Annotated in this window: 48 protein-coding genes and 2 tRNA genes; 26 read left to right on the top strand and 24 right to left on the bottom strand. The window is 63.9% G+C overall.

Annotated elements, in window-relative coordinates:
• The first annotated feature begins 234 nt into the window (after positions 1-234).
• A complete protein-coding gene (gene cofG, locus ACXIQ9_RS11755; RefSeq protein ID WP_459016749.1) occupies positions 235-1,206 on the top strand; it encodes a 7,8-didemethyl-8-hydroxy-5-deazariboflavin synthase subunit CofG in 972 nt (323 codons plus the stop codon).
• Between the two features lie 58 nt (positions 1,207-1,264).
• Positions 1,265-2,821: a photosystem II high light acclimation radical SAM protein gene (locus tag ACXIQ9_RS11750; protein WP_010314588.1), complete on the top strand. Its 1,557-nt coding sequence runs from the start codon at positions 1,265-1,267 to the stop codon at positions 2,819-2,821.
• Between the two features lies 1 nt (position 2,822).
• On the opposite strand, the gene ACXIQ9_RS11745 is transcribed toward ACXIQ9_RS11750, so the two are convergent.
• The 3 genes from ACXIQ9_RS11745 to ACXIQ9_RS11735 are packed head-to-tail and all read right to left on the bottom strand — an operon-like array spanning position 2,823 to position 5,254.
• The gene (locus ACXIQ9_RS11745; RefSeq protein WP_459016748.1) at positions 2,823-3,638 is read right to left on the bottom strand and encodes a CPBP family intramembrane glutamic endopeptidase; all 816 of its coding nucleotides are present in this window, start codon (positions 3,636-3,638) and stop codon (positions 2,823-2,825) included.
• A complete protein-coding gene (clpS, locus tag ACXIQ9_RS11740) occupies positions 3,638-3,958 on the bottom strand; it encodes an ATP-dependent Clp protease adapter ClpS (protein WP_010314591.1) in 321 nt (106 codons plus the stop codon). Before clpS ends, ACXIQ9_RS11745 begins: the two co-directional genes overlap by 1 nt.
• A gap of 45 nt (positions 3,959-4,003) precedes the next feature.
• Positions 4,004-5,254: an LL-diaminopimelate aminotransferase gene (locus ACXIQ9_RS11735; protein WP_459016747.1), complete on the bottom strand. Its 1,251-nt coding sequence runs from the start codon at positions 5,252-5,254 to the stop codon at positions 4,004-4,006.
• A 110-nt stretch (positions 5,255-5,364) separates the two neighbouring features.
• Between ACXIQ9_RS11735 and ACXIQ9_RS11730 the strand changes: the two genes are divergently transcribed.
• The 3 genes from ACXIQ9_RS11730 (at position 5,365) to ACXIQ9_RS11720 (ending at position 11,064) form a co-directional block, all read left to right on the top strand.
• Positions 5,365-8,028: a TIGR03960 family B12-binding radical SAM protein gene (locus ACXIQ9_RS11730; RefSeq protein ID WP_459016746.1), complete on the top strand. Its 2,664-nt coding sequence runs from the start codon at positions 5,365-5,367 to the stop codon at positions 8,026-8,028.
• Between the two features lie 406 nt (positions 8,029-8,434).
• Positions 8,435-10,474: an Rne/Rng family ribonuclease gene (locus ACXIQ9_RS11725; RefSeq protein ID WP_459016745.1), complete on the top strand. Its 2,040-nt coding sequence runs from the start codon at positions 8,435-8,437 to the stop codon at positions 10,472-10,474.
• A 14-nt stretch (positions 10,475-10,488) separates the two neighbouring features.
• On the top strand, positions 10,489-11,064 hold the full coding sequence (locus tag ACXIQ9_RS11720; protein WP_459016744.1) for a ribonuclease HII: 576 nt from the start codon (positions 10,489-10,491) through the stop codon (positions 11,062-11,064).
• Here ACXIQ9_RS11720 and ACXIQ9_RS11715 read toward each other — a convergent pair.
• Positions 11,061-11,588, bottom strand: a complete 528-nt coding sequence (locus tag ACXIQ9_RS11715; RefSeq protein WP_010314612.1) for a DUF1997 domain-containing protein — start codon at positions 11,586-11,588, stop codon at positions 11,061-11,063. The two genes, ACXIQ9_RS11720 and ACXIQ9_RS11715, sit on opposite strands and share 4 nt — an antisense overlap.
• A 52-nt stretch (positions 11,589-11,640) precedes the next feature.
• Between ACXIQ9_RS11715 and pheA the strand changes: the two genes are divergently transcribed.
• Positions 11,641-12,465: a prephenate dehydratase gene (gene pheA, locus ACXIQ9_RS11710; RefSeq protein ID WP_010314614.1), complete on the top strand. Its 825-nt coding sequence runs from the start codon at positions 11,641-11,643 to the stop codon at positions 12,463-12,465.
• Here pheA and ACXIQ9_RS11705 read toward each other — a convergent pair.
• The 9 genes from ACXIQ9_RS11705 to ACXIQ9_RS11665 form a co-directional block, all read right to left on the bottom strand.
• Positions 12,462-13,448 (bottom strand): methyltransferase domain-containing protein, encoded by a 987-nt coding sequence (locus ACXIQ9_RS11705; RefSeq protein ID WP_459016743.1) that lies wholly within the window; start codon positions 13,446-13,448, stop codon positions 12,462-12,464. The two genes, pheA and ACXIQ9_RS11705, sit on opposite strands and share 4 nt — an antisense overlap.
• Before the next feature lies 1 nt (position 13,449).
• On the bottom strand, positions 13,450-14,121 hold the full coding sequence (locus tag ACXIQ9_RS11700) for an LON peptidase substrate-binding domain-containing protein (protein WP_010314619.1): 672 nt from the start codon (positions 14,119-14,121) through the stop codon (positions 13,450-13,452).
• Positions 14,122-14,245: 124 nt separating this feature from the next.
• Positions 14,246-14,566 carry a 30S ribosomal protein S10 gene (rpsJ, locus tag ACXIQ9_RS11695; protein ID WP_006910513.1) on the bottom strand — a complete coding sequence of 107 codons (321 nt, stop codon included), beginning with the start codon at positions 14,564-14,566 and terminating at the stop codon, positions 14,246-14,248.
• A gap of 167 nt (positions 14,567-14,733) precedes the next feature.
• A complete protein-coding gene (gene tuf / locus ACXIQ9_RS11690) occupies positions 14,734-15,933 on the bottom strand; it encodes an elongation factor Tu (RefSeq protein WP_459016742.1) in 1,200 nt (399 codons plus the stop codon).
• Between the two features lie 39 nt (positions 15,934-15,972).
• Positions 15,973-18,048 (bottom strand): elongation factor G, encoded by a 2,076-nt coding sequence (gene fusA / locus ACXIQ9_RS11685; protein WP_459016741.1) that lies wholly within the window; start codon positions 18,046-18,048, stop codon positions 15,973-15,975.
• Between the two features lie 89 nt (positions 18,049-18,137).
• The gene (gene rpsG, locus ACXIQ9_RS11680) at positions 18,138-18,608 is read right to left on the bottom strand and encodes a 30S ribosomal protein S7 (protein ID WP_010314628.1); all 471 of its coding nucleotides are present in this window, start codon (positions 18,606-18,608) and stop codon (positions 18,138-18,140) included.
• Positions 18,609-18,650: 42 nt separating this feature from the next.
• Complete coding sequence (gene rpsL / locus ACXIQ9_RS11675; RefSeq protein ID WP_010314630.1) at positions 18,651-19,025, bottom strand: 30S ribosomal protein S12; 375 nt, start codon at positions 19,023-19,025, stop codon at positions 18,651-18,653.
• A gap of 69 nt (positions 19,026-19,094) precedes the next feature.
• A complete protein-coding gene (locus ACXIQ9_RS11670) occupies positions 19,095-19,463 on the bottom strand; it encodes an AIR synthase (RefSeq protein WP_296418528.1) in 369 nt (122 codons plus the stop codon).
• Between the two features lie 31 nt (positions 19,464-19,494).
• A complete protein-coding gene (locus tag ACXIQ9_RS11665) occupies positions 19,495-21,240 on the bottom strand; it encodes a phosphodiester glycosidase family protein (protein ID WP_459016740.1) in 1,746 nt (581 codons plus the stop codon).
• Positions 21,241-21,439: 199 nt separating this feature from the next.
• Between ACXIQ9_RS11665 and gltB the strand changes: the two genes are divergently transcribed.
• Positions 21,440-26,023: a glutamate synthase large subunit gene (gltB, locus tag ACXIQ9_RS11660; RefSeq protein ID WP_459016739.1), complete on the top strand. Its 4,584-nt coding sequence runs from the start codon at positions 21,440-21,442 to the stop codon at positions 26,021-26,023.
• A 131-nt stretch (positions 26,024-26,154) separates the two neighbouring features.
• Positions 26,155-26,340, top strand: coding sequence for a hypothetical protein (locus ACXIQ9_RS11655; RefSeq protein ID WP_043705403.1), 186 nt, complete (start codon positions 26,155-26,157; stop codon positions 26,338-26,340).
• A 7-nt stretch (positions 26,341-26,347) separates the two neighbouring features.
• Here ACXIQ9_RS11655 and lipA read toward each other — a convergent pair whose 3' ends face one another.
• Complete coding sequence (lipA, locus tag ACXIQ9_RS11650) at positions 26,348-27,217, bottom strand: lipoyl synthase (protein WP_296416224.1); 870 nt, start codon at positions 27,215-27,217, stop codon at positions 26,348-26,350.
• Between the two features lie 83 nt (positions 27,218-27,300).
• Between lipA and ACXIQ9_RS11645 the strand changes: the two genes are divergently transcribed.
• A tRNA-Pro gene (locus ACXIQ9_RS11645) sits at positions 27,301-27,374 on the top strand.
• Between the two features lie 3 nt (positions 27,375-27,377).
• On the opposite strand, the gene cobJ is transcribed toward ACXIQ9_RS11645, so the two are convergent.
• Both cobJ and ACXIQ9_RS11635 read right to left on the bottom strand, forming a co-directional pair.
• Complete coding sequence (gene cobJ, locus ACXIQ9_RS11640; RefSeq protein ID WP_459016738.1) at positions 27,378-29,159, bottom strand: precorrin-3B C(17)-methyltransferase; 1,782 nt, start codon at positions 29,157-29,159, stop codon at positions 27,378-27,380.
• A complete protein-coding gene (locus tag ACXIQ9_RS11635; RefSeq protein WP_459016737.1) occupies positions 29,156-30,286 on the bottom strand; it encodes a hypothetical protein in 1,131 nt (376 codons plus the stop codon). Before ACXIQ9_RS11635 ends, cobJ begins: the two co-directional genes overlap by 4 nt.
• Positions 30,287-30,970: 684 nt before the next feature.
• Between ACXIQ9_RS11635 and psaA the strand changes: the two genes are divergently transcribed.
• Both psaA and psaB read left to right on the top strand, forming a co-directional pair.
• On the top strand, positions 30,971-33,274 hold the full coding sequence (gene psaA / locus ACXIQ9_RS11630) for a photosystem I core protein PsaA (RefSeq protein ID WP_247476247.1): 2,304 nt from the start codon (positions 30,971-30,973) through the stop codon (positions 33,272-33,274).
• Positions 33,275-33,293: 19 nt separating this feature from the next.
• Positions 33,294-35,504 (top strand): photosystem I core protein PsaB, encoded by a 2,211-nt coding sequence (gene psaB, locus ACXIQ9_RS11625; protein WP_247476245.1) that lies wholly within the window; start codon positions 33,294-33,296, stop codon positions 35,502-35,504.
• A 104-nt stretch (positions 35,505-35,608) separates the two neighbouring features.
• Here psaB and ACXIQ9_RS11620 read toward each other — a convergent pair whose 3' ends face one another.
• Genes ACXIQ9_RS11620 through ACXIQ9_RS11600 form a run of 5 tightly spaced genes read right to left on the bottom strand, consistent with a single transcriptional unit; the run spans position 35,609 to position 38,988 of the window.
• A complete protein-coding gene (locus ACXIQ9_RS11620; protein WP_010314664.1) occupies positions 35,609-35,779 on the bottom strand; it encodes a hypothetical protein in 171 nt (56 codons plus the stop codon).
• A 6-nt stretch (positions 35,780-35,785) separates the two neighbouring features.
• The gene (locus ACXIQ9_RS11615; protein ID WP_459016736.1) at positions 35,786-36,373 is read right to left on the bottom strand and encodes an L-threonylcarbamoyladenylate synthase; all 588 of its coding nucleotides are present in this window, start codon (positions 36,371-36,373) and stop codon (positions 35,786-35,788) included.
• Entirely contained in the window at positions 36,370-37,269 is a 900-nt protein-coding gene (gene prmC / locus ACXIQ9_RS11610) for a peptide chain release factor N(5)-glutamine methyltransferase (RefSeq protein ID WP_459016735.1), read from the bottom strand. The genes ACXIQ9_RS11615 and prmC overlap by 4 nt, the downstream gene beginning before the upstream one ends.
• 24 nt (positions 37,270-37,293) lie before the next feature.
• Positions 37,294-38,493, bottom strand: a complete 1,200-nt coding sequence (locus tag ACXIQ9_RS11605) for a DNA-processing protein DprA (protein WP_459016734.1) — start codon at positions 38,491-38,493, stop codon at positions 37,294-37,296.
• 24 nt (positions 38,494-38,517) lie between these two features.
• The gene (locus ACXIQ9_RS11600) at positions 38,518-38,988 is read right to left on the bottom strand and encodes an acyl-CoA thioesterase (RefSeq protein ID WP_247476237.1); all 471 of its coding nucleotides are present in this window, start codon (positions 38,986-38,988) and stop codon (positions 38,518-38,520) included.
• Between the two features lie 66 nt (positions 38,989-39,054).
• On the opposite strand from ACXIQ9_RS11600, the gene ACXIQ9_RS11595 reads away from it, so the two are divergent.
• Complete coding sequence (locus tag ACXIQ9_RS11595; RefSeq protein WP_247476235.1) at positions 39,055-39,903, top strand: universal stress protein; 849 nt, start codon at positions 39,055-39,057, stop codon at positions 39,901-39,903.
• A 164-nt stretch (positions 39,904-40,067) separates the two neighbouring features.
• On the opposite strand, the gene psbM is transcribed toward ACXIQ9_RS11595, so the two are convergent.
• Together psbM and ACXIQ9_RS11585 are read right to left on the bottom strand one after the other, a co-directional pair.
• Positions 40,068-40,172: a photosystem II reaction center protein PsbM gene (gene psbM / locus ACXIQ9_RS11590; RefSeq protein ID WP_010314676.1), complete on the bottom strand. Its 105-nt coding sequence runs from the start codon at positions 40,170-40,172 to the stop codon at positions 40,068-40,070.
• Between the two features lie 48 nt (positions 40,173-40,220).
• The gene (locus tag ACXIQ9_RS11585; RefSeq protein WP_247476233.1) at positions 40,221-40,679 is read right to left on the bottom strand and encodes a 2Fe-2S iron-sulfur cluster-binding protein; all 459 of its coding nucleotides are present in this window, start codon (positions 40,677-40,679) and stop codon (positions 40,221-40,223) included.
• 278 nt (positions 40,680-40,957) lie between these two features.
• Here ACXIQ9_RS11585 and psbB point away from each other — a divergent pair, with 278 nt between their 5' ends.
• The 12 genes from psbB to ACXIQ9_RS11525 all read left to right on the top strand — a co-directional run bounded on the left by psbB (position 40,958) and on the right by ACXIQ9_RS11525 (position 50,199).
• Entirely contained in the window at positions 40,958-42,517 is a 1,560-nt protein-coding gene (gene psbB, locus ACXIQ9_RS11580; RefSeq protein ID WP_010314680.1) for a photosystem II chlorophyll-binding protein CP47, read from the top strand.
• Between the two features lie 18 nt (positions 42,518-42,535).
• Positions 42,536-42,631, top strand: coding sequence for a photosystem II reaction center protein T (locus ACXIQ9_RS11575; RefSeq protein ID WP_010314684.1), 96 nt, complete (start codon positions 42,536-42,538; stop codon positions 42,629-42,631).
• 239 nt (positions 42,632-42,870) lie between these two features.
• Entirely contained in the window at positions 42,871-43,353 is a 483-nt protein-coding gene (gene nrdR / locus ACXIQ9_RS11570; RefSeq protein ID WP_010314686.1) for a transcriptional regulator NrdR, read from the top strand.
• 114 nt (positions 43,354-43,467) lie between these two features.
• Positions 43,468-44,532: a 30S ribosomal protein S1 gene (locus ACXIQ9_RS11565; RefSeq protein ID WP_010314689.1), complete on the top strand. Its 1,065-nt coding sequence runs from the start codon at positions 43,468-43,470 to the stop codon at positions 44,530-44,532.
• A gap of 9 nt (positions 44,533-44,541) precedes the next feature.
• Positions 44,542-45,342, top strand: coding sequence for an HAD family hydrolase (locus tag ACXIQ9_RS11560; RefSeq protein WP_459016733.1), 801 nt, complete (start codon positions 44,542-44,544; stop codon positions 45,340-45,342).
• Between the two features lie 15 nt (positions 45,343-45,357).
• Positions 45,358-46,593, top strand: coding sequence for a methionine adenosyltransferase (metK, locus tag ACXIQ9_RS11555; RefSeq protein ID WP_459016732.1), 1,236 nt, complete (start codon positions 45,358-45,360; stop codon positions 46,591-46,593).
• A complete protein-coding gene (locus ACXIQ9_RS11550; protein WP_459016731.1) occupies positions 46,590-47,849 on the top strand; it encodes an FGGY-family carbohydrate kinase in 1,260 nt (419 codons plus the stop codon). The genes metK and ACXIQ9_RS11550 overlap by 4 nt, the downstream gene beginning before the upstream one ends.
• A 152-nt stretch (positions 47,850-48,001) precedes the next feature.
• Positions 48,002-48,271: a DUF2470 domain-containing protein gene (locus ACXIQ9_RS11545; RefSeq protein WP_459016730.1), complete on the top strand. Its 270-nt coding sequence runs from the start codon at positions 48,002-48,004 to the stop codon at positions 48,269-48,271.
• Positions 48,272-48,350: 79 nt separating this feature from the next.
• Positions 48,351-48,423: transfer RNA gene (locus tag ACXIQ9_RS11540), tRNA-Phe, on the top strand.
• A gap of 43 nt (positions 48,424-48,466) precedes the next feature.
• On the top strand, positions 48,467-48,703 hold the full coding sequence (locus tag ACXIQ9_RS11535; protein ID WP_247476226.1) for a hypothetical protein: 237 nt from the start codon (positions 48,467-48,469) through the stop codon (positions 48,701-48,703).
• 38 nt (positions 48,704-48,741) lie between these two features.
• Positions 48,742-49,335: a chromophore lyase CpcT/CpeT gene (locus ACXIQ9_RS11530; RefSeq protein WP_424163904.1), complete on the top strand. Its 594-nt coding sequence runs from the start codon at positions 48,742-48,744 to the stop codon at positions 49,333-49,335.
• 117 nt (positions 49,336-49,452) lie between these two features.
• A complete protein-coding gene (locus ACXIQ9_RS11525) occupies positions 49,453-50,199 on the top strand; it encodes a phycobilisome rod-core linker polypeptide (protein WP_424163903.1) in 747 nt (248 codons plus the stop codon).
• Here ACXIQ9_RS11525 and ACXIQ9_RS11520 read toward each other — a convergent pair whose 3' ends face one another.
• Positions 50,200-50,628 carry a hypothetical protein gene (locus tag ACXIQ9_RS11520; RefSeq protein ID WP_459016729.1) on the bottom strand — a complete coding sequence of 143 codons (429 nt, stop codon included), beginning with the start codon at positions 50,626-50,628 and terminating at the stop codon, positions 50,200-50,202.
• A gap of 186 nt (positions 50,629-50,814) precedes the next feature.
• Here ACXIQ9_RS11520 and ACXIQ9_RS11515 point away from each other — a divergent pair, with 186 nt between their 5' ends.
• Both ACXIQ9_RS11515 and ACXIQ9_RS11510 read left to right on the top strand, forming a co-directional pair.
• The gene (locus tag ACXIQ9_RS11515; RefSeq protein ID WP_247476221.1) at positions 50,815-51,660 is read left to right on the top strand and encodes a phycobilisome linker polypeptide; all 846 of its coding nucleotides are present in this window, start codon (positions 50,815-50,817) and stop codon (positions 51,658-51,660) included.
• Positions 51,661-51,697: 37 nt separating this feature from the next.
• A complete protein-coding gene (locus tag ACXIQ9_RS11510; RefSeq protein ID WP_459016728.1) occupies positions 51,698-51,913 on the top strand; it encodes a phycobilisome linker polypeptide in 216 nt (71 codons plus the stop codon).
• The last annotated feature ends 380 nt before the right edge of the window (positions 51,914-52,293 follow it).

The following is a 52,293-nucleotide window of genomic DNA, read 5'->3' as shown; positions in this document are numbered from 1 at the left end:
GTTCCACGCAGAAGCGCCTTGGCGCTGCTGGAGGGTGGTCGTCATGAGTACGGGAAAGAAGTGCCGTGCGCGAACGCTTGGCGGTTAGGGAAGGACAGGTCGGTAACCCGCCCTGCCATGGCCAATGTAACGGATGTTTGCGCGACATTGCGACGCGTTAACGCCTTCTCAGGCTTTCCGGCCCCCAAGTCCTGCTAATCGGTGGCATCAGTCCCGCTTGTCGCTGCGCGTTCCGTGCCTGCTGAGGCCGTCGTCACCTGGAGTCCCAGCGTCACGTTGGTTCCGACCCGCGGCTGCTTCAACCGCTGCGGCTACTGCAGTTTTCGCGTCTCCCCAGCACTGGCTGTACCACTTACGGCTGAGGAGGCCCTCCGGCAGCTGCGTGAGCGTCCCGCCGCTGCTGAGGTGTTGCTGTTGAGCGGTGAAGAGGCGCCTGGATCAGCGGGGCGCGCTGCCTGGTTCAGCCGTCTGCTGCAGCTCAGCCAGCTCGCCCTGGATCAGGGCCGGCTTCCCCACACGAATGCGGGTCCCCTGAGCTGCCAGGAAATGGCGCGCCTTGGCCGGAGCAATCCCTCGATGGGCTTGATGTTGGAGGGGCTCGGTCCTGTCTATGAGCCCCTGCATGCCCGCGCCCCCAGCAAGCGTCTGGAGGTTCGCCTGGCTCAACTCGAGCAGGCAGGACGCTTGGGTATCCCTTTCACCACCGGGCTGCTGTTGGGCGTGGGTGAAAGCCGCGCCGAGCGCATCAGGGCCTTGGAGCTGCTGCGGGATCTCCAGTTGCGCTGGGGGCACCTGCAGGAAGTGATCCTTCAGCCCTGGCGACCCGATGGTGATTCAGCGGTTGTTCTGAGCGAATCCGAGCAAGGGGATCTCCTGGAGTTGATCGCCGATGCCAGGTCCCTCTTGCCGCAGGAGGTGCACCTGCAGACGCCCCCCAATCTCTGGCCTTTGGCGTCCCTGCCCTCTGCCTTGGCTGCTGGCATCGATGACCTCGGCGGGATCGATCTGGAGGACGTGATTAATCCCGCCTATCCCCAACCGGCGATCAGCCAGCTGCGCGCGGTGCTTGAGGCCTCTGGCTGGCAACTCAAACCACGCACCTGCACGCATCAGCACTGGTGGCGTCGATTGCCGCCTGCCCTGCGGGAGAGGGTCGAGCGGATCGACGAAACCCTCCAACAACGTTGGACAACAGCTGCTTGTTAGCGTCCAACTTCGCCATGGGCGTCGCAGCTTGAGACCACTACCGCCAGCTGATCAGCGGGTGTTGCTCGTGCGGCTCCCCTGCAATCCGATTTTTCCGATTGGCCCGGTGTATCTGGCCGATCATCTGCACAAACAATTCCCCGGACTGGCCCAGCAGATCCTTGATCTGGCTGCTGTCCCTCTGCTGGATGTCGAGGCGGTGCTGCTGGAGCGGATCGAGAGCTTCCGGCCCACCGTTTTGGTCTTTTCCTGGCGGGACATTCAGATCTATGCCCCGGTGGATGGTCGCGGGGGCAACCCCCTGCAGAACTCCTTTGAGGTCTTCTACGCCCTGAATCCCGTTCGCCGTCTGCGCGGTGCCTTTGGCGGGTTGCGTTTGATGGCCTCCTTTTACGGGGAGCTCTGGCGCAATTTGCGCTTGGTCCGCCGTGGCCTGAAGCGCGCGCGCCGTCATCACCCAGAGGCCCAGGCGGTCTTGGGCGGAGGCGCGGTCAGCGTCTTCTACGAACAGCTCGGCAAACGGCTACCCCGGGGCACCGTGGTCTCCGTTGGCGAAGGAGAGCCCTTGCTCGAGAAGCTCCTGCGTGGGGAGTCCCTCGAGGGCGAACGCTGTTTCCTTGCGGGTGAAGCGCCTCGGCCAGGGCTGATTCATGAGCAGCCCTCCGGCATGGAGAAGACGGCCTGCGACTACGACTACATCGCTTCGATCTGGCCCCAGCTGGATTGGTATCTCGATGGTGGCGACTTCTACGTCGGCGTTCAGACCAAGCGGGGCTGCCCCCACAACTGCTGCTACTGCGTCTACACGGTGGTGGAGGGCAAGGCCGTCAGGGTCAATCCTGTTGAGGAGGTCATCGCCGAGATGCATCAGCTCTATCGGCGTGGGGTGCGCGGCTTCTGGTTCACCGATGCGCAATTCATCCCGGCACGCCGCTACATCGACGATGCCAAGGAGCTCCTGCGTGCGGTGAAGGCCCAGGGCTGGACGGACATCCGCTGGGCGGCCTACATCCGAGCCGACAACCTCGACGCCGAGTTGGCCCAGCTGATGGTCGACACCGGCATGGACTACTTCGAGATCGGCATCACCTCCGGTTCCCAGGAGCTCGTGCGCAAGATGCGGATGGGCTACAACCTCCGCACCGTTCTTGAGAACTGTCGCCTCTTGGCCGAGGCTGGCTTCAGGGAGCACGTCTCGGTGAACTACTCCTTCAATGTCATCGACGAGCGTCCAGAGACGATTCGTCAGACCGTTGCCTACCACCGCGAGCTGGAGCGCATTTTTGGTGCCGACAAGGTTGAGCCCGCGATCTTTTTCATCGGCTTGCAACCCCACACGCACCTGGAGCAGTACGGCTTTGATCAGGGCCTGATCAAGCCTGGCTACAACCCGATGAGCATGCTCCCCTGGACGGCTCGGCAACTCCTCTGGAACCCCGAACCCATGGGCAGCACCTTTGGGCGCATTTGCCTGGAGGCGTTTGAGCGCAATCCCGCCGACTTTGGTCGCACGGTGATGGATCTCTTGGAGCGTGACTACGGCACGGCTCCACTGGAGGAGGCGTTGCGCGCTCCGGTCGAGGGCCGCAAGGCCTTGGCAACGGCGACCCGTTAGATCAGCGCCACCAGCGGCGGCGCGCCACGATCAACCCCGCCAGTCCGGCCCAACCCAGCAGACCTCCGATCGGGTTGGGATTGGCGCCACCTGGACCCAGTAGCCAAACGGGTGCGGCTGCCGGCAGGCTGACCAATCCGGCCTGAAGGGCAAACCAGCCCCCGACTAAGCCGCCGTGTAGGCCAATGGATCCCCAGAGCGCCCCTTGATCGGCGCGCCTTTGCAGCGCTAAGGCGAGGCCCAGTAGCACCAGTCCCACCAACAGGGCGATGGCTTCGATGGGGGGCAGCTGGTACCAGGGATGCACCAGGGCAAAGAACGCGGCCTGGAGCCCGATGGCCCGTTGCCGCCCGCCCAGCAGCTCCAATTCGCCCCAGAGCCAACCACGAAAGAGCAACTCCTCGGCGAACCCCACCCCGAGCAGCAGGGCGATGGCGTTGAGCAGTTGGCCGGCCGTGAGTTGTCCCTGCCATTGGCTCTGGCCGCTGAGCAGCAGGACCACCACCACACCGCACAGCAGCCCAGCGGCCTTGAGCAGACCGCGAATGAAGGCGCGCAGGCCCGCGGTGGGACGCACGACAACCCCGAGCTGTTGCCAGGGATGGTCGACACCCCAGCTGCGGCGCAAGCGCCAAGGCAGGGTCAGCAGCAGTAGCAGCAGCGAAACCACCACCCCAGCCAGGTCCACCTGGTCAGGGCGCCATTGGGGGAAGACCAGCGCCAGCGGCCGCGAGCTCAGCCACCCCAATCCGTAGAGGACGGGGACATAGAGCAGCGTCCCCCACCAGTGCAACGTCGATCTGGTGGGGGACTGCATCAGTCTTCGGGCTCGATCGTGCTGGAGAGACCCTTGGCCTTCAGGGTTTCGCTGTAGAACTCCGCCGGCTCGATATCGCAGACGATCACCAGGCCCACGCCGGTGTTGTGGGCCTCCATCATCACGGCGATGGCGTCCTGCTCACTCAGGGAGGGCACAACCTGCCGCAGGGTGCTCACCACGTATTCCATGGTGTTCACCGGGTCGTTGTGGAGCAGCACCTTGTAGCGGGGCGAGGGTTTGCGCACCCGTTCCGGCGCTTTTTCCATCACAGCGGCGCCGCCGCTCTCGCGGCCAGGCGCCTGAGTTGATCGGATCATCCTGATCAGCTCCGGTATGACGAGGTAGGGACTTTAGTCAGCGCTTTAGGCCGCAGCGGCAGCAGGGGCGAGGGCGGCCTTGATCCGGCGCATGGCTTCGTTGACGTTCTCGCGGCTGTTGAAGGCCGAAAGACGGAAATAGCCTTCGCCCGCGGCACCAAAACCACTGCCGGGGGTGCCGACCACGTTGGCTTGGCTCAAGAGCAGATCGAAGAAGCCCCAGGAGTCCACGCCGGCCGGGGTCTTGATCCAGACATAGGGAGCCTGCTCGCCGCCGTAGACCGTCAGGCCTGCATCGCTGAGTTCGCGGCGAATGATCGCGGCGTTCTCCATGTAGAAGCTGATCAGCCCTTTGACCTGGGCTTGGCCGTCCGCGGAATAGACCGCTTCGGCGCCGCGTTGAACGATGTAGCTGACACCGTTGAACTTGGTGCACTGGCGGCGGTTCCAGAGGCCCCAGAGTTCCACCTTCTCGCCATTGTCGGCCGTGCCCATCAGGCCACGGGGCACCACGGTCAGGGCGCAGCGGGTGCCGGTGAAACCGGCGTTCTTGGAGAAGGAGCGGAACTCGATGGCGCAGTCCCGGGCCCCCTCGATCTCGTAGATGGAGTGAGGCAGCGAGGGGTCCTGGATGAAGGCCTCATAGGCCGCGTCAAACAGGATCAGGGCATCGTTGGCGCGGGCGTAGTCCACCCAGGCCTTGAGCTGCTCCTTCGTTGCCACCGCCCCCGTGGGGTTATTGGGGAAGCAGAGGTAGATCAGATCCACCTTCTCGCTGGGGATCTGGGCGCTGAAGCCGTTGTCGGCGCTGATGGGCAGGTAGGTCAGGCCGCCGTACTGGCCCGCGTCATCGGCATCGCCCGTGCGGCCCGCCATGACGTTGCTGTCGACGTACACCGGGTAGACGGGATCGGTGACGGCAATGCGGTTGCCGGTGCCCAGGATGTCGAGGATGTTCGAGCTATCGCACTTCGAGCCGTCGGAGACAAAGATCTCCTCGGCGCTGATCTCGCAGCCGCGGGCCTGGAAATCATGGGTAGCGATCTTCTCGCGCAGCCAGGCGTAGCCCTGCTCGGGGCCGTAGCCATGGAAGCCCTCCCGGGTTCCCATCTCGTCGATGGCCGCCTTCATGGCACCACGGCAGGCCTGGGGCAGGGGCTCGGTGACATCGCCAATGCCTAGGCGAATGATCGGAGCGTTGGGGTTTGCTTCGCTGAAAGCCTTGACGCGACGTGCGATTTCAGGGAAGAGGTAGCCCGCTTTGAGCTTGAGGTAGTTGCCGTTGACCTGGGCCATCTCAGCGAAGGGTCGCGCGGACCCGGTTGTACTGGCCGGATTGTCCTATGCGGAGGGGGCTCCCCTGGGGTGCCTCTGCATACGATCGAGTCAGTGCAGGGCCTGCTGTTGTGACCGCCGTTTTCGATGCACCGGTGGATTTCGACGCCCTGGTGGATCGCAGCATCGCCAAGCCAGGCCGGTATCTCGGCAACGAATTGGGGGTGCAGGAGCGGGACTGGGATCAGGTCTGGCCGGCCGCCGCCGTGCGCTGGGCCCTGACCTACCCCGAGATCTACGAGGTCGGCTCGAGCAACACCGGCCACATCATTCTCTATTCGATCCTCAACAGCGTTCCGGGTCAGCTGTGTGACCGCAGTTACCTGCCGGGCCCGGATCTCGCCGAGCGTTTGCGTGAGCGGGGGCAGCCCCTCTTCGCGGTGGAAAGCCGCCGGCCGCTGCCCGCCTTCGACATTCTCGGCTTCTCGCTGAGTTACGAACTCGGCGCCACCAACATCCTGGCGATGTTGGAGTTGGCCCAGGTCCCTGTGCGGGCGGCCGATCGCGGTGATCTCCCCCTGGGCGATCCAGAGGCCCCGCCGCTGATTTTTGCCGGCGGCCCCACCGCCACCAGTAACCCCGAGCCCTTCGCCGCCTTTTTCGATTTCATCGTCCTGGGGGACGGCGAGGAGGTCCTCCCCGAGCTCGGCTTAGTGGTCGCGGAGGCCAAGGCTGCGGGCCTCAGTCGCCGGGCGCTGCTGTTGGATCTGGCCCAGGTGCCAGGGGTCTATGTCCCCTCCCTCTATGGGCCTGGCCCCGACGGGGTGAGCCAGCAGCCGCTGCATCCCGGGGTCCCCAAGCGGGTGATGCGCCGCACCGCGACGCCCATGCCCCACTACGCCATGGGTTTGGTGCCCCATATCGAGACGGTTCACGACCGCCTCACCGTGGAGATTCGCCGCGGCTGTACGCGGGGCTGCCGCTTCTGCCAGCCAGGGATGCTCACCCGTCCTGCCCGGGACGTGGAACCACAGGCCGTGGTGGAGGCCATCGAAACAGGTATGGAGCGCACGGGCTATTCCGATTTCTCCTTGCTGTCCCTGAGCTGTTCGGACTACCTGGCCCTGCCGGCGGTGGGGGTGGAGCTGCGCAACCGCCTTGCCGATAAGAACGTCACCTTGACCCTGCCCAGTCAGCGGGTCGACCGCTTCGACGAGAACATCGCCCACATCCTGGGCGGGACCCGCAAGGCGGGCTTGACCTTTGCGCCCGAGGCCGGCACCCAGCGCCTGCGGGACATCGTCAACAAGGGCCTGACTGACGCCGAGCTGCTGCGGGGGATCCGTACCGCCATGGAGAGCGGCTATCGCAAGGTCAAGCTCTATTTCATGATCGGCCTGCCGGGGGAGACCGATTCCGACGTCCTGGGCATTGCTGAGACCTGCCGCTCCTTGCAACAGCAGTGCCGTGATCTGGGGCGGTTGGAGCTCAACCTCACCATCAGCAATTTCACCCCTAAGCCCCACACCCCCTTCCAGTGGCACAGCGTCAGCACGGCTGAATTTGTTCGCCGGCAGCAGCTCCTGCGGGAGGCCCTGCGCCAACTGCGCGGGCTGAAGACGAATTTCACCGATGTGCGCCTCTCGGCGATGGAGGACTTTGTCGGGCGGGGCGACCGGCGCCTCGCGCCCGTGATTGAGGCGGCCTGGCGCGCCGGGGCCGGGTTGGATGCCTGGTTTGAAGCGGCGGATCGCACCTATCAGGCCTGGACCGATGCGATTGAGGCGGCCGATCTGGGCGGGCGCTACCGCGAGCTTGAGATGGGGGAGTGGAGCTCCGCCGAGGGCATGGACCCCAGTGATCTGGCGGCCTTCTGCGCTCAGCCCCTGCCCTGGGACCACATCGATTCAGGGGTCGAGAAAACCTGGCTCGCCGAGGACCTGCGCAATGCCCTGGCTGCTGCGGTGGTGCCGGACTGTTCCTTTGAGGGCTGCAGCAGCTGCGGTGTCTGTGGCCCCGAGTTGGGGCACAACGTGGTGGTGGCCCCTCCGCAGATTCCTGAGCCGAGCCCCCAGCGGCCTCCCGCCAGTGAGCGTGTGCAGCGCCTGCGCTTCCGCTTTGCCAAAACAGGGTCCTTGGCCCTGCTGAGTCACCTGGATTTGGTGCGCCTGATGGAGCGGGCCCTGCGCCGTTCGCGTTTGCCGGCGAGCTTCACCGGGGGCTTCCACCCCCTGCCTCGGGTGCAATTTGCCTTGGCTCTCCCCCTGGGCGCCGAGGCCGATGGGGAATGGATGGATATCGAGTTCACGGCCACGCTCGATCCTGAGCAAGCCCGCCAGCAGTTGCAACGCCAACTTCCCCCTGGGTTTGCGCTGCTGGAGGTCTACCCCGTGGAGGTCTTCGGCTCAAGCTTGTCCCAGGAGCTCTCGGGTGCGACCTGGGCTGTGCAGTGGCGCGTCGAGCAGGGCCAGGCCATGGCTGCTCCCGAGGTTTGGGACGAGGCGGTCTCCCAACTGCTGGCTCAGGAGTCCTGGATTTGGGAGGACACCGACAAGAAAGGTCGAGCGAGGCAGCGGGATTTGCGGCCCTATCTCCAGCAGGTTGAACGGCGTCCCCGCTCGGCCGAGGACCCGGATCTTCAGGAGCTCCAGTACAGCGCGGTTGTCGATCCTGCAGGCCGCAGTTTGAAGCCGGAACAGCTGCAGCAGTGGTTCTCAACCGGCTTGGGTTTGCCGCTGGCCATGGTCGGTTTGCGGCGGCGTTCGTTACTGCTGCAAAGCCCTTCTGGCTCTTGAAATCAACCGTGCTAGCTTGCTTTCAGGACGGCAGATGATTGACCGAAGTCGGTTGATTGATCTCTCCCTCGCCCGGCCAGCCGATGTTGGCTAAGAGCGATCGGAACTTCCTCAGCAGCTTTCACGAGTTTCCCTTCCTGAAAGTCGCTCCAGGCGGCGCTGTTCAGACGGGCACCAATTGGCACCCGCAACTCTTTCGTGTTCAGCCTCGATGGTTGAACGCCCCCACCTTTCGCCGCAGCTTCAGCCTCGGCGTCACGCTCTGAGCTTTTTTCACATCCCACGGGCAGGAGTCACCCGGCATCGGCGATGCCGCGATCAGATCTCTGTCTCAGGCCAACGCGCTGCGTTGGGTTCGTCATTTCTTATCCCCTCCTGCCCTGCGCAGGTCATCTCCTGACCTTCCATGCCCCAGCAGATCGTCATCGCCGAGCAACTGCGGATTGCCGCTGTTCTCACCGATGAGCGTGTTGACGAGCTTGTCGTCGCACAGGGTCGCTACCAAATCGGCGACGTGTATCTCGGGACGATCGAGAACGTCCTGCCCGGCATTGACGCGGCCTTCGTCAACATCGGAGAGGGCGAGAAGAACGGCTTTATTCATGTCACCGACCTCGGTCCCCTTCGCCTGAAGAAAGGCACCGTCGGCATCACTGAATTGCTCGAGCCCCGCCAGAAGGTGCTGGTTCAGGTGATGAAGGAGCCCACGGGCACCAAAGGGCCCCGTCTGACCGGAAATCTCACCCTGCCGGGTCGTTTCTTGGTGCTGCAGCCCCACGGCCAAGGGGTCAATATTTCGCGCCGGATCACAGCTGAGAGTGAGCGCAATCGCCTCCGTGCCCTTGGCGTCCTGATCAAGCCCCCTGGGGCTGGCCTGCTGATCCGTACCGAAGCGGAGGGCATCAGCGAAGAGCAGCTCATTGACGATCTCGAGGCGCTGCTGCGCCAGTGGGAGGCCATTCAGACGGCCGCTGAGGCAGCGACGCCCCCGGTGCTGCTCAACCGGGATGACGACTTCATCCATCGCATCCTGCGCGATCACTACACCCCTGAGCTGGCACGGATCGTGGTGGACGCGCCCGACGCCGTCGCCCGGGTCAACACCTTCTTGGGTAGTGATCATCAGCAGGTGCTGGTGGAGCATCACAGCGAGCCCACCGAGATCCTTGAGCACTACAAGGTCAATGCGGCGATTCGCGATGCCCTGAAGCCCCGGGTGGATCTGCCCTCGGGCGGGTACGTGATCATCGAGCCGACCGAGGCCTTGACCGTCATTGACGTCAACTCGGGTTCCTTCACCCGCTCGGCCAATGCCCGCGAGACGGTGCTCTGGACCAACTATGAGGCGGCGACAGAAATTGCGCGTCAACTGAAGCTGCGAAACATCGGTGGTGTCGTGATCATCGACTTCATCGATATGGAGTCCAGGCGCGATCAGCTCCAGCTGCTGGAGCACTTCACTTCTGAGGTGCGCTCCGATTCGGCCCGTCCCCAGATCGCCCAGATCAGCGAACTGGGCCTGGTGGAACTCACCCGCAAGCGCCAGGGGCAGAACATCTATGAGCTGTTTGGCCGGGCCTGCCCCAGTTGCGGCGGGCTGGGACATGTGGTGGTGCTGCCTGGACAGGACACCCTCCAGCCCTTGGCCAGCGTCTCCGGCTTGGTTCGCTCGGCCGCCTCGGCCCGTGCTGAAGCCTCAACCCCCGCGGCACTGGAGAGCGGTAGTGGTGGCCGCCGCCGCGGACGTGGTCGCGGTGGCCGCGGCTCCGAGGGCGAGGTGGTGGCGGCCTACGAGGACAGCGCCTCGCTGGTCACCGGCCAGGCTGAGAGTCCTGCTGCCGCCAGCTCGGAAGGCCATAACCGCCGCCCTGAACCTGAATTGGTCGCTGTGCCGATGGAGCCTGAGCAGGAGTTGGTCTACGGCTGGTTGGGTCTGAACCCAGCGCTGCTCCTGGATCCCGCCCCCAATCCCGACAACCTGTTGGTGCGGGTGGTGCGTCCAGGTCAAGACGCCGAGGCGGTCCTCGAGGAGGCCCGTCAGCAGTTGGCGGCTGCCGGTCCCCGCCGCCGCCGCCGTGGTCGCGGCGGAAACACGGCCAACAGCAACGGCCATGGCGCGACACCCGCTCCGGTGGCTGTCGCCCAGGCCGAACCCACGGGTGTGGCGATCACACCCCTGCCGACGGTCTCGATTACAGAAGTGGCCATCACTGAGGCCCCGCTGCCGGCGGTGGCGATCGTTGATTCAGCGGCTTCACCCGCTCCCGCAGACGAGGCTCCGGCCCGCGCAGGCCGCACTCGGACGCGCACCCGCAGCAGTGCGGTTGCGGTCACGGAAGAAGCCCCTGTTGCTGCAGCCTCGGTCGTTGCTGTTCCTGTTGCGGAGGAGGTCGACGACAACGGTGAGCCCCGCCGCCGCCGCCGCCGTTCCTCGGCGAGCGACTGAGGCCCAAGCGGGCGATGCGGATCGCTGGGGTCGATGAAGTGGGACGGGGCTGTTGGTTTGGCCCCGTCTTCGCCGGTGCCGTCGTGTTGAGCGATGCAGCCCGGGAGACCCTCTCGGCGGCTGGACTGACCGACAGCAAGGCCCTTTCCGCGAAGCGTCGCTCGCAGCTGGTCCCTTTGATCCTGGAGCAGGCCGAGTCCTGGGCCCTGGGCCAGGCCTCGGCGCAGGAAGTCGATGGCTTCGGGATTCGCAGCGCCACTGAACGGGCCATGCTGCGGGCCCTGCAGCGCCTGGGCTCCCCGGCTCCAGATCACGTCCTGGTGGATGGCAACCTGCCCCTGCGCCTCTGGTCCGGCTCCCAGGAGACCGTCGTGCGCGGGGACAGCGCACACCTGGAAATTGCGGCGGCCAGCGTCCTGGCCAAGCAGGCGCGGGATGCCCTACTGGTGCGGCTCGGTCAGCGCTATCCCGGCTATGGCTTCGAGCGCCACGCTGGCTATGGAACCGCCCAACACCGCGCCGCCCTCCTCTCCCTTGGGCCGACGCAGCTGCATCGCCGCAGTTTCTTGCGCAAGGTCTTGGCGGCCTAGGCCTCGACGCTGGCGTGCTGCTTGCACCAGCGCTGAAAGTCGTTGATCAATTGCTGTCCCACCCGGGTTTTGATCCCCAGCAGGATTCCTGCGAGCAGTGAGCGTCCCGTGGCCTCCAGGACTTTGGTGGGGATCAGCTTCAACAGGCTCGGTTGGCTGACACTGACGGCCAGGCTGGCCTCCCCGACCAACTCACCGCCGCGGGCCTCCAGCCAGGAGCCCAGGCTGAGTTGGAAATCATCGACGACCCCGAGGCCTTCGAGCTGGCAGTCGATGGCTTCCAGTTCGATCCGGTTGGGGCTCCGCCGCGCCACCAGGTCCACCACCGGTTGAATCTGCAGTTGGAAGACCTGCAGCTTGGTCACCGTGTAGCGGTAGCGCCCAGGAGCGATCTTGCTGAGTTGTTGGGCCTCGAGCAGGGCTTCAATCACCTGCTCTTCATCGTCCAGGTAGGCACCCAGACGCTCGGCGTTCTGCTGCACCGGCAACTGCAACGCTTGGCTGGCACTGAAGGCCAGGGGCATCAAAAGGCGGCCGGGGCGGCATGATCCTATCGAGCACGGCCCGATCAGCCCCATGCGCATTGCTTTTCTTGGTCCGGTGGGCACCTATGGGGAGCAGGCGGCCCAGGCCTTCGCCAAGCTCGAGCAGTGGGAGGCGCCTGAACTGCTGCCCCAGACAGGAATTCGTGCGGTGATTCAGGCCCTCGCCGCCGGTCGGGTGGATGCCGCGGTGGTTCCCGTCGAGAACTCCGTCGAGGGCGGTGTCACGGCCTGTTTGGATGCGCTCTGGGAGCACCCAGAACTGGAGATTTCCCGGGCGGTGGTGTTGCCGATTCGCCATGCCCTGGTCGGCAGCGGCAGCGTGGAGGGGGTCAGCGAAGTCCTCTCCCATCCCCAGGCCCTGGCGCAGTGCAGCCTCTGGCTGAGCACCAACCTGCCCAATGCCCTGCAGCTGCCCACGAGCTCGACCGCAGAGGCGGCCCGCATGGTTGCCGGCAGTCACTTCCGTGCAGCCATCGCTTCCCAGCAGGCCGCCAAGGAGCACGGCCTCAAGGAGTTGGCCTATCCCATTAATGATGTGGCGGGCAACTGCACCCGCTTTTTGCTGCTCCGTCAGGGCGAGCGCAACTGGCATGGCGAGCTGGCCAGCTTGGCCTTCTCACTCCAGGCGAACCAACCCGGTGCTCTGCTCAAGGCCCTGGCTTGCTTTGCTCATCGGGACCTGAACATGAGCCGCATTGAGTCCCGCCCCTCCAAGCGGGAGATGGGCGAGTACATCTTTTTTGTGGACCTGGAACTGCCTAGCGGACCCGAACCGCTGCAACAGGCCATGGAGGAGCTCAAGCCCCTATGCGAGCACCTGGCGGTGTTTGGGGCCTATCCGATGACCCAGCTCTAGGCCGCCGGTTTGCGGGTTCGGAAGACACCGAACTGCATCATTCCGGTGGCGAAGCCCCAATGCATCAGCAGCAGGGTGGGTGACTCACGCAGCCCCATCAGCACAGCCTTCGGACCCAGGCCCAGGACTGCTTTGGGCCTGCGCACCCCTTCGAGGATGGATTCAATCCAGGAGGGCAGGGTCTCGCGACTCCAATCGCCGGTCTCCACGAGGGCGCCGCTGCTCCAGGGGCTTTGCTCGAGGTTGCGGCGGAAACCCGGGATGCTGGCGAATTCCGGGTGGGCCCACTGCACCAGGAGCTGGTGCATCACCCAGCGCTCCTTGCGGTTGAGGGGTTTGACCTCGGGATCGCGGCGGTTCCAGTCGGCCACGGCCAACAGACCACCGGGTTTGAGCACCCGCAGCAGTTCATCGGCGTAGCGCTGCTTATCAGGCATGTGAGGGCCTGCTTCCACGCTCCAGACGGCATCAAAGCTGCTGTTCTCCAGCTGAAGATCCAGGGCGTCCATCACCGCGAAGCGGCAGCTCAGGCCCGCGGGGGTGAGCTCCTGCGCCCGTTGAATTTGGCCTGGGCTGATGCTGATGCCGAGCACGTTCAGGCCGTAGTCGCGGGCCAGGATTCGGGCACTGCCACCGATGCCGCAGCCGACATCCAGGACGGTGCTGCCCCGGGGCAGCTGATCCAGCCCGCTCCAACGCGCCAGTTCGTGGACAAAGTCAGCCTTGGCGGCCCGAAAGTCCCGGGCTTGTGGGGGCGAGCCGTAATGCCCGAGGTGGACGTGGTCGCCCCAAAGCCGCTCCAGCAGTTGGTCGTCGGTCCAGCGGTCGTAGGCCTCGGCCACGCTGGCGGTGCTCTCGAAGGCGCGATCGCGCGCTGACCAAATCGCCAGGCCAATGAGTAACAGGACCGCCGCCACGGCAGCCGCCAGCATCAGGCCGCTCGCCCAGGGGCTGAGCAGCGCCAAAACGGCAGGAGTGAGCATCTCAGTCCTCCTCGCTTTCGCCCGCCTTCAGGTCGCGCAGGGTCGACTCCAGGACCGTTCGAGCGGCCAGCTGGCGCCGGGTCTCATCCAGCAGTTCGAATTCCTGACGCAGCCGCTCTTCGGTGTTCGTGATCTCCAGCAGGGCCTGCTGTTGATCAGCCACGGGACCACCCAGGTGCGAGCCGATCCAATAGGAGAGCTCCCTGGGCAGGTCAGGAAGGTCGCTGGGGAGGCTGGTGGGTTTTCCCATCAGCTTGCCGGTCAGTTCCACCACGTCCTTGAGGGCACTGCTGACCTCTCCGGAGAGTTCCTGAAGCCCGCTGTGGTCCTCGGGCTGCTCGTCCTCAATCCAGCTCACCAGGCCGACCTTGAAGGGGGCTTCGCGCACCACCTCCAGCAACCTGAAGCGCTGCTGTCCCATCGTGACGATGTAGCTGCGGTCGTCGTCCTGGGTTTGGCACTGCAGGATCTCAGCGCAACAGCCCACGCTGGCCATCGTGCCTTCCTGGGGGTCCCAGCGGACCACCCCAAAGCGCCGGTCACTCTCCAGAACCGTGCGCAGCATCATGCGGTAGCGCGGCTCAAAGATGTGCAATGGCAGCACTTCCTGGGGGAAGAGCACCACATCCGGCAGCGGGAACAGCGGTAGTTCTCTCACGGCCAGTTGCGTCACGTCGTTGCACTTCTGCCTGAGGAGGGCGAATCCTAGGCAGTGATGATTCGCTCTCGTGTGGATCGAACACACAAAAAAACCCGCCCTGAGGCGGGTTTTGGGGATCCAGCTGCAAAGCGAGGAATCAGAGCTTGACTTCGATGTCGACGCCGCTGGGCAGGTCGAGCTTCATCAGAGCGTCGATGGTCTTCGCCGAGGGGCTGTAGATATCGATAATCCGGCGGTGGGTGCGGGTCTCGAAGTGCTCACGGGAATCCTTATCCACGTGGGGCGAGCGCAGCACGCAATAGATCTTGCGCTTGGTGGGCAGGGGAATCGGACCGATCGCAGTTGCAGCGGTGTGATCAGCCGTTTCGATGATTTTTTCGCAGGACAGATCCAGCATGCGGCGGTCAAACGCCTTCAGGCGGATGCGGATCTTCTGCTGGGCAATAGCGGTGGACATGGAGTGTCTGACGTCGTTAAGCGTTCAACGGTTCTGGCTTGATCCTTGCGGGACAAGGCACAGGAAGGGAAGCGCTGGGTGCCGGGAACCGGAACAAACCCAAAGCAGCTGGATTGTCGAGGTGCGTGAGAGAGGGGTGGAGACTAGCTCCACCCCTCAACCCTAGATCAGGCGATGATCTTGGAGACCACGCCAGCACCGATGGTGCGGCCGCCTTCACGGATAGCGAAGCGCATGCCTTGCTCGATGGCGACGGGGCAGATCAGCTCGCCGGTCATCTTGATGCGGTCACCGGGCATCACCATTTCCACGTTGGAGCCGTCGTCGGCGGTGAAAGCGGTGATTTGACCGGTCACGTCGGTCGTACGGATGTAGAACTGCGGGCGATAGCCAGCAAAGAAGGGGGTGTGGCGGCCGCCTTCTTCCTTCTTCAGCACGTAGACCTCACCCTCGAACTTGGTGTGAGGGGTGATGGAGCCGGGCTTCACGAGCACCATGCCGCGCTCGATGTCTTCCTTCTGGATGCCGCGCAGCAGCAGACCCACGTTGTCGCCAGCCATGCCCTCGTCGAGGAGCTTACGGAACATCTCCACACCGGTGACGGTGGTCTTGCGGGTGTCCTTGATACCCACAATCTCGATTTCCTCGCCCACCTTGACCACACCACGCTCGATGCGGCCGGTGGCCACGGTGCCGCGACCGGTGATGGAGAAGACGTCTTCGACAGCCATCAGGAAGGGCTTGTCGACCTCACGCTCGGGCTCGGGGATGGCGCTGTCAACGGCGTCCATCAGCTCGTCGATCTTGGCTTCCCACTCAGCGTCGCCTTCGATTGCCTTGAGGCCGGAGACCTTGATGACGGGGATGTCGTCGCCGGGGAAGTCGTAGCTGCTGAGCAGCTCACGGATTTCCATCTCGACGAGCTCGAGGATTTCCTCGTCGTCGACCATGTCGCACTTGTTCAGTGCAACCACCAGTGCGGGAACGCCCACCTGCTTGGCCAGGAGGATGTGCTCCTTGGTTTGGGCCATGGGGCCGTCGGTGGCGGCACAGACCAGGATGGCGCCGTCCATCTGGGCAGCACCGGTGATCATGTTCTTCACGTAGTCCGCGTGACCGGGGCAGTCCACGTGGGCGTAGTGACGACCGGCGGTCTCGTACTCAACGTGGGCGGTGTTGATGGTGATACCGCGCTCACGCTCTTCGGGAGCACCGTCGATGTCGGCGTAGTTCTGAACTTTGGCCTGACCCTTCTTGGCCAGCACGTTGGTGATGGCGGCGGTGAGGGTGGTCTTGCCGTGGTCAACGTGGCCGATGGTGCCGATGTTGACGTGGGGCTTATTCCTTTCGAACTTCTCGCGAGCCATGATGAAAAAGAATCGGGGGGTAAATGGGTAGGGAAAAGATCAGGAATTGCCCTGATTCTTGGAGATGATGGCTTCTGCCACGTTGCGAGGAATTTCCTCGTAATGGCTGAATTCCATCGAGAAGATACCCCGACCCTGGGTCATGGATCGGAGCTGGGTGGCGTAGCCGAACATCTCGGCCAGCGGCACCTTGGACTGGACTTTGGACTGACCATTGTCGATGGACTGTCCTTCGACCTGACCGCGGCGCGATGAGAGGTCACCGATGACGCTTCCGAGGAAGTCCTCAGGAACCTCAACTTCGACCTTCATCATGGGCTCAAGAAGTACGGGATTGCACTTCTTGACGCCGTCTTTGAAGGCCATGGAGCCGGCGATCTTGAACGCCATCTCCGAGGAGTCGACGTCATGGTACGACCCGTCGACCATGGTGACCTTCACATCGATCATCGGGAATCCTGCAATCACACCGGACTGGCAGGTTTCCTTCATGCCGGCTTCAGCCGGACCGATGTACTCCTTGGGCACGACGCCGCCAACAATCTTGTTGACGAACTCGAACCCGGAACCCGGCTCGCCGGGCTCCATTTCGATCACCACGTGGCCGTACTGGCCCTTACCACCGGTTTGACGGGCAAATTTGCCCTCGCCCTTGGCGCTGGCGCGAATGGTTTCGCGATAGGACACCTGAGGAGCACCGATGTTGGCCTCCACCTTGAATTCGCGCAGCATGCGGTCCACCAGGATCTCCAGGTGGAGTTCGCCCATGCCGGCGATCACGGTTTGGCCGGTCTCTGCATCCGTGCGAACCCGGAAGGTCGGGTCCTCTTCGGAGAGGGACTGCAGGGCTTTGGAGAGTTTCTCCATGTCGCCCTTGGTCTTGGGCTCGACAGCCACCGAGATCACGGGCTCGGGGATGTAGAGCGATTCCAGGATGATCGGATCGGAGTCGACACAGAGGGTGTCGCCGGTGGTGGTGTCCTTAAGACCCAGAACGGCGCCGAGATCACCGGCGCGGAGTTCGTCCACTTCCTCACGGTCGTCGGCCTTGAGGACGATCAAGCGAGAGATGCGCTCTTTCTTGTCCTTGGTGGAGTTCAGCACGTAGCTGCCCTTCTGGAGCACACCCGAGTAGATGCGCACAAAGGTGAGCTTGCCGAAGGGGTCAGCCATGACCTTGAAGGCCAGTGCGCTGAAGGGGGCGTTGTCGTCGGCGGGACGCACCGCTTCGCTGCCATCAGCCAGAAGACCCTGGATCGGGGGCACATCCACCGGGGCGGGCATGTAGTCCACCACGGCATCCAGCAGCAGCTGAACGCCCTTGTTCTTGAAGGCGGAGCCGCAGAGCATTGGCACCAGGCCGTGCTTCAGCACGCCCTCGCGGATGCCCTTGGCCAGTTCTGCCTCGCTCAGCTCGCCTTCCTCGAGGAACTTCTCGATCAGCGCTTCATCGGTTTCAGCGATGGTCTCCATCAGAGTGGCGCGCCACTCATCGACGAGATCCTTCATGTCCGCAGGGACATCGGTCTCTTCGATGTCTTTGCCGAGGTCGTCCTTGTAGATGAAGGCGCGGTTCTTGACCAGGTCGATAATCCCGCTCAGTTCACCCTCAGCGCCGATGGGCAGCTGAATCGGAACGGCGTTGGCCTTCAGGCGGTCCTTGATTTGACCGTGCACCTTGAGGAAGTCAGCGCCGGTGCGGTCCATCTTGTTGACGAACACCATGCGCGGAACGCTGTAGCGGTCCGCTTGACGCCAGACGGTTTCCGACTGGGGCTGAACACCACCGACGGCGCAGAAGACGGCGATCACGCCATCGAGCACACGCATGGAGCGCTCCACCTCAATGGTGAAGTCCACGTGGCCGGGGGTATCAATGATGTTGATGCGGTGATCGTTCCAGCTGGTGGAGATCGCCGCAGCAGTGATGGTGATGCCCCGCTCGCGCTCCTGGGCCATCCAGTCGGTCACGGCGGCGCCGTCATGCACCTCACCGATCTTGTGCACCACACCTGAATAAAACAGGATTCGTTCAGTGGTGGTGGTTTTACCGGCATCAATGTGTGCCGCAATACCAATATTTCTGACGCGTTCCAGGGGAATAGCGCGAGCCACGGGGCAGGTCTCCGGAGGGTGGAATCGACAAAAAAGCGGGCGTCACTCTACAAGTCGGTCACATCCGACCTGAGATGCCGCAGTTCCGCTTAGTAGCGGTAGTGAGCGAAGGCCTTGTTGGCCTCGGCCATCTTGTGGGTCTCTTCGCGCTTGCGAACGGCGCTGCCAGCTTCGTTGGCGGCATCCATCAGTTCGCCGGCCAGCTTCTGGGCCATGCTCCGGCCGTTGCGGGCGCGCGAGAAATTCACGAGCCAGCGCAGGGCCATGGCGGTGCCACGCTCCTGACGGACTTCCATGGGCACCTGGTAGGTGGCACCACCGACGCGGCGGGCACGCACTTCCACTAGGGGAGTGGCGTTCTTCACCGCGGTTTCGAACAGCTCGAGGGCGTCACTGCCGGTCCGCTCGTTGATCAGCGTGAAGGCGTCGGAAAGAATCCGCTGAGCGGTGGACTTCTTGCCGTGCTTCATCAGACGGGCAACCATCATGGTTGCCAGACGGCTGTTGAACTGGGGATCGGGAAGAACCGGGCGCTTCTCGGCGGCGTTGCGGCGTGACATAGAGCTAAGGGGAGGAAGTCAGAAACGAACGTCGAAAGGAAATCAATCCTTGGGGGTTTTGGCGCCGTACTTGGAGCGGGACTGACGACGGTCCTTCACACCCGCGGTGTCGAGGGTGCCGCGAATGATGTGGTAGCGGACACCGGGCAGGTCCTTCACACGACCGCCGCGGATCATCACCACGGAGTGTTCCTGCAGGTTGTGGCCGATACCGGGGATATAGGCGGTCACCTCAAAGCCGGAGGTCAGGCGCACACGGGCCACCTTCCGCAGAGCCGAGTTCGGCTTCTTCGGGGTTGAGGTGTACACGCGGGTGCAGACACCACGGCGCTCAGGGCAGGAGCGCAGTGCGGGCGACTTGGTCTTGCGGGTAAGGCGCGTCCGCTCACTGCGGATCAGCTGCTGAATCGTGGGCATCGAGGGCCGGGAGTTTTCGAGGGGCCGGAAGCGAGGTCGGAGAGCCGACCGTTTCGACAATCCGCCACATTACTTTGTCGAGGTGCTGCCACCCAGAACGGGTTCGTCAGCGGGGCCAAAGGCCGCACCACAAGCGCAAACGCGGTGCTCTCGGCCGGTGCGGATCAAGAATCCGCCCCCGCTGAGGTCACCTCGATAGTCGAGCTCGAGGGTGTTGAGTCGCTCGCCCTGGTCGCCGGGGGCAAACAGAGTGATCCCGTCGGCGCGTGCCACGGGAACTCCGGCCAGACGGCCCGGACGAATGCGAATCACCCAGCGCTCGCAGGTGCCATCCACCAGGTCAAGGTGCATCATCCCCGGGGTGCCGGCGACGGCCGCTTGGCGGCCGAGCTCTGCGGCAGCCGCTGCGGTGAGTTGCATGCCTTGGCCCTTGGGCATGGCAAAGAAAAGGCTGGGTCGACCCAGTGTGTCAGGGCGGGCTGGAGGCCAGCCGCGCCGGCGGACGGTTGGGCCGTGGCATCGGTGCACGGGGGATCAAGCCAATGCCGTTGTGGACCGATCCAGCGATGCCCCGTCCTTTCACGGTTTGGACATCCGCCAGAACCAGGCCGGTGGAGCTGCCTCCATCGAGGTTCAGCGCCTCCTTCAGGCCGCGCTGTTTCAGGAGTAATGCCGTTTCCATCAAGGTCGGCCCGGCGTTATTGACCCCCTGCAGGGTGATCAGCCACAGCTGACGTCCGTCGCTGGCGATCACGGTTCTTGGGGCGCCCTGACGGATGAAGCCAGGGCTGAATCCCTCCGCTTGGCCGTTGAGGGCCACCAGTCCAGAGCGCAGCAGCAGCGGGCCACCGCCGACCACAAAGGGTTTGTCCCCAACGACGGAAGTCGATCGGCTGCTGAGCACGAGGCGTTCTCCCGGCTGCCAGTCCACCTGAACCCCGCCGCGGGCCACCAACAGTTCATCCCCGGCGCGCAAGGGGACCCCGGGTTGGGGAATGCCCTCGATGCGCTGTTGCACAACGCCATTGCGGAGCACGAACCCCAGTTCTTGGCCGGTTAACGGCTGATAGCGCGGACCCCAGGCTTCGGTGTAGCGGGCCAGTCCCTTCTGGACGTAGCCGCTGTTCAGGCTGATCAGCGACCAGCGCCGTTGGCGTGGATCGAGCACGCTCTCCTGAAGCCTGAGTCGATCGAACTGGGGAAGTTCACCATCGCCCCAGCCCACGGCCCCCCGATTCAGGATCGGTCCTGAGAGCCACTGGCCGTTGTCCTTCAGCGCCCCCAGGGGAAGCCGGTTCACGCGATTGAAAAAGCCGCCATTAATGGCGATCAGGGCCGATTCATTGCGGGCCAGCTGACTGAGGCTGCTGAGGCCCTTCATCCCGTTGCTTCGGTTGAGCGGGCGCAGATCGACCGGGACTCGGCGTGGATCGAGCTGGACGCTGTTGATCAGGACCTGGCGGTTGCCGATGCGGTCCACCGTTCGATTGAGGGCGAGCCCCTGGCGCTGCAGGCTCGCAAGGGCGGTGTTGGGGCTGGTGCCGCTCGGGCGATTGAGGCTGGTGAGTGCGGTGTCGCTGGGCAGGTCGAGGACCAGGCGCCAAGGCCGGCCCAGGGTTAGGCGTTCCCCTTTGGCCTCCAGCTGCAGCCAGCCGTTCTCTTGACGGGGTTTCAGCCCCAGCCCTGCCAGTTGCCGTAGTTGCTCTGGGTTGCCTTCGGCACTGATGGCCAGTTGGCCGTCATCGCTGCGCACCAGTGCCGGGGCCTTGAGGTCAAGGACCACGCGCCGGCCGCTGATGCCGTTGTCCCTGGCGCGGATCGCTTCTAGGGGGCGAACCGGGAGCTCCAGGCTCAGTTCGTTTTTCCCGAAGGGCTCAAAGCTCACGCCGACGCGGCGCAGCAGGTCGCTGACTGGAACAGCGACCTCATCCCCCAGGCTCTGTTGTCGCATGGCGGGAAGGCTGATTTCGCTGCCAAACCATTCCAGTTGCAGCATGCCCCGCTCTCCGCTGGAGCGCTGGACGCCGAGCTGGTTCTCCAGGAATTCGAGGGTGAGCCAGAGCTCGCCCCGTTCGATGCGCCAGCGGGCTGGTTGCGTCCGTCCGTTGGCGCGAATCAGTGACCCTTCCGCCTGCCGGATCGGTCTCACCTCGGCTGGTGGCGGAGGCGGTGGAATGAGCGGGATCCCGGGATGCAGGGCTGCCAGGACGGGCATCAAAGCCATGAAGCAGCCCGCTCAGTCTCGAAACGCTAGCGACCTTGGAGCGGTCCGCCAGCACTTGCTTGAGTTGCAGGTGGTCCAGCTTTTAGATTCAGAAGCTCGCAGCGGGACCGAGGTTTAGGGCGATCCGTCGCCTTCCGTTCGGTCGACCCGGCTGCTTCGTTACTACCGATAGACCTGTTGTCGCTGGGCTATGCCGCTGTCTTCTCGTCCTGTTTGGCCCCATTGCGACAGCCCCGCCCCGGCAGAGGTGGCCGGCGAGAAGGATGCCTGCGGCGTTGGTTTTCTGGCGAACCTCAAAGGTGAGACCAGCCACTGGGTCCTGAAGCAGGCCCTGCGCGGTCTGGACTGCATGGAGCACCGCGGAGGCTGCGGCGGCGATGGCGATTCCGGCGATGGCGCCGGTGTGCTCTGCGGCATCCCCTGGACCTATCTCGAGGCGGTTTGGCCTGAAGCTGCCGCAGCCTCAACTGCAACCCGTGGTTTGGGCATGGTGTTCCTGCCTGCCGAGGCGGGCAAGCGCGATCAAGCCAAGGCCTTTTGCGACGAGGAAGCTCAGGCCCTGGGACTGCGCAGCCTGGGCTGGCGCAGCGTTCCCGTGGACCCCAGCGTCTTAGGTCCCCTGGCCCGCGGCACGGCTCCAGTGATTGAGCAGTGGCTGCTCGCCGCCGATTGCGATGGTGACGCCCTCGAGGCCCTGCTGTTCCGCCTGCGGCGCCGCTGCGGCGATCGTGCGCGCAGTGTCTGGGGTGCCGTCCCAAGCGACCTTTACTTCGCGTCCTTGAGCAGCCGGACGGTTGTCTACAAGGGCATGGTCCGCTCGGAGGTCCTCTCCGCCTACTACGGGGACCTTCGAGATGAACGCTTCGCGGTCAGTTTCGCGGTTTATCACCGTCGTTTCAGCACCAACACGCTGCCCCGCTGGCCCCTGGCCCAGCCGATGCGTCTCCTGGGCCACAACGGCGAGATCAACACCCTTCTGGGCAACCTGAATTGGGCCCGCGCCGCCGAGGCTGATCTCGATGCGGTTTGGGGCGATGCCGCTTCGGACCTCAAGCCGGTGGTGAATTCCGCCTTCAGCGATTCGGCCAACCTTGATGCCACCCTCGAGCTGCTGGTTCGCAGTGGTCGCCCGATCACCGAGAGCCTGCTGACCCTGGTGCCGGAGGCCTTCCGCGATCAGCCGGCTCTGGCTGACAAGCCAGCGGTCCAGGCCTTCTATGAGTACTCGGCCTGCACCCAGGAGCCCTGGGATGGCCCAGCGCTTCTGGTCTTCGCCGATGGCCGCAGCGTTGGCGCCACCTTGGATCGCAATGGCCTGCGCCCGGCTCGCTACTGCATCACCAGCGACGGTTTTGTGGTGATGGGCTCGGAAACCGGCGTGGTGGAGCTCGAGGAAAGCCGGATCATCGAAAAGGGTCGCCTGGGCCCCGGCCAGATGTTGGCCGTTGATCTGGAGAACGGTCGCCTGCTCCATAACTGGGACGTCAAGCAAGAGGTGGCCGCGCGTCACCCCTACGGCCAGTGGTTGGCGGAGCACCGCCGCACCCTGACGGCCCAGCCCTGGACCCAGGAGCGCCAGCTGGCTGACCTGGAGCTGCTCCAGCAGCAAACCGCCTTTGGTTTCACCGCCGAGGACTTCGATCTGGTGATCGAGGACATGGCCGGTGCGGCCAAGGAGCCCACCTACTGCATGGGTGATGACATCCCCTTGGCGGTGCTCTCCGATAAGCCCCACCTTCTGTACGACTACTTCAAGCAGCGCTTCGCCCAGGTCACCAACCCGCCGATTGACCCCCTGCGGGAGAAGTTGGTGATGAGCCTGGAGATGCATCTGGGCAAGCGGGGCTCTCCCCTCAAGCCCGAGGCCGCCGCGGCAGCGGTTCTGCATCTCAACAGCCCGATCCTTAATGAGGCCGAGTTGGCGGCGGCCACCCAGCAGGGCATTGCCAGCCGCACGCTCTCGACCCTGATGCCGATCACCGGCGGACCGGTCGGCCTTGAGGCGGCACTGACCCAGCTCTGCAGCGACGCTGAAGCCGCCGTGCGCAGCGGCAACCAAATCCTGGTGCTCTCTGACCGGGGAATCACGGCGACCACGTCCTATATCCCCCCGCTCCTGGCGGTGGGTGCGGTGCACCATCACCTGCTGAACCAGGGACTGCGCCTGCAGACCTCCCTGGTGGCTGAGACCGCCCAGTGCTGGAGCACCCACCACCTGGCTTGCCTGATCGGCTACGGCGCCAGCGCTGTTTGCCCCTGGCTCACCTGGGAGACCACGCGCCATTGGCTGGCCCATCCCAAGACGCAGAAATTGATTGAGCGGGGCAAGCTGCCCGCCCTGACCCCCGATCAGGTCCAGGCCAATGTGCGCAAGGCCCTCGAAGACGGTCTACGCAAGATCCTCTCCAAGATCGGTATCTCCCTGCTGGCCAGCTACCACGGAGCCCAGATCTTCGAGGCGATCGGTGTCGGTGCCGATCTGATCGAGCGGGCCTTCAAGGGCACCACCAGCCGCGTGGCTGGCCTGAGCCTGGCGGAATTGGCCAGCGAGACGCTGACCTTCCACGCCAAGGCGTTCCCAGAACTCAACCGCACCAAGCTCGAGTTCATGGGCTTTGTGCAGTACCGGACCGGCGGGGAATACCACCTCAACAGCCCGGAGATGACCAAGGCTCTCCATGCGGCGATCAAGCAGGGGCCCGGCTACGACCACTTCTCTACCTACAAAACCCTGGTGGAGAACCGTCCGGTGACGGCCCTGCGGGACCTCCTGGAGCTGCAACCCGCCGCCACTCCGCTGCCCCTCGATCAGGTCGAGAGCATCGAGAGCATCTGTGAGCGCTTCTGCACCGGCGGCATGAGCTTGGGTGCGCTCTCGCGCGAAGCCCATGAAGTCTTGGCCGTCGCGATGAACCGCATCGGCGGCAAGAGCAACAGCGGTGAGGGCGGCGAGGACCCGGCTCGCTTCAAGGTCCTGGGGGATGTGAATGCGGAGGGCCTCTCCGCCACCCTGCCCTCGATCAAGGGTCTGAAAAACGGGGACACCGCCTGCTCTGCGATCAAGCAGATCGCCTCGGGCCGCTTTGGCGTGACCCCCGAGTACCTGCGCAGCGGCAAGCAGCTCGAGATCAAGGTGGCCCAAGGGGCCAAGCCCGGTGAAGGCGGCCAGCTTCCCGGTCCGAAGGTCGATCCCTACATCGCCTGGTTGCGCAACAGCAAGCCTGGGGTGGCCTTGATCTCACCGCCGCCTCACCACGACATCTATTCCATCGAGGATCTGGCGCAGCTCATCCATGACCTGCACCAGGTGCATCCCGCCGCCAAGGTCAGCGTCAAGCTGGTGGCTGAGATCGGCATCGGCACCATCGCGGCAGGTGTGGCCAAGGCCAATGCCGATGTCATCCAGATCTCTGGCCATGACGGCGGCACCGGTGCCTCGCCCCTGAGCTCGATCAAGCATGCCGGCGGTCCCTGGGAACTCGGTCTGACCGAGGTTCACCGGGCTCTGCTGGAGAACGGCCTGCGTGATCGCGTGCTGCTGCGGGCCGATGGCGGCCTGAAGACCGGCTGGGACGTGGTCATCGCCGCCCTGCTGGGCGCTGAGGAATACGGCTTCGGTTCGATCGCGATGATCGCCGAGGGCTGCATCATGGCCCGCGTTTGCCACACCAATAACTGCCCGGTCGGCGTGGCCACCCAGAAGGAGGCCCTGCGCAAGCGCTTCACCGGTCTGCCGGAGCAGGTGGTGAACTTCTTCCTGTTCGTCGCTGAGGAAGTGCGTCAGCTGATGAGCGTGCTGGGCGTGGCCCGTCTGGAGGACCTGATTGGTCGCTCGGACCTGCTGAAGCCCCGCGCTGTGCAGCTGGCGAAAACCAAGGCCCTGGATCTCTCTTGCCTGCTGGATCCCATCCCCCAGGCTGCCGATCGCGCCTGGTTGCGCCACGCCGAGGCGGCCCATGGCAACGGCGTGATCCTTGAGGATCAGCTGCTGGCTGATGCCGAGCTGCTGGCGGCCATTGAGAACCACGGCCAGCTCGCCAGGACCCTGCCGATCATCAACACCGATCGCAGCGTCTGTGCTCGTTTGGGCGGTGAGATCGCGGCTCGCCATGGCAACACCGGCTTCCAGGGACAACTCGACCTCACCTATGAGGGTGCGGCGGGACAGAGCTTTGGCGCATTCACCGTTCAGGGCATGAATGTGCGCCTGGTGGGTGAGGCCAACGACTACGTCGGCAAAGGCATCAACGGTGGTCGCATCACCGTTGTTCCCCCTGCCGGTGGCAATGATCCCGGTGCCCAGGTGATCCTGGGGAACACCTGCCTCTATGGCGCCACCGGTGGTGAGCTCTTTGCCCTCGGCCGTGCCGGTGAGCGTTTCGCTGTGCGCAACAGCGGCGTCAAGACCGTGGTGGAAGGCGCCGGCGACCACTGCTGCGAATACATGACCGGTGGTGTGGTCGTGGTGCTCGGCAGCACGGGCCGCAACGTGGGCGCCGGCATGACCGGTGGCGTCACCTTCATCCTCGATGAGAACGGTGGTCTGCGCGATCGCGTCAACCCTGAGATTGTCGAGATCTGTGAACTCACGACCCCTGAGCAGGAGGCCATGCTCAAGCCTCTGCTCGAGGCCCATCTCGCGGCCACCGGCAGCAGCAAGGCGTCCACGATCCTGGGCGACTGGTCCAGCTGGAAAGGGCGCTTCAAGGTGCTGGTTCCCCCCAGCGAGAAGGCCAACGTCGGCCTGGCGGAGCGGGAGGCGGTGGCGGCCTGAGCCGCCGGTTCTCCGCTCCTTCGGGTTCGGTTGCTGCACCACTGGGTCGGCTCACCCCACCCCTTGGTTCGGCTGGCCCGACCGCTGCAATCCGAGACCGTCCATAGCGTTTGGGCAACCGCAACGGAGCCATGCCTCCTGAGTTCGCCCAACCCTTTCAACAGCTCTTTGCCCGCCAGATGACCCTGGCCCTGCTCGAGCACTGTGTCCGCCTGGATGCTCCCGTGAGCCTGGTGAACCAGCGCCTGGATGCCCTTGGGGACTGCCCTGAGGCCCAGGCTCTGGAAGCTGAATTTCTGCTGGAGCCCCAGGCTTAAGCCAGGCCTAGCGGGGGTGCAGCTGCATCAGGCGCTGCACCTCACCGGCGTGATAGCTGCTGCGGGTCAGGGGAGTGCTGACCACCTGGAGAAAGCCCAGCTCCTGCTCGCCGTGGAGACGGAAGCGCTCGAATTGCTCGGGGGTGACGAACCGATCCACCGGCAGGTGCTTCGGCCCCGGGGAGAGGTACTGGCCGATCGTGACGATGTCGACCCGGTGTTCCCTGAGATCCAGCAGGGTCTCGATCACTTCCTCGTCGCTTTCCCCAAGGCCGACCATCAGGCCGGACTTGCTGTAGGCCTTTGGCCAGCGCTCCCGCACCTGCAGCAGCAGCTCGAGCGAGCGTTCGTAGATCCCCTGGGGTCTGGCTTTTTTGTAGAGCCTGGGCACCGTCTCGATGTTGTGGTTCAGCACATCGGGGCCGGCCTCCATCACCGTGGCCAGGGCATCCCAGTCCCCGCAGAAATCAGGGATCAGCAGCTCAATGGTGGTCTGGGGAGAGCGCTGGCGGACCGCCTCGATGCAGGCCACAAATTGGCTGGCTCCGCCATCGCTCAGGTCGTCGCGATTCACCGAGGTGATCACCACATGCTTCAGGCCCAGCCGCGCGGTGGCCTCCCCCAGGCGCTCGGGCTCGGTCGGATCGAGGCTGCGGACGCTCTTATCGAAATCGATGTCGCAGTAGGGGCAGGCCCGGGTGCAGCCCGGCCCCATGATCAAAAAGGTGGCTGTGCCCCCGGCGAAGCACTCGCCGATGTTCGGGCAGCTGGCCTCCTGGCAGACGGTGTTGAGCTTGAGATCCAGCAGCAGATCGGCCACTTCCCCAATCCGTTCCCGCTGGGGAGCTTTGACGCGCAGCCAGTCGGGTTTCAGCAAGGGATGAGGAGCGCGCCGAAGGCACCAAAGGGCTGGCTGACTCTAGGAAGCGACTGGTCCACCATCTCCTACACTCCGCCCATCGGGATGTAGCGCAGCTTGGTAGCGCACTTCGTTCGGGACGAAGGGGCCGCAGGTTCGAATCCTGTCATCCCGATTCTTATTGCAGCTCCGCGCCTGGATATCCCCTCGGGGTGACCATCCGGCCGTCCTCGGCGCGACTGCTGCTGTTGCCGATCATCACCAGGGTGAGCATGTCCACCTGCTCGATCGGAAGACCGCCGAGTTCGTGCAGGGTCACCTGCTCTTCGGGGCGCCCGAGTTGGCGAGCGAGGACCACAGGCGTGCTGGCAGGCCGTCCGGCGAGCAGAAGCTGCTGGGCCCGCTCCAGCTGCCAATCCCTGCCCTTGGAGCGCGGGTTGTAGAGGGCGACGACAAAGTCGCCTGCCGCCGCTGCCACCAGGCGTTTTTCGATGACCTCCCAAGGGGTCAGACGGTCGCTCAGGCTGATGGTGCAGAAGTCGTGCATCAACGGTGCTCCGGCCCGGGCCGCGGCAACCTGCAGGGCTGAGATTCCGGGATGGACCTCGAAGCCAGGACGGTCCAGGGGATCGAGCTCGAGCCAGAGCTCCAGGGCCAGTCCCGCCATCCCATAGATGCCGCTATCCCCCGAGGAGACCAAGGAGACGGTCTGTCCCTCGCAGGCCAGGCGCAGCGCCTCCCTGCAGCGTTCTCGCTCTTGGGTCAGCTGACCGTCACTGCGCAGTTGATCGGGGCGGCGCAGCGGTTCAAGCAAATCCAGGTAGAGCCCGTAGCCGACCCAAACGCAGCTCTGGCTGAGGGCCGCTTTGGCGTCCGGGGTCAGGAGGTCCAGCCGACCTGGCCCACTGCCGATCAGATGCAACTGGCCGCGATGGGGTGCCCATTGACTGGCGGCCAGGGCCAGGGCTGCGGTCGCCGCTCCCTGTTCCCCTGCTTCGGCGCGGCTGATCTGCTTTTCGGCCAGCAGCGTTGCCTCCGGGCCCGCCGCCAGAAGGGCCGAGGCCTCCGCCACGCTGGCGGTTCCCAGTTCGGCCGCGACCACCGCCGAGGGGTTGGGAACCTCCACCGGTGCCAGGCGCTCAGCGCTGAAGCAGCGCAGGGGCCAGCCGCGCTGTTTGGCCAGCGCCAAGAGAGCCGGCTCATCCGCTTTGCGATCGGCACTGGCCAGGCCTGCGATCGCCTCCGGTGCGATCCGGTGGTGCTCGATTAATTGGTCGCAGCAGCGCTCCAGCAGGCTCAGGCTGGTGTTGCGCTCGCAGCCCATTCCCAGCCAGACGCTGGGCGGGTGCCAGCGGCAGCCCGAATCCGCCCCAATCCCGACCGAAATCCTTTGTGTGGCGGCCTCGGCCCCTGGCGCCAGGCCGGGGAGTTCTTGCCAGCGGGAATTGCCCTGTAGGTGTTGGGCCTCCAGCGCCTCGCGGCGGGCGGCTGCCTTCATGAGCGCATCCCAGGGGCCGTTGTTGCGTCTCCAGCCCCAGGCCTGACCAAAGCTGTCCAAGGCAACCCGGCCCTCGCCATGGGCGGCACCGGTGATCACGGCTTCCCCTTGGCATCGGGCCGCCAGGGTCCGAGCCAGGGCCTCGCCACCAGCCCCGTGGCCTCCCAGTAGGGGGATGGCAAAGCGTCCGCTTGGATCCAGGACGACCACCGCTGGGTCGCTGGCCTTGCTCTCGAGCTGAGGCGCGATCAGTCGGGTGACGGCCCCACAGGCCCCGACGGCCACAAAGGCCCGACTTGTGCTCCAGTTGGCCTCGAGCAGGGCCTGCAGTTCCCCAGGCCCCCAGTGGTTTCCATCGGCCGGGCTGGCCAGACGGTCAATCTCACCTGATTGCAGGAGGCGTCGCAGCAGCGGGAGGCCGCTGGCGCTGAGGCTGAATCCCCAAATCAGGCTGTCGTTCATCCCCCCAGCTTCGCCTTCAGGCCGGCCAAGGGACCCTTGGGCTGCGCTTCGATCAGGGACCCGTCACTGCTGACCAAATCCCGCGCCGATCCACCCAGGCGACTGCTCGGAGCTGTGCGCTCTGCGGGCACAGTTGTTACTGGTGCTGGCGTGGGTGCCACCGCAGTGGGTGCAGGAGGCGTCGGTTCTTCTTCGGGTGCCGAGGGGGGCTCCGCAGGAGCAGGTTCGGGCTCGGGATCGGCTGGGGCGGGTGTCGCCTCAGCTGCCATTGGCAGTTCGGTGGGATCCGGGCGTGTCTCCTCCAGGGGAGCTGGCTGGGGCTTAGGGCGCTCCGGTTCACTCGCTTCAGTTGGAGCAGCCTCAGGTTGAACAGCCTCAGGTTGTGCGGTCTCGGGTTCCTTGGTCTGGATCTCGGCGGCTGGAGGCGTGACGGGTTCTGGCTCCGGGGTGCCACTGAGTGCCGCGAGGGCTTGAGCGCTCAGCGTGGCCTGTTGCCAGCTCGGCCTGAGGCTGGAGTCGATGACCACCTCACGCACCACGCTGTTGAAGGGTGGGTTCAGGGGATCTCCCCGGCCGTCCAGCAATTCCAGTTGCACCGCATTACTGCCCCGCTTCAGGCCCTTGAGCCAGAGCGGTGTCTGCCGATCCACCAGAAAGCTGTCGCCGTTCACGCTGACCCGCAGGCGCCAACGGGCATCGTCATCGCGCAGGTGCTGCAGCGGTGCGTCGATCAACAACCAGTCGATCAGGACCGGCTCGTTGTGCTGCAGGTCCGAGGGACTGGCTGCAATCAGCTGCGGGGAGCCCGAAGCCGGCAGTTGGGACGGATTGCGGGCGACCCGATGCAGGCGTAACTGCTGACTGGCTCCTGGGGCTTTGACCACTTCCCCCCAGGGCCTGGCGGCGAAGACCGTCAGGCGATGGCTGCCAGGGCTGAGCTCCGGCATGGAGAGTCCCTGGGCTTCGGCTTCGCTGCTGATGCGCCTGGGGGGTTGATCGTCGAGTTGAACGACCAGGTGGGGGCCCAGTCCGTTGGTTTCGTCTTCGTAGAGGGGCCAGTCCTGAACCTTCAGCTTCAGCGTCCAGGGGCCGGCCGGAAGAGTGCTGTCATTTGCAGGGGACAACACCTCGATCTGTGGCGCCAGGTCGTTCAACCTTTCGCGGACTTGTTGCACTGCTCCTGGTGGGGCAACTTCCTGCAGCTGTCCACTTGGTTTGGAGCTGGTGACTGGAGAGGGTTCTGACCTGCTCCCTCTTGCGCTGGTGCCGGATGTGCAGCCACTGGCGACCATGAGCAACACCGAGAGCACCACGGCCGAGATGGCCTTTAGTGCTGACTGGCGCATGCGCTTGCCTCTCCCCACTCGTTTGGGCGAATGACTGAACACATTCTGCAGGTTTGCGGACTATTTGACCGGAAGGACTAGCGGATTCTCGATAAATAGGGCTATGGAAATGGCCTTATTTGCTTAACAAGACGGGGGCAATCTGAGAAAACTTGATGATTCTTTGCTCCCGCGAGAACTCAGTCCCTGACTGGTCCGACTCCGGGTTGAACCTTTGTAACTGCTGGGCCGAGAGGCTTGGATTCCGCTTTTATACTTCCGCCAGCGGTCCCCTTATTGGGGCCCAAAGCGCCAGTCAGGAAGAGCAGTTTCGACCTCGGTCGAAGCGGGTTTTCTTGGCCCGGCGCCCATGGCGCGAGTTCTTGGCTTGCGTCCGTGGCTCCACTGGAGATCCCTCGCTTCGTCGAAGGATCAGCCCAGAAGGGTGGACCTCCACCTCGACCCCGTCCCTCGAGGAACCTCTCGATGACCATCAGCCCACCAGAGCGTGGGAAAACGGCGAAGGCCCAGGTCGACCGGGTGAACAACCCGGCCACCTTCGAACTGTTCGGTAAGCCCGGCCATTTCGATCGCAGCCTTGCCAAAGGTCCCAAAACCACAACCTGGGTTTGGAACCTCCACGCCAACGCTCACGACTTCGACAGCCACACCAGCGATCTCGAAGAGGTCAGCCGGAAGATTTTTTCGGCCCACTTCGGTCACCTGGCTGTGATCTTTGTTTGGCTGAGCGGCGCCTTCTTCCACGGTGCTCGCTTCTCCAACTACTCCGGCTGGCTCGCCGACCCCACGCACGTGAAACCCAGTGCGCAGGTGGTTTGGCCTGTCTTTGGCCAAGAAATCCTTAACGGCGATGTGGGTGCCGGCTTCCACGGCATCCAGATCACTTCAGGCCTCTTCCATGTGTGGCGGGCCTGGGGCATCACCACTGAAACCCAGCTCATGGCCCTGGCCATCGGTGCTCTGGTGATGGCCGGTTTGATGCTCAATGCGGGCGTCTTCCACTACCACAAGGCAGCTCCCAAGCTCGAGTGGTTCCAGAACGTTGAGTCGATGCTCAACCACCATCTGGCCGGTCTGCTTGGTCTGGGTTCCCTGTCCTGGGCGGGTCACCTGATCCATGTGTCTCTGCCCACCACCGCGCTGATGGACGCCATCGATGCCGGCAGCCCCCTGTCGCTCAATGGCAAGACCATCGCCACCGTGGCGGACATCCCCCTGCCCCACGAGTTCTTTAACCAGGACCTGCTGGCTCAGCTGTTCCCCGGTTTCGGCGCTGGCATCAATGCCTTCTTCACCGGTAACTGGGCGGCCTACAGCGATTTCCTCACCTTTAAAGGTGGTCTGAATCCTGTGACCGGCAGCATGTGGATGAGCGACATCGCTCACCACCACCTGGCGATCGCCGTGCTCTTCATCGTTGCCGGTCACATGTACCGGACCAACTGGGGCATCGGCCACAGCATCAAGGAGATCCTCGAGGGCCAGAAGGGCGACCCCCTGCTCTTCCCCGCCAGCAAGGGCCACGACGGCCTTTACGAGTTCATGACCACCAGCTGGCACGCCCAGTTGGCTGTGAACCTGGCGCTGCTGGGCTCGCTGAGCATCATCGTTGCTCAGCACATGTACGCGATGCCTGCGTATCCCTACATCGGCATCGACTACCCCACGCAGCTGTCGATCTTCACCCACCACACCTGGATTGGTGGCTTCCTGATCGTTGGTGCTGGCGCCCACGCCGCCATCGCCATGATTCGCGACTACGACCCCGCCAAGCATGTGGACAACGTGCTCGACCGGGTGCTCAAGGCTCGCGATGCCCTGATCAGCCACCTGAACTGGGTGTGCATCTGGCTCGGCTTCCACAGCTTCGGCCTTTACATCCACAACGACACCATGCGTGCCCTGGGACGTCCCCAGGACATGTTCAGTGACTCCGCCATTGCTCTGAAGCCCGTCTTCGCGCAGTGGATCCAGGGTCTGCACGCTGCTGCAGCCGGTAGCACCGCTCCCAACGCCCTCGCTGGTGTGAGCGAAGTGTTCAACGGCTCCGTGGTTGCCGTCGGCGGCAAGGTGGCCGCCGGTCCGATCCCCCTGGGGACGGCCGACTTCATGGTCCACCACATCCACGCCTTCACGATTCACGTGACGGTGCTGATCCTGCTGAAGGGTGTGCTCTATGCCCGCAGCAGCCGTCTGGTTCCCGACAAGGCGAACCTCGGTTTCCGCTTCCCCTGCGACGGCCCCGGCCGTGGCGGTACCTGCCAGGTGTCGGCTTGGGACCACGTGTTCCTTGGCCTGTTCTGGATGTACAACTCCCTGTCGATCGTGATCTTCCACTTCTCCTGGAAGATGCAGAGCGACGTGTGGGGCACCGTCAATGCTGACGGCTCCGTCTCCCACATCACCAATGGCAACTTTGCCAATAGCGCACTGACCATCAATGGCTGGCTGCGTGACTTCCTGTGGGCTCAGGCCGCACAGGTGATCAACAGCTATGGCTCTGCCACCAGTGCCTATGGCCTGATGTTCCTGGGTGCCCACTTCGTTTGGGCGTTCAGCTTGATGTTCCTGTTCAGTGGCCGCGGCTACTGGCAAGAGCTGATTGAGTCCATCGTCTGGGCTCACAACAAGCTGAAAGTTGCTCCCGCCATTCAGCCGCGGGCGCTCTCCATCACCCAGGGCCGTGCCGTTGGTGTTGCCCACTATCTGCTGGGCGGCATCGCGACCACCTGGTCGTTCTTCCTGGCCCGCATCATTGCGGTCGGCTGACCTCTCCTGACCTTTCCCAATGGCAACGAAATTTCCTTCGTTCAGCCAGGGTCTGGCACAGGACCCGACAACCCGTCGTATTTGGTACGGGATCGCCACGGCTCACGACTTCGAGAGCCATGACGGAATGACGGAGGAAAAGCTTTACCAAAAGCTTTTCTCCACCCATTTCGGTCACCTCGCGATCATCGGCCTCTGGGTTTCGGGCAACCTGTTCCACGTCGCCTGGCAGGGCAACTTCGAGCAGTGGGTCGCCGATCCTCTGCATGTCCGTCCCATCGCTCACGCGATCTGGGATCCCCACTTCGGCCAAGGCGCCATCACTGCCTTCACCCAGGCAGGCGCCTCCTCCCCGGTGAACATTGCGTACTCCGGCGTGTACCACTGGTGGTACACGATCGGCATGCGCACCAACGCCGAGCTGTACCAGGGTTCCATCTTCATGATGATCCTGTCGGCTTGGGCCCTGTTCGCTGGCTGGCTCCACCTTCAGCCCAAGTTCCGGCCTTCCCTGGCCTGGTTCAAGAACGCTGAGTCCCGCCTGAACCACCACCTCGCGGTGCTGTTCGGCTTCAGCTCCATCGCTTGGGCCGGTCACCTGGTTCACGTGGCCATTCCCGAATCCCGTGGTCAACACGTGGGTTGGGACAACTTCCTGAACGTGCTGCCTCACCCGGCAGGCCTGGCTCCCTTCTTCACTGGTAACTGGGGCGTCTACGCCCAGAATCCCGACACCGCCTATCAGGTGTTTGGTACCTCAGAAGGCGCTGGCACCGCGATCCTCACCTTCCTGGGTGGTTTCCACCCCCAAAGTGAGGCCCTCTGGCTGACCGACATTGCCCATCACCATCTGGCGATTGGCTGTCTGTTCGTGATCGCTGGTCACATGTACCGGACCAACTTCGGTATCGGTCACTCGATCCGCGAGATCCTCGAGGCTCACAACCCCCCCAACGGCACCCCTGGTGACCTGGGCGCTGGCCACAAGGGTCTTTACGACACCATCAACAACTCGCTCCACTTCCAGCTCGGTCTGGCCCTGGCTTCCCTGGGCGTTGTGACCAGCCTGGTGGCGCAGCACATGTATTCGATGCCGTCCTACGCGTTTATCGCCAAGGACTACACGACGCAGGCTGCCCTCTATACCCACCACCAGTACATCGCCATCTTCCTGATGTGCGGTGCCTTCGCTCACGGTGCGATCTTCTTCATCCGTGACTACGACCCCGAGGCCAACAAGAACAACGTTCTTGCTCGGATGCTCGAGCACAAAGAAGCGATCATCAGCCACCTGAGCTGGGTCTCCCTGTTCCTCGGCTTCCACACCCTGGGCCTCTACGTCCACAACGACGTCGTTGTTGCCTTCGGTACCCCCGAGAAGCAGATCCTGGTTGAGCCCGTCTTCGCACAGTTCGTGCAGGCCGCCTCTGGTAAGGCCATGTATGGCTTCGACGTGCTCCTCTCCAATGGCGCTAGCGCCGCTAGCAATGCCAGCGCCGCCTACATGGGCGGTTGGATGAACGCCATCAACGACGGTGGCAACGATCTGTTCCTGCAGATCGGCCCTGGTGACTTCCTGGTGCACCACGCCATCGCCCTGGGTCTGCACACCACCACCCTGATCCTGGTCAAGGGTGCTCTGGATGCCCGTGGCTCGAAGCTGATGCCCGACAAGAAGGACTTCGGCTACTCCTTCCCCTGCGACGGCCCCGGCCGTGGCGGTACCTGCGACATCAGTGCCTGGGACGCCTTCTACCTGGCTGTCTTCTGGGCCCTGAACACCGTGGGTTGGCTCACCTTCTACTGGCACTGGAAGCACCTCGCCATCTGGCAGGGCAACGTGGCTCAGTTCAACGAATCCAGCACCTACCTGATGGGCTGGTTCCGCGACTACCTGTGGCTCAATTCCTCTCAGCTGATCAACGGTTACAACCCGTTCGGCACGAACAACCTCGCCGTCTGGGCCTGGATGTTCCTGTTCGGTCACCTGATCTGGGCCACCGGCTTCATGTTCCTGATCTCCTGGCGCGGTTACTGGCAGGAACTGATCGAGACCATCGTCTGGGCTCACCAGCGCACCCCGCTCGCCAACCTGGTGGGCTGGCGCGACAAGCCTGTGGCTCTCTCGATCGTTCAGGCCCGTGTGGTTGGTCTGGCTCACTTCACCGTGGGCTACTTCGTGACCTACGCCGCCTTCTTGATCGCTTCCACCTCTGGCAAGTTCGGCTGATCCATAGCGATCACCCGCACACTTGCACCCCTTGAGGGACGACCAAGCGCCCCCGGCTCAGCCGGGGGCTTTTTTTTGGCTTCTCTCGCGGTTTGGGGCCTGAGCTAAGGCTTCGCAGTCGGTCCGTTGCCGGCGAGTAGCCAGGCCAGTCCAGCAAGGATCAGCCAAGGCAGCGGCCTGAGTTCAAACACAGCAGCGCTGAGCACCAGCAGGGGCTGAAACAGCCATTGATGCAGGCTCAGCAGGACAACCAGTAGGAGGGGCAACCAAGCCATGGCCGCTTAGCTCAGGAGCTCTTGGGGCATCACAGCACCAGCGCGCAGCAAGCGCCAACAGCCGCCTGGCTCCAGTGCGATCACTGTGCTGGCCTGCCCCGAGGGCGCTGGCCAGGGTTCGGGGGCCAAGCGGAGCAACTGGGGGAATCGCGCCTGCACCTCTTCAGCGCTTGTGCAGGGGTCTTCTCCCGAGCGATTGGTGCTCGTGGTGGCGAGGGGTCCGCTCAATCGCAGCAGGTCTCGGGCCTGCTCGCAGGCCGGAACGCGAAGGCCTAGGGCTGCCCCCCCCGGATTGAGTCGTTCCAGCACTGCCCCTTTAGCCGGTACCACCAGCGTCAGGGCTCCGGGCCAGTGCAGTTCGATTAGCCGCAACCAGTTCGGTTCAGGCGTCATCCCCAGGTTGCTGAAGAGCTGTTCAGCATCAGCACCCATTAGGATCACTGGCTTGTTTTGAGGCCGCTCCTTGATCGTCCAGAGCAGCGAGGCGTGCTCTGGCACGGTGGCCAGCGCCGGCAGGGTGTCCGTCGGGAAGACCCCGGCTTGGCCTTGTTGAAGTAAAGCGGCGAATTGACCGGCCTCAAGGGATTGGTTCATGGCCAGTTCTGCTCTGGTTGGAGTGGCCGCTGAGCCTTGGCGAAGCGCTGCACCCCCTCAAGGTCTTTGTGGGCCTGCACATTCACCAGTCCAGCCGCTTCAAGCAACTCCAGTACAGCCCTGCTCTGGTCGTAGTGATGCTCAAGCAGTAGCCATCCGCCTGGCGTCAGGCCAAGTGCTGCTCCTGCAGCAATGGTTCGCAGGGCCTCCAAGCCATCGCTGCCCCCATTGAGTGCAAGTTCGGGCTCGTGCTCACGCACCACATGTTCGAGCTGCGCCCAGACCGCAGCCGGGATGTAGGGCGGGTTGCTCACCACCAGATCCAGCTGGCCCCACTGATCTCGGATCGCGTCCCACCAGTCACCTTCTCTGAAGTCCAGGCAGGTTGACTCCAGGATCTCTTTGGCGTTCCTCTCTGCCTGATGCAGCGCCTCGGCAGAACGATCGACGGCGAACCCCTGGCCGTTTGGCAGTCCCTTCGCCAGAGCGATGGCGATGCAGCCTGAGCCAGTGCCGAGGTCCGCCCAGCGCGGGGCAGCCATTTGATCGTCCTTGGCACAGTCCAAGGCCAGATCAACCAGCACTTCAGTTTCTTGCCGAGGGATCAGCACGCCTGGTGCGACTTCGAGTTCGATGTCCCTCCAGGGACAGCGGCCAACGAGGTACTGAAGGGGGATGGCCTGCTCGAGGTGTTGACTCCAGATCTGCTCGAGCGTGCCGAGGTCCTGCTCCAGCACAATCTCGGATTCGGGGTAAAGCCTGAGCGCCTGTAACTGCTGCCAGCGCAGCCCGCCCTTGAGATCGAGTAGCCAATCGAGCGCGCTGCTCTCGCCTCCCTGGCCGAGCATCGCCTGCCTCCAGCTCAGCACTGCCTTAGCCGTGAGCAACTCAGCCATTGGATCAGCCTATGAAGCCCTGTCTCAGCAGGGATGCCACCACAGCCCCGGAGCGCTGCGCACCAATCCGGCCAGCTCCAGTTGCAGCAGCCGTTGACTGATTCCCACCGGGCTCAGCCGCAGTGAATGGCAGAGCTGCTCAAGCGTTGCACCCTGACCGAGGGCTCCCATGAGGGCCGCTTCGCGCTGCATCAACGTCGCGTGCGCCCTTGGCATCGGCGGCCGAACCGGCTTGCTCCTCGGCCCACATCCCAGATGCTTGACCAGGTCCGCTGGATCCAGCAGGGGCGTTGCCCCTCTGGCCAGCAGGCGATTGCTGCCTGCCGCAGTGCTGCGTCCGGCATCGGCGGGGACGACCCAAAGTGGAATCCCTTGCGCCCAGCCCAACTCCGCAGCGTGGAGTGCTGCGCTCTGCTGCGGGCATTCGATCAGGACCAGGGCCTGCACCAGGCCCACCTCCAGCCGTTGTCTCAAGCCGAAATGGGCAGCCCGTGATGCCGTCCCCTCAGGCCATTCGGAGAGCAACAGCCCCTGGGCTGAGATGTCCTGTTGCAACCCGGCCAACCCCCGTGGCGATGACTGATTGATCGGTGTTCCAAGGACAGCCACCGGCGTTCCACCCGCCTGGAGGCAGCTTTGATGGGCCGCCGCCTGAATGCCCTCCGATAGCCCAGCCACCACCGGCCATCCCGCCTGCGCTAGGGCTCGGCCAATGGCCTGGGCCATGGCGAGCCCATGTTTCGACGGGCGCCGGGTTCCGAGGACAGCAACGGCTCGGCGCTGCCGCAGCGGAGCCCAGATGCTCCCTTGCCCGGCCCAATGCAGGGCCAGAGGGGGTTGATCGATCTCACCCAAAGTCCGTGGAAAAGCGGGATCTCCAGGCATGAGGCAGCGCTGGCCGCCCCACCGACGCCGTTCATTGGGGGTGGGTGGATCGCTCAGGGGGGCTGGCCCGAGCTGTTGGCGATAGAGCTCGATGCGCTGCAGAACTCTGGCGTTGATCTGCGTTCCGCTCAGGGCGTGTTCCAGCTCTTGGCCGGTTGCCTGCCAAGCCTCATGCAGGCTTCCAAACAGGCCTTCGAGTTGCTCCAGCCGCCGCCGGCCCACACCGGGACAGCGGCTCCAGATCGATCGCCAGAGCCGGGAGGTCTCCCCCGAGTGGATCCTGAGGGGCCGCCCTCGCTCCTGGCTGGCGCAGAAGGGGGCATGAACGAGCTGACCCACCTGAATCGCTGCAGTACGTCTGTACTATAGCGAGACGGTTGAGTCTGGTCCTGGGCCTGCCCTGAGTTGCGCGAGGGCCTCGCGCAGATCTTCAGGTGCCCTGCGCAGCAACCGCCGCTGCCCTGGGCCTTGGCTGAGGTCCACCAGGACCAGCTCCACGCGCGCCTCGGCGGCGACGCTGCCGTCCGTCTTGATGAACTGGCTGCGCCAGGGCAGCTTGACCCCCTGTTGCGGCAGAACCCAGCTCAGCACTTGTACGTGCTCGCCATGAAGGAGGGCTTGGCGGTAATCGATCTGCAGTGAGACAACTGGCAGTTCCAGGCCGCGCTCAGAGAGGGCGCTGTAGGCCAGTCCCGCCTGACGGAGGGCTTCGACCCGGGCTTCCTCAAGCCAGGCCAAGTAGCTGCCATGCCACATCACTCCGGCATGGTCGGTGTGTTGCGGCAGGACCGAGCGCTTGAGGCGCCAGGGGCGGTCATGTTGCTGCTCCGTCACGGTCTCTGGCACAAGTCGAGGTTGCGCGCAATTCAGCCATAGGCTGCCCCAACGCGCTCCTGGGATGTGTTTCGCAATCTTCTGATCGCCGATTCAGGCAAAGGTCACGTTGAGGAAATGGTGCGCATGCTGCGCGACATTCCAACCGTGCGTCAGGCCCGCATCAATCTGCTCCATGTCGTCGCTGAGCAGGCTGGTCAGGACTACGCCGAGCACTCCCAAAAAGCCGCTGGAATTGTTGCTGAAGCCGTTCAGCGGCTGGGGCTGAATCCTTCGGAGGTCAACACGATCATTCGCCAGGGCGACACCAAGCAAACGGTCTTGAAGGTGGCCGATGAGCTTGATGCCGACCTGATCGTGATGGGCTCGCGGGGCCTGGGCCGGCTCCAGTCGATCCTGAGCAACAGCGCCAGCCAGTACGTCTTCCAGCTCTCGACTCGCCCGATGTTGCTGGTGCGTGACGACCTTTATGTCCGTCACATCAACCGCGTGATGGTGGCGATCGATGGCACTGGCGTTGGCGACGATGCCCTGAAGCTGGCCTGTGAATTAGTGCGCGATGTGCCCGGCAGCAGCCTGCTCGGCGTTCACATCAGCCGCCAGGACATCGCGCCGTCCCGTGGCGGTTCAACCCCTGCCGACGAGTTGCTCGATAAGGCTGTCCAGCGCGCCCGCGGCTTTGGTGTGGAGATGAAGGCGATCCACGGCACCGGTGACATCGGACGCGGCTTCTGTCAGGCCGCTGAAGAGCACAAGGCTGACTTGGTCGTGATTGCTTCGCAGGACCGTCGTCCCCTGGTGGCCCGCGGGCTGGTCGATATCGATCGTCTGCTCGGGTCCTCGGTGAGTGACTACATCAGGGTCCATGCACCGGCTCCGGTTCTTCTGGTGCGCGAACCCGAAGGGCGTCAGTAGCCGCCTGCAGTCGCGGCTGACTCGAGTAAGAAGAAACCCCCCAGGACTAAAGGCCCTAGGGGGTTTTCGCTGTTCTGCTACTGATTCAGAACTGAGACAAAGAAAACCCCGGATGCATCACATGGATGCGTCCAGGGTTTTTCGGAACCATTGAACTGGAGCGGTCAGCTCTGGCGGCTGCTGGTCTGGATGTACAGAACAATCAGGAACACCGTCGGAACCAGCACGAACATCAGGCTGGCGACGAAGCCGAGGTCGTTGGTTTCCATCGCAAAAGTCTTGAGCTCGGTGACCGTATCACCGCCAACGGGGCTTGATCAGGCCTCTTCATCCCTCGTTGTGCTTTCGGCGTCCTCAGCGGATTCCAGGCTGTCCTCGTCTTGGGGCTCCGGCTCGGGCCAGGCCGTGGGTCCGGCGGGTAGAGGGCTGGCTTTGGCCGCAGCGATGCGCGCCTCGGCGTCCCCAAAACGCACCTGGGGCCGGGTCAGCACCAGCACCGATTGTTGGACCAGGGTTTGGCAGGCCAGGCGCCAGGTCTGGGGACGGCGGCGCAGTTTCTGCTCCTCGACGGCGGTCCGGCCACTGAGGCTGCCGGGACTGCTTTCGCCCACCACATCAACAAAACAGGTGATGCACTGCCCGCAGCCGCCGCAGTTCCCGAGCTGTCCTTTCAGGCCATAGAGCTCAAGTCCCTCGCGCAGGGCGACCTCGCGCAGGTTCTCGCCCGGATAGCACTCCACATCCCGCCCCTCGCGAACAAAACGAATGACGGGCATGGCTGGAGGTTCGGAATTCCTCCATTCTGAGGGAATGGATTGCGATTTGTAACCGCGCCGCCGCGGGTGGGGCCACGCCTTTGGGCCCCAGCGTCGTTTTCCCGTCACGGCACGTTTCAGCTCGGCGGCGATCAAAACGTTCCGTCATCTGAACCCCTTACGATCGCGAGCACGGATCAAGTGTCTGCTGGCTTTCGCTGGCAACCCCTGATCGCGCTGACTTCCGATTTCGGTTTTCTGAAGCGGAAGGCTGGATTGTTTCCTCGGACCTGACCCCCATGGGATTGCCCTGGTATCGGGTGCACACGGTCGTGATTAACGACCCGGGCCGTTTGCTCGCCGTGCACCTCATGCACACTGCCTTGGTTGCTGGCTGGGCCGGCTCCATGGCGCTCTATGAGCTGGCCATCTTCGATCCCTCCGACCCGGTGCTCAACCCCATGTGGCGCCAGGGCATGTTCGTCATGCCGTTCATGGCTCGCCTGGGCGTGACGGATAGCTGGGGCGGCTGGAGCATCACCGGTGCCACCGGTGTTGACCCCGGCTTCTGGAGCTTCGAAGGTGTGGCAGCTGCTCACATCGTTTTTAGTGGCCTCTTGATGCTGGCCGCCATCTGGCACTGGACCTACTGGGATCTGGAGATCTGGCAGGACCCTCGCACTGGCGAGCCTGCTCTGGACCTCCCCAAGATCTTCGGCATCCACCTGCTGCTGGCTGGCCTTGGCTGCTTTGGTTTTGGTGCGTTCCACCTGACCGGTGTGTTCGGCCCCGGTATGTGGGTCTCTGACCCCTACGGCGTCACCGGCCACCTTGAAGCGGTTCAACCCTCTTGGGGACCTGAGGGCTTCAACCCCTTCAACCCCGGTGGCATCGTTGCCCACCACATCGCCGCAGGCATCGTCGGCATCATTGCCGGCATCTTCCACATCACCACCCGTCCGCCCGAGCGCCTCTACAAGGCTCTTCGGATGGGCAACATCGAGACCGTTCTCGCCAGCGCCATTGCCGCTGTGTTCTTTGCCGCATTCATTGTGGCCGGAACCATGTGGTACGGCGCTGCAGCGACCCCGATCGAACTCTTTGGCCCGACCCGCTACCAGTGGGACCAGGGTTACTTCAAGACCGAGATCAACCGCCGCGTTCAGACCGCTCTGGACAACGGTGCCACCAAGGAACAGGCCTACGCCCAGATTCCTGAGAAGCTCGCCTTCTACGACTACGTCGGCAACAGCCCTGCCAAAGGCGGCCTGTTCCGCGTGGGTCCGATGGTGAATGGTGATGGCCTGCCCACCGGCTGGCTTGGACACGTGTCCTTCACCGATAGCCAGGGTCGTGATCTCGAGGTGCGTCGTCTGCCCAACTTCTTCGAGAACTTCCCTGTGGTTCTGGAAGACAGCCAGGGCATCGTCCGCGCTGACATTCCTTTCCGCCGCGCTGAAGCGAAGTACTCCTTCGAGCAGACCGGCGTGACCGCAACCGTCTACGGCGGCGCCCTCAACGGTCAGACCTTCACCGATCCTGCTGACGTGAAGCGCCTGGCTCGTAAGGCCCAGCTCGGCGAAGCCTTCGAGTTCGACCGTGAGACCTATCACTCTGACGGCACCTTCCGCAGTTCACCCCGCGGCTGGTTCACCTTCGGACACGCCTGCTTCGCGCTGCTGTTCTTCTTCGGTCACATCTGGCACGGTGCTCGCACCCTCTACCGCGATGTGTTCGCCGGTATCGACCCCGATCTCGGTGAGCAGGTTGAGTTCGGTCTGTTCCAGAAACTGGGCGACCGTTCCACCCGTCGTCTGCCGGAGGGCTACGTGCCCCCCGCAGGCACCACCCTCAGCTGAGCGCCTCGGAGGTAACTCATGGAAAGCTTCGCTTACATCCTGATCCTGGCGTTAGCCATCTCCACCCTGTTTTTCGCGATCGCCTTCCGCGATCCCCCGAAGATCGGCAAGTGATTTGACTCTCAGGAGTTCAACGACCCCCGCCAAAAGCGGGGGTTTTTTGTTGCTTGAACGCCGTGGCTTCCCTTAAGGCAATCTCATTTCGACTTGGCGGGATCTTGATTGACACCTGAGTCTCATCGGCTCGCGGCGGGAGTTGGCCTGTTGCTTGGCAAGACCCAAGTTGCGGCAGCCCTTCTCAAAGGCAATTGTTCTGTCTAAACTTGAGCATCTTCTCGGGCGGAATCTCGGGCATGCAGTGCCCCTCCTGTCAGCACACCGATAGCCGCGTTCTCGAATCGCGTTCCGCGGACACCGGCCGGAGTGTGCGTCGCCGTCGGGAGTGCCTGAACTGCGAGTTCCGCTTCACCACCTACGAGCGGGTGGAGACGGCACCGATCACGGTCTTGAAGCGCAGTGGGAATCGTGAGGCCTTCAATCGCAGCAAGTTGCTGCATGGACTGCTGCGGGCTTGCGATAAAACCGGACTCGAGCCCAGCCGTCTTGAGCTGGTCGTCGATGAACTGGAGTTGGAGCTTCAGGGGCGCACGGGCCGCGAAGTCTCCAGCAAGGACATCGGCGAATTAGCCCTGCAGCACCTGGCGGGGATGAGCGATGTGGCCTACATCCGGTTTGCCTCGGTCTACCGCCAGTTTCAGAGCGTTGCCGATTTCGTCGCCACCTTGGACGGTCTGAACCGCAAGCCCAAGGGCAAATCCTTGGCAGCGGTTGGTTAGAGACGCCTGAAGGGCCCGTCCGCAGCTGACCTCTATAGTTTTGGATTCCCCTGCGTCGGTGGCGGCTGACGCATCGGTTCCTTCGCGCTGCCTCGGGCAGTCCGCCGACTCTCCATGACCGTGACCCCTTCCGATCTCAACACCAGCGAGACCGACGTGGCCGTTGAGGCTGTCGATCAAGACGTGGTTGACGCTGCTGCTGAGCTCGATCTGGATATTCCGGAAGAGGTGCCCAGCGCCGACGACCCCAGCAGCCGTGCTGTGGCCCGCGATCTCGACGGCGTTGGCTTCACCCTGGATGAGTTCGCGTCGCTGCTGAGCAAGTACGACTACAACTTCAAGCCTGGCGACGTGGTGAAGGGCACCGTGTTCGCCATCGAGCCCAAGGGCTCGATGATTGACATCGGCGCCAAGACCGCTGCCTTCATGCCCATGCAGGAGGTGTCGATCAACCGTGTTGAGCACATCAGCGATGTGCTCGAGCCCGGCGAAGAGCGCGAGTTCTTCATCCTCAGCGAAGAGAACGAGGACGGTCAGCTCACCCTTTCGATCCGCCGGATCGAGTACCAGCGCGCCTGGGAGCGTGTTCGTCAGCTGCAGAAGGAAGACGCCACCATCTACAGCGAAGTGTTTGCCACCAACCGTGGTGGTGCACTGGTGCGTGTGGAAGGTCTGCGTGGCTTTATCCCCGGCAGCCATATCAGCACCCGCAAGCCCAAGGAAGAGCTGGTTGCTGAGTTCCTGCCCCTGAAGTTCCTTGAGGTGGACGAAGAGCGCAACCGCCTCGTCCTCAGCCATCGCCGCGCCCTGGTGGAGCGCAAGATGAACCGCCTGGAAGTGGGCGAAGTGGTCATCGGTACCGTCCGCGGCATCAAGCCCTACGGCGCCTTCATCGACATCGGCGGTGTCAGCGGCCTGCTGCACATCTCCGAGATCAGCCACGAGCACATTGAGACCCCTCACACGGTCCTCAATGTCAATGACCAGATGAAGGTCATGATCATCGACCTCGACGCCGAGCGTGGTCGTATCTCCCTCTCGACCAAAGCCCTCGAGCCCGAGCCCGGTGACATGCTCACCGATCCCCAGAAGGTCTTCGAGAAGGCTGAGGAAATGGCCGCTCGCTACAAGCAGATGCTGCTTGAGCAGGCTGAAGACGGCGAAATGGCTTACGAGTGAAGCTGAGCCATGGCTGAGCTCCTGTTGCGTGGCACGGAGCTTGGAGCCATTGATGCGGTGCTGTTCGACAAGGACGGCACCCTCAGCATCAGTGAGCCCCAGCTACTCACCCTGGCGGAAGCCAGGGTTTTTCTCTGTCTGGAGCTGGTCAGCTCCGAGCGGCGTGAGCCGCTCAAGGATTTGCTGCAACGGGCCTATGGCCTGCGTGCCGATTCCGTCTGTCCCGCGGGGATCACGGCGGTGGCTAGCCGCGATCACAACCTGATCGCGACGGCCACCGCCTTGGTTCAGGTCGGTCTGGGCTGGCCCGAGGCGCTGGCCCTCAGTGAGCGGGTCTTTGCCGAGGCTGATGCCGTGGATGCCCGCCGCTCAACGGATGCCCCGCTGCCCACGAGCGCGACGACCGAGGGCCTTCTGCCTTGGCTTGAGCAGTTGCGGTTGGCCGGGGTGCGTTGCGCTGTGATCAGCAACGACGACATGGCCGGCATTGAGCACTTCCTCAGGGCCCATGAACTGCGGGATTACTTCTGCGGGCTCTGGAGCGCCGAGCATCGACCGCGCAAACCCGACCCGGCGGCGGTCCACGGGCTGTGCGCAGAGCTCGGCGTTGAACCGCGCCGCTGCGCCCTGATCGGCGACGCCAACAGTGATCTGCGCATGGCCGTCGCTGCAGGGATTCCCCATCCCTTGGCTCTGGGTTACACCGCGGCCTGGCGCACGCCACCGCCCTTGGCGGAGCCGCATCCGTTGGTGCATGCCTGGAGTGAGTTGAGCGTGCGTTGCTCCCCTAAGTTGGCCCCTACGCATTAGTGGCTTCACTCGGGAATGAGTCGTTACGTCTTCACCTCGGAGTCGGTGACCGAAGGTCATCCCGACAAGATCTGCGACCAGGTGAGTGATGCGGTGCTGGACGCCCTGCTGGCTCAGGACCCGGCGTCCCGGGTGGCCTGCGAAACCGTAGTCAACACCGGGCTTTGCCTGATTACTGGTGAGGTCACCACCACCGCCAAGGTCGATTACATCGGCCTAGTGCGCGGTGTGATCGAGAAGATCGGCTACTCCGGCGCTCGCGCAGGTGGTTTCGATGCCAATAGCTGTGCCGTGTTGGTGGCCCTGGATCAGCAGTCGCCGGACATTGCCCAGGGTGTGAACGAGGCCGACGACCACGCCGGTGACCCCCTGGATCTGGTCGGTGCGGGTGACCAGGGAATCATGTTTGGTTTCGCCTGCAACGAGACCCCGGAGCTGATGCCGCTCCCCATCAGCCTGGCCCACCGCCTCTCGCGGCGCCTGGCTGAGGTGCGCCACAACGGCACCCTCCCCTATCTGCTGCCTGACGGCAAAACCCAGGTCAGCGTCGTTTACGAGAACGACCAGCCCGTGGCGATCGACACGATCTTGATCTCCACCCAGCACATCTCTGAGATCGATGGGGTGAGCGAAGAGAAGGCCATCCGTGAGCGCATCTCGGCGGACCTCTGGAGCCATGTGGTGGAGCCCGCCACCGCGGACCTCAGCCTGAAGCCCTCTAAGGAGAGCACCCGCTTCCTGGTGAACCCCACCGGCAAGTTCGTGGTCGGTGGTCCCCAAGGGGATGCCGGTCTCACCGGCCGCAAGATCATCGTTGACACCTATGGCGGCTATGCCCGCCATGGCGGTGGTGCCTTCTCCGGCAAAGATCCCACCAAGGTGGACCGCTCCGCGGCTTATGCCGCTCGCTACGTGGCAAAGGCCCTGGTGGCCGCGGGTCTGGCCCGCAAGGCTGAGGTTCAGCTGAGCTATGCCATCGGTGTGGCCAAGCCGGTCAGCATCCTGGTTGAGAGCTTCGGCACCGGCGTGGTCAGCAATGACGCCCTCACCGCCCTGGTTCAGGAGAACTTCGATCTGCGCCCCGGCGCGATCATCGACACCTTCGGCCTGCGCAACCTGCCCCAGCAGCGCGGCGGAGACTTCTACCAGGACGTCGCCGCTTACGGCCACTTCGGCCGCAGTGACCTAAACCTCCCCTGGGAGAACGTCGAGGCCGTCGCTGCCACCCTCAAGCAAGCTGCCGCCGCTTGATTGCAGCCAGCCGTGAGCCCCTGGGCCTAGGGATTGACCTGGGTACCAGTGGTCTGCGTCTGGCACTGATGGATCCCTCCGGCACCCTGCTGGCGGAGCGATCTGCGAACTACCCCCGCTGTTTTGAGGACCCCCAGGGCTGGCGCGAGGGGGTGGTTTCCCTCTGCGCAGAGTTGCCTCAAGAGCTGCGTGATCGGGTGGCCGCTGTCGCGGTCGATGGCACCTCGGGCACCGTGCTGGCTTGCGCCGCCAATGGCGATCCCAGGGGCCAGGCCCTGCCCTATTTCCTGGCCTGCCCTGAGCAGGCCTCGGCGGCAGCCGTGCTGGCGGGCAGCGCCTCTGCTCCAGCCGCCAGTGCCAGTGGCAGCCTGGCCCGGGTGCTGCGCTTGCTCGAGGGGAGTGGCTCTAGCTCCCTCCTGATGCGTCATCAGGCCGACTGGCTGAGCGGGTGGTTGCTTGGGGACTGGCGCTTCGGCGAGGAAGGCAACAACCTCCGCCTGGGATGGGACCTGGGCCGGCAGTGCTGGCAAGGCGCCATTGCTGAGCAACCCTGGAGTGCGGCGCTGCCGGAGGTGGTGCGCTCCGGCGCGGTCCTTGGGCCCCTCTCGCAGAACGCCCAGAGCGCCCTGGGGTTACCGGCCCCGTGCCAGGTGGTGGCGGGCAGCACCGATGCCAATGCCGCGGTACTGGCGGCTGATCCCCAGCCCGGTGATGGGGTGACGGTGCTCGGCACCACCTTGGTGCTCAAGCAATTTGCGGCGCAACCGCTAGCGGGACCTGGCATCAGTTGTCATCGGGTGGCGGGCCGGTGGCTCGTGGGGGGCGCCTCCAATGCCGGGGCTGGGGTCCTGCGCCAGTTCTTCTCCGATGCCCTCCTCGTTGAGTTGAGTCGTCAGATTGATCCGCGCTCCAGCAGCGGCCTGGCGCTTCGGCCCCTGCCTCGGCCCGGCGAGCGCTTCCCGGTGGACGATCCGACCCTGGAGCCGATCCTGGAGCCCCGGCCCATCAGCGATGCGCTCTACCTGCAGGGATTGCTGGAGGGTTTGGCACGGATTGAGGCCCAGGGCTGGGCGGCCCTGCAGCGCCTAGGCGCTGAGCCGGTTCAGCGAGTGATCAGCTTGGGCGGTGGGGCCCGCAATCCCCAGTGGCGGCTGATCCGTCAACGCATCCTGGGGGTTCCGGTGCTGAACCGGCCCCAGTGCAGCGCGGCCTCGGGCATGGCCAGACTGGCCCTCTCTGCTGTCTGCCCCCCGTGAAGGAACGCCTCGCCTCCTGGCTCTCGATTGGCTTGTTTGTGATCCTGGCGGGCTACGTGGGCTTCTCGGGAATCCGTCTGGGTCTTCTGCTCTGGCAGCGCTTCGCAGGGGCCTAGGGCAGGCTTCAGAATCAGCCGATCCGCAGGATCCCGATGGCCGCTGACCCTCTCACCTCCGCCGTGAGTGATCGGATCTGTAAGCACATGAATGACGACCACGCTGAGGCGGTCCTGGCCTACGCCCGCCACTACGGCGGCATCGAGGCCCCAGGGGCGGCGCGGATGGTGGCTGTCCGTCCGGAGGCCATGGAGTTGGAGGTCGACGGGACCAGCGTCGAAGTTCGCTTCGATCACACCCTGAGTGACAGTGAGGATGCCCACCGCACCCTGGTGGCGATGTTGCGGGCGATGCCGCAGTCCTGAAACGGCTGATCCAGATGGCCCTTCTCCCCGAAGCCGAGGGGGGCCGTGATCTAAGATCCGCAGGTCGCGCGAGCGACGGGCCGGGATAGCTCAGTTGGTAGAGCAGGCGATTGAAAATCGCCGTGTCCCCAGTTCAAATCTGGGTCCTGGCATCTTCAACCTCGTAGCCTTCAAGCGTCAGCTTGTCCGCTTGTCATGCCGATCCATATCCCTGAGAAGCCGGGTGAGCTGTTCGATAACGCCGACAGCTTTGGCATGGTCTTTGACGCGGCCTGGAAGCGTCATCAGTCGACCGGTCGCCACGAGGGGCTGTCCACCGACGAAAAAAAGCAGCAGGCCATCGCGGAGTGCAGTGAGCACCCCTTCATGTTGAGCAACCCCGATCGGGCCAGCCAGGTGGCTGACTTTCGAATTCGTCTCCTGGGCCTTTAGCCGGCAGCCCATAGGATCCCGGCAACCACCAGTTGCTGATGAGCAGCCCCTTTGCCCGCCTTCTGCGTCAATTGAGTGCTGGGTTCAGCAACGAGCATCAGGCCTTCGAGAACCCGCCGCTTTACGCCCACATCCTGGTGAAGTTCCGGCCGCTGCCCCAGCTGGAGCCGGGCTCTCTGCTGCTCGATCAGTCCTATGCGATCAACCCTGCGGCGCCCTACCGGTTGCGGGTGCTGAAGGCTGAGCAGCGCGGCGATGGTCTGGTGATTCACAACCAGGCGATCCGCGACGACCAACGCTTCTGGGGGGCGATCGATAACGCGGAGCTCCGCGCTCAGATCACCGCCGCTGATCTGACTCCCCTGGAGGGCTGTGCCTATGTGGTGGAGGAAACCCCCGAGGGCTTCAAAGGAGAAGTTGAGCCCGGCTGCCGCTGTTTGGTGGAGCGCAAAGGCGCGACCTCCTATCTGGTGAGCAGCTTTGAGCTGGGAGCGCGCGGCATGCGAACCATTGATCGCGGCCATGACCCTCAGACCCATGAGCAGCTCTGGGGCTCCCTGGCGGGGCCGTTTGAATTTGAACGGGTGGCGGACTACAGCGCTGAATTACCCGCGGACTGGCTCACTCTCTAGACCTGCTTGTTGGTGAAGCTTGATTGCGGGGAATGAAGCTGTATGTGATCTTCGCGGCCGCAGTGCGTTCAGCGAAAACCCATCGATAGGTTCGCCGGCGAGGTTTTTTCCCTTGATATGGCATTACCGCTGCTAGATCCGAAGCCGATTACCCAGAACGCCCGGGTCGACAACTTCGCCATCGGTGGTGATGAAGCCCCACGGAGCCACGGGGATGTGGAGGAACAGATCGAGCGTGCCTATCGCCAGATCCTGTTCCATGCCTTCAAGGTGGATCGCGAGCCGATGCTCGAGAGCCAACTGCGCAATGGCGACATCACCGTCCGTGACTTTGTGCGCGGGTTGTTGCTCTCCCGCAAATTTCAGCAGGGCTTCTACCAGTGCAACAGCAACTACCGGGTGGTGGAGCAGTTGGTCGGCCGGGTCCTGGGCCGTGAGGTCAACGGCGATCAAGAGCGCATTGCCTGGTCAATCGTGATTGCCAACCAGGGTCTTGAGGGCCTGGTGAACACCCTGCTGGACTCCCAGGAATACCTGGAGAACTTCGGCTTTGATGAGGTTCCCTATCAGCGCGGACGGGCCCTGGCCGGCCATGCCAAGGCCCAGATGCCTTTCAACCAACAGGCACCTCGCTACGACGCCTACTGGCGTGAGATCTCCGCACGCCGTGCCCCAGCCAATCCATTTGCTGGTGGCGGCGCCCAGTTCAGTGGCGGTCAGATGTCAGCGGCTTGGGCCGGCGGTCAGCCTCCGGCCTTTGCGCAGAAGGCCTGGCTGGCTCTGGCGGCCATCGGCGGCCTCGAGGTGCTGCGCGTGATCCTGACCTCGGCAGGGTCGATGCTCAGCACCGGTGCAGCCGGCTGATCAGGCGATTAGCTCGTCCATAAAGGGTTGTTCCTCGTCCTGCGGGAAGGGATCGTGATCCAGCTGCTCCTCCTCTGGCTCAAAGCCGGCGGAGGGGCTTTCTGTTTGGGGATCCATGTGCCCCAGGGGGCGCACCAGGTTGAGGCGTTGCGGTTGTTGCGGGGCGCTTAGCAGCTCTTCCAGGCGGGCGATGCGCTCTTCGGTTCCCGCCAGCATCTCGGCGGCGTCGCTGGCCTGGAGCTCGGGGCCACTGCTGGTGCTGAGCTCCTCCAGCTGCGCTTCGATGGCTGTCAAGCGCTCTTCCAGCTCAAGCAGGCGGAAGGTCAGGGTCTCTCCGACTTGACTCAGGGCCTCGAGCTGGCTGCTGAGCCGCAAGGGCATGGAGCCTTCCGTTGCGGAACCTGCGGCGGTGGATGGAGTGGCAGACATCCCTGGACGCAATGCATTTGGCCGGATGGTATCGGCGTTCCACCCTGACGCCAGGGCTGATTTTTGTAACGTTTCTGAAAGGGGCTAGAGGATGGCAAACGGCCCCCATAGGATCCGGTCTTGGCATCAATTTGCGCAGGTTGCCAACCGGCGCGTCACCACGCCCTCAGCACGCACCCCAAGCCCATGACCCTTGCCAACGCTGCCTATCTGGGCATCGAGCGTTACGCCAACAACCGCGTCAATGAGAACTGGACCACCGGTTCCTGCGACGACAAGGCCGCTCTGATCCGTGCTGTCTACCAGCAGGTTCTCGGCAACCAGTACGTCATGGCCAGCGAGCGTCTCGAGGGCCCTGAATCGCTCTTCAAGCGCGGTTATCTGAGCGTGCGTGAATTTGTGCGCCAGGTGGCCAAGAGTGGCCTCTACCGCACCAAGTTCTTCGAGAGCACGAACGCTTACCGCTTCATCGAGCTCAACTTCAAGCATCTGCTGGGCCGCGCTCCCCAGAACAAAGCTGAGATGCTGCACCACTTCACGATCCTGCAGGAGCAGGGTTTTGAAGCCGAGATCGACTCTTACCTGGATAGCGCCGAGTACCAGGAGCGCTTTGGTGAGGAAGGTGTTCCCTACCTGCACGGTTGGAACTACTCCGTCGGCCAGCAGGGCCTGCAGTTCTCTTACATGCTGCAGCTCGCCCGTGGCGCTGCTGCGTCCGTCAAGGGTGATCTGACCAAGAACCAGTCCCGCCTGAACCCCTCCGTTCACGCCGAGCAGCCGGTTCCCGTCGTGAGCCCCAACGCCAAGGGCAACGCCTTCCGCAAGGTCACCGCCGATGGCGTCACCCGCCAGGGCGTCGGTGCCGGCGAAGAGGGTCGCACCTTCCGCGTGGAGATCGCAGGCTTCAACAACTACCGCCTGCACAAGCGCAGCAACCGCGTGCGCTTCATCCCTTTCAACAAGCTGCTCCAGTACCAGCAGCAGATCCACCGCGAGGGCGGCCGGATCGCCAGCATCACTCCGGTCAACTGATCGGTTCCTGTTCTGATCTGATTACCCCCGCATTCCGATGAAGGTTTCTGCAGGCAACCGCGGCACCAGCTTCAGCAACGACCGTCAGGTGTCCTTCACCGTGACCGGTCTGGCCAACAACGACTACTCCCGCACTGCGGATGTGGTCATGAACGTGCCCTACACCCGGATGAACGAAGCCATGCGCATGGTTCAGCGCATGGGCGGCAAGATCACCGGCGTCCAGGTCAGCGGTGGCGTCGACGCCGACTGAGTTTTGAGGCACCCAGCGGTTTGATCGCCGCGTCCTTTAGCCCCCTGCATGCAGGGGGCTTTTTTGTTGGCGTTTGTCGGCGCGAGAGCCGCGCCTGCGACCCTTCTCTCATTCGGGAGATCCATTGCAGGCCAGTCGATCTGGGCTCTCCGATGACCGTTTGTTAAGCAGATCTGATGACAGCCATAGGCATGTCCAACAATGGTCGGGCCAAGCGATGGGGCGGCCTTCCGGTCTGCTTGCTCGGTTGGTTCCGTGATCAGTACTCAGCCCCCTGGGTTCCCTGATTCACTTCCCCCTCATCCCCTCTCCCCGACTCACGTCGAGAACAGGAGTTAATCAATGTTCGACGCCTTCACCAAGGTTGTTGCCCAGGCTGA

This window comes from Synechococcus sp. LTW-G (assembly GCF_054459035.1).
The sequence above is the reverse complement of the archived record's forward strand: the minus strand, read 5'-3'. Positions and strand labels throughout refer to the sequence as shown.

What these genes read in the sequence shown, in the direction of transcription:
- prmC (WP_459016735.1), bottom strand. Translation starts at nt 37,269, where the DNA reads ATGGCTGAGTTGCTCACGGCTAAGGCAGTGCTGAGCTGGAGGCAGGCG.
- ACXIQ9_RS11515 (WP_247476221.1), top strand. Translation starts at nt 50,815, where the DNA reads ATGACCCTTGCCAACGCTGCCTATCTGGGCATCGAGCGTTACGCCAAC.
- ACXIQ9_RS11575 (WP_010314684.1), top strand. Translation starts at nt 42,536, where the DNA reads ATGGAAAGCTTCGCTTACATCCTGATCCTGGCGTTAGCCATCTCCACC.
- ACXIQ9_RS11615 (WP_459016736.1), bottom strand. Translation starts at nt 36,373, where the DNA reads ATGAACCAATCCCTTGAGGCCGGTCAATTCGCCGCTTTACTTCAACAA.
- pheA (WP_010314614.1), top strand. Translation starts at nt 11,641, where the DNA reads ATGCGCATTGCTTTTCTTGGTCCGGTGGGCACCTATGGGGAGCAGGCG.
- ACXIQ9_RS11745 (WP_459016748.1), bottom strand. Translation starts at nt 3,638, where the DNA reads ATGCAGTCCCCCACCAGATCGACGTTGCACTGGTGGGGGACGCTGCTC.
- ACXIQ9_RS11655 (WP_043705403.1), top strand. Translation starts at nt 26,155, where the DNA reads ATGCCTCCTGAGTTCGCCCAACCCTTTCAACAGCTCTTTGCCCGCCAG.
- ACXIQ9_RS11535 (WP_247476226.1), top strand. Translation starts at nt 48,467, where the DNA reads ATGCCGATCCATATCCCTGAGAAGCCGGGTGAGCTGTTCGATAACGCC.
- clpS (WP_010314591.1), bottom strand. Translation starts at nt 3,958, where the DNA reads ATGATCCGATCAACTCAGGCGCCTGGCCGCGAGAGCGGCGGCGCCGCT.
- ACXIQ9_RS11525 (WP_424163903.1), top strand. Translation starts at nt 49,453, where the DNA reads ATGGCATTACCGCTGCTAGATCCGAAGCCGATTACCCAGAACGCCCGG.
- ACXIQ9_RS11620 (WP_010314664.1), bottom strand. Translation starts at nt 35,779, where the DNA reads ATGGCTTGGTTGCCCCTCCTACTGGTTGTCCTGCTGAGCCTGCATCAA.
- ACXIQ9_RS11545 (WP_459016730.1), top strand. Translation starts at nt 48,002, where the DNA reads ATGGCCGCTGACCCTCTCACCTCCGCCGTGAGTGATCGGATCTGTAAG.
- ACXIQ9_RS11665 (WP_459016740.1), bottom strand. Translation starts at nt 21,240, where the DNA reads ATGCCCGTCCTGGCAGCCCTGCATCCCGGGATCCCGCTCATTCCACCG.
- ACXIQ9_RS11510 (WP_459016728.1), top strand. Translation starts at nt 51,698, where the DNA reads ATGAAGGTTTCTGCAGGCAACCGCGGCACCAGCTTCAGCAACGACCGT.
- psaB (WP_247476245.1), top strand. Translation starts at nt 33,294, where the DNA reads ATGGCAACGAAATTTCCTTCGTTCAGCCAGGGTCTGGCACAGGACCCG.
- ACXIQ9_RS11530 (WP_424163904.1), top strand. Translation starts at nt 48,742, where the DNA reads ATGAGCAGCCCCTTTGCCCGCCTTCTGCGTCAATTGAGTGCTGGGTTC.
- ACXIQ9_RS11670 (WP_296418528.1), bottom strand. Translation starts at nt 19,463, where the DNA reads ATGCCCAAGGGCCAAGGCATGCAACTCACCGCAGCGGCTGCCGCAGAG.
- ACXIQ9_RS11520 (WP_459016729.1), bottom strand. Translation starts at nt 50,628, where the DNA reads ATGTCTGCCACTCCATCCACCGCCGCAGGTTCCGCAACGGAAGGCTCC.
- metK (WP_459016732.1), top strand. Translation starts at nt 45,358, where the DNA reads ATGAGTCGTTACGTCTTCACCTCGGAGTCGGTGACCGAAGGTCATCCC.
- rpsL (WP_010314630.1), bottom strand. Translation starts at nt 19,025, where the DNA reads ATGCCCACGATTCAGCAGCTGATCCGCAGTGAGCGGACGCGCCTTACC.
- ACXIQ9_RS11560 (WP_459016733.1), top strand. Translation starts at nt 44,542, where the DNA reads ATGGCTGAGCTCCTGTTGCGTGGCACGGAGCTTGGAGCCATTGATGCG.
- psaA (WP_247476247.1), top strand. Translation starts at nt 30,971, where the DNA reads ATGACCATCAGCCCACCAGAGCGTGGGAAAACGGCGAAGGCCCAGGTC.
- ACXIQ9_RS11725 (WP_459016745.1), top strand. Translation starts at nt 8,435, where the DNA reads ATGCCCCAGCAGATCGTCATCGCCGAGCAACTGCGGATTGCCGCTGTT.
- tuf (WP_459016742.1), bottom strand. Translation starts at nt 15,933, where the DNA reads ATGGCTCGCGAGAAGTTCGAAAGGAATAAGCCCCACGTCAACATCGGC.
- ACXIQ9_RS11585 (WP_247476233.1), bottom strand. Translation starts at nt 40,679, where the DNA reads ATGCCCGTCATTCGTTTTGTTCGCGAGGGGCGGGATGTGGAGTGCTAT.
- psbM (WP_010314676.1), bottom strand. Translation starts at nt 40,172, where the DNA reads ATGGAAACCAACGACCTCGGCTTCGTCGCCAGCCTGATGTTCGTGCTG.
- gltB (WP_459016739.1), top strand. Translation starts at nt 21,440, where the DNA reads ATGCCGCTGTCTTCTCGTCCTGTTTGGCCCCATTGCGACAGCCCCGCC.
- cobJ (WP_459016738.1), bottom strand. Translation starts at nt 29,159, where the DNA reads ATGAACGACAGCCTGATTTGGGGATTCAGCCTCAGCGCCAGCGGCCTC.
- rpsJ (WP_006910513.1), bottom strand. Translation starts at nt 14,566, where the DNA reads ATGTCCACCGCTATTGCCCAGCAGAAGATCCGCATCCGCCTGAAGGCG.
- ACXIQ9_RS11720 (WP_459016744.1), top strand. Translation starts at nt 10,489, where the DNA reads ATGCGGATCGCTGGGGTCGATGAAGTGGGACGGGGCTGTTGGTTTGGC.
- ACXIQ9_RS11565 (WP_010314689.1), top strand. Translation starts at nt 43,468, where the DNA reads ATGACCGTGACCCCTTCCGATCTCAACACCAGCGAGACCGACGTGGCC.
- rpsG (WP_010314628.1), bottom strand. Translation starts at nt 18,608, where the DNA reads ATGTCACGCCGCAACGCCGCCGAGAAGCGCCCGGTTCTTCCCGATCCC.
- nrdR (WP_010314686.1), top strand. Translation starts at nt 42,871, where the DNA reads ATGCAGTGCCCCTCCTGTCAGCACACCGATAGCCGCGTTCTCGAATCG.
- psbB (WP_010314680.1), top strand. Translation starts at nt 40,958, where the DNA reads ATGGGATTGCCCTGGTATCGGGTGCACACGGTCGTGATTAACGACCCG.
- ACXIQ9_RS11735 (WP_459016747.1), bottom strand. Translation starts at nt 5,254, where the DNA reads ATGGCCCAGGTCAACGGCAACTACCTCAAGCTCAAAGCGGGCTACCTC.
- ACXIQ9_RS11705 (WP_459016743.1), bottom strand. Translation starts at nt 13,448, where the DNA reads ATGCTCACTCCTGCCGTTTTGGCGCTGCTCAGCCCCTGGGCGAGCGGC.
- ACXIQ9_RS11715 (WP_010314612.1), bottom strand. Translation starts at nt 11,588, where the DNA reads ATGCCCCTGGCCTTCAGTGCCAGCCAAGCGTTGCAGTTGCCGGTGCAG.